Raw genomic sequence first — 49,881 nt, forward strand, 5'->3', positions numbered from 1 at the left:
GCGAGGCCGCGAGGCCGCGAGGCCGCGAGGCCGCGAGGCCGCGAGGCCGCGAGGCCGCGAGGCCGCGAGGCCGCGAGGCCGCGAGGCCGCGAGGCCGCGAGGCGAGGGTATGCCCGGGAGAGCCCGGGGAGCCGGGGCGCCGGACGGCCCGGAAGGCTCCGGGGGGCCAGGGGGCCTGGGAGACGTGGGAAGCCCGGAGCCCGGAAGGCGTGGCGAGCCCAAAGGGCAGTACGTCCGGGAGGGGCGGGGCCTTCGAGGTGCCGGGGGGCCGCGAAGCAGGCGGTGGTGCCGGCCGTGCGGCGGCGGTCGGCGGCGCGCCCGCGCCCCGAGCCCCGTACAGCCCGCGCCCCCGCACCGCGGGCGACCCGCACCCCCGCACGACCGCGCACCCCGCGCCTCCACACAGCACGCGCCCCCGGAGCAGGCGCCCCCGCCCAACAAGCCCCCGGCACAACACGCCCACCCCACACCCCCGCAAGGCCCCACAGGGCACCGTGGCGCACCGCGTGCCCCCGTGCTGACGCCCCGCTGACGGTGAGTTTTCGCCGTTGTCGGGTGGGGCGTCATCAGCCGTGTCTGCCGCGGGGCCGCCCCGCGCGTAACGCCGCCGCGGCCGGGGCAAGAAACGGCACAACCGTCGCCCCGTCGACCTGGCCGGAAACGGCCACGTCATCCCGGTGTCACGGCGGCCGCCGACCCGGTCCGCGGTGCTCCGACCGGCCGGACAAGGCCCGTCGGAGCCCGCTTCCGGCGCCGCCGCCGTCCTCGCGCGCAGTGGACCAGCGGGTGGCCGCGGCCCGGGAAAACTGGTGAACGGCCGGTTCTCGATGGGGTATTCAGAGAAGCAAGAATCACCGCCTGACCTCACATCACGACCCCGTCACGATCTTGGACTTGGGGCCGCTGACCGTCTTGCCGCTCGCGGCGGCCCGGCAGTAGACCAGAGCGGACACAGAACGCTCCCGCCCCGACACGGGGCGAGAGCGCGCGACACATGAAGAACGGGGCATCATGCGCAGTAGCCTGCGACACTCAAGCCGCGCCGGTCGGCGCGATCCCAGAGCCGTGAAGGCGGCGGCCGCGCTGATCGCGGGCGCGCTCGCCGTGAGCCTGAGCGCGTGCGGCGGGTCCGACGACGACAAGGGGGACACCGGCAAGGGCGGCGGCGCGAACAGCAGCGCGGACGCGGCCGTGCCGCAGACGGTGAAGCTGCCGAAGCTGGACGGGCAGAAGCTCCAGGTCTCGGCGGTCTGGTCCGGCGTCGAGGCGGACAACTTCAAGAAGGTCCTCGCGGAGTTCGAGAAGCGCACCGGCGCCGACGTCACGTACGTCCCCGGGCAGGACCCGATCATCAACTTCCTCGGCTCCAAGATCGCGGGCGGCGCCCCGCCGGACGTGGCGATGCTGCCGCAGGTCGGCGCCATCGAGCAGGCCGTCGACAAGAAGTGGGCGAAGCCGCTCGGCGCCGAGGCGACGGCCGAGCTGAAGAAGAACTACTCGCCCGGCTGGGCCGACCTCGGCAAGGTCGACGGCAAGCAGTACGGGGTCTACTTCAAGGCCGCCAACAAGTCCCTGGTCTGGTACAACACCAAGGTCTTCGAGAACGCGGGCGCCCAGGAGCCGAAGACCTGGAAGACGCTCATGGACGCCTCCCAGACCGTCTACGACTCCGGTGTCACCCCGATGTCCATCGGCGCGTCCGACGGCTGGGTGCTCACCGACTGGTTCGAGAACGTGTACCTGTCGCAGGCGGGCCCCGACAAGTACGACCAGCTCGCCGCGCACAAGATCAAGTGGACCGACCCGTCGGTGAAGGACGCGCTGAAGACCCTCGCCCAGATGTGGGGCAAGAAGGACTTCGTGGCGGGCGGCGCGGACGGCGCGCTCCAGACGGACTTCCCGACGTCCGTCACCCAGACGTTCACCGGCGGCGACCAGCCCAAGGCCGGCATGGTCTTCGAGGCGGACTTCGCCGGTGCCAACGTCCAGCAGGCCAAGGCGAAGATCGGCACCGACGCCAAGGTGTTCCCGTTCCCGGCCGTCGGCGACCAGCCGCCCGTGGTCAGCGGCGGCGACGCGGCGACCCTGCTGAAGGACTCCAAGGCGGGCCAGGCGCTGATGACGTTCCTCGCGTCGCCCGACGCCGCCACCATCTGGGCGAAGCAGGGCGGCTACCTGTCCCCCAACAAGGAGGTCAAGCAGGCCGCGTACCCGAACGACGTCCAGAGGTCGATGGCCAAGGCCCTCATCGACGCGGGTGACGACTTCCGCTACGACATGTCCGACCAGGCCCCGCAGGCGTTCGGCGGCACCCCCGGCAAGGGCGAGTGGAAGGTGCTCCAGGACTTCCTGAAGAACCCGAAGGACGTGGACGGCACCGCGACCCGGCTCGAAGCCGAGGCCGCCAAGGTCTACAAGGACTGACGGGCGATGGCGGTCACTGCCGTGGGGGACGTCCCAGGGGCGCCCCCCACCCCCCCAGGCAAACGCAAGAGCGTGACAGGTACCCGTAAATGGGTGGCGGTCGCCTTCCTGTTCCCGGCACTCGTCCTGCTGGGCGCGCTCGTGGTCTATCCGATCGTCTACTCGCTGGTGCGCAGCTTCGGCGCGAACAGCGGCGGCGGATTCGTCGGCTTCGACAACTACAAGGAACTCTTCACCGACCACACCATCCTCACCGCGATCAAGAACACCGCGATCTGGGTCGTCGTGGCGCCCGCGGTGGCGACGGTCCTCGGCCTGATCTTCGCGGTCCTCACCGAACGCGTCCGCTGGGGCACCGCGTTCAAGCTGATCGTGTTCATGCCGATGGCGATCTCGATGCTCGCCGCCGGGATCATCTTCCGGCTCGTGTACGAGGCCGAGCCCGACCGGGGCGTGGCGAACGCGGTGTGGGTGGGCATCCACGACACGTTCGCCGAGTCGTCCGCGTTCCCGAAGGCGCACCCGGGGGCCCAGTCCCCGCTGAAGCCCGCGGGCGGCGGCGCGTTCGTCACCAAGGACCCCGTGAAGGCGGGCACCCCGGTGGCGCTCGCGATGGTCGGTGTGGCGCCCGAGGATCTCCCGGACGGCGCGGGCGCGGCCAGGCAGGCGTCGGCCGACCCGGGCAAGGTCACCGGCACCGCCTGGCAGGACTTCACCCGCGGCAAGGGCGTCGGCACCCGGGGCGGCGTCGACGCGGGCGAGGTCGGCTACGCCGGGATGAAGATCGAGGCGGTCAAGGGCGGCAAGGTCGTCGAGACCGCCAAGGCGGGCGGCGACGGCACGTTCTCGTTCTCCGACAAGGCGGACGGGGCGCTGCTGCGGCTGCCCGCGGCCAACTTCAGGGAGCCGTACGCCGGTGTCGACTGGCTCGGCCCGACCCTCGTCACCCCGGCGATCATCGCGTCGTACGTGTGGATGTGGGCGGGCTTCGCGATGGTGCTGATCGCGGCCGGGCTCGCGGGCATGCCCCGCGAACTGCTTGAGGCGGCCCGCGTGGACGGCGCGAACGAGTGGCAGGTGTTCCGCAGGATCACCGTGCCGATGCTGGCGCCGGTGCTCGCGGTGGTGCTGGTCACGTTGATGATCAATGTGTTGAAGATCTTCGACCTGGTCTTCATCATCGCGCCCGGCTCCTCGCAGGACGACGCGAACGTGCTGGCGCTCCAGCTCTACCGCTCCGCGTTCGGCGAGGACAAACCCGGGGTGGCCAGCGCCATCTCGATCCTGCTGCTCCTGCTGGTCATCCCGGTGATGTGGTTCAACGTGCGGAGAATACGTCGGGAGGCGCGGCGATGACGGCGGACAGTAGTGCCGTGGCGGGTGAGGCCGCCGTGTCAGGCGCCGCGGTGAAGACGGCGCCGCGGCCCGCCCCCTCGGGCGGCGGCCGGTCCGTCGGCGGCCGGATCGCGGAACTGGCGAGCGGCGGACTGCTGCGGGTCTTCCTGATCGTGGTCGGCCTGTTCTGGCTGGTGCCGACCGTCGGTCTGCTGATCTCCTCGCTGCGGACCGCGGACGACCTCAACTCCAGCGGTTGGTGGAAGGTGTTCACCAGCCCCGCGAAGCTGACGTTCGACAACTACGACAACCTCCTGTCCAACTCGGACATGACCAACTCGCTGGTCAACTCCCTCCTGATCACCATCCCCGCCACCGTGCTCGTGGTGGTGGTCGGCGCGCTCGCGGGCTACGCGTTCGCGTGGATGGACTTCCCGGGACGCGACTGGTGGTTCGTCGGGGTGGTCGGGCTGCTGGTGGTGCCGGTGCAGGTGGCGCTGCTGCCGATCGCGAAGCTCTTCGGCGACATCGGCATCTTCGGCTCGATCTTCGGGGTGATCCTCTTCCACGCCGGGTTCGGGCTGCCGTTCGCGGTGTTCCTGCTGCGGAACTTCTTCGCGGAGATCCCCAAGGAGCTGCTGGAGGCGGCCCGGCTGGACGGCGCGGGCGAACTGCGGCTGTTCTTCCGGGTGGTCATGCCGCTCGGCGGGCCCGCGATCGCCTCGCTCGGCATCTTCCAGTTCCTGTGGGTGTGGAACGACATGCTGATCGCGCTGATCTTCGCCGACGCCGACAGCCAGCCGATCACCGTGGCGCTCCAGACCCAGGTGCGCCAGTTCGGCAGCAATGTCGACATCCTGGCGCCCGGCGCGTTCATCTCGATGGTGATCCCGCTGGCGGTGTTCTTCGCCTTCCAGCGGCAGTTCGTGTCGGGAGTCATGGCGGGGGCGGTCAAGTAGGCCGCCCCGCCTCCGGGTGGACGTACCCCTCCCCCGCCGCACCCCCCGGCCCCGGGCTCACCCGCCCGGGGCCGGGGCGCGTCCTGGCGGGGGCGGGGTGCGTCGGCCGTGCGGGGCGGGCGCGGGCGCGGCCCAGCCGGGTGTCCAGACACCGCCGTCGGGGCGGCCCGGGTAGGCGGCGGCGAGATGGGCGCGCAGCGCCGCGAGCCCGGGATGCGGGTTGTCGGCGCGCCAGATGAGCGAGTGCGGGTAGAGCGGCACCGGGTCGCGCAGCGGGATGCGCCGCAGGTCATGGCCCGCGGGCCACACCAGCGGGGTGCGCTCGCTGACGAACGTCGCCAGCGTCGAGGAGCCCGCGATGGTGTCGAGGAGCGGCTCGATGCCGAAGTCGGGGCCGACCGCGTCGATGGTCAGCCCGAACGCCGCGGCGAACTCGTCGTAGAACGCGGTCCACTCGGTGCCCGGCGCGTTGCCCGGCATCCAGATGCGGTGCCCGGCGAGCCGGGCCGGGGTGACCGACCGCGCGGCGGCGAACTCGTGGGCCGGGCCCGTGAACAGGTGCAGCGGCTCGTCGAAGACCGGGGTGTGGGCGACACCGTCGGGGAGCCGCCCGCCCGGCATCGTGACGGCGCGGAAGGTCGCGTCGATCGTCCCGGCACGCACGGCCGCGACCGCCGCCTGCGAGTCGAACAGCGTCACCACGTCGAGTTCCGTCCCCGGGTGCGCGCGGTGGAAGTCGCGCAGCAGGCCCGCGAGCGAGAGCCGCCGCCCGATCACGTCGACCCGCAGCGCCCGCCGCCCCGCCCGCACGGAGGCCGCCGCCCGCTCCTCGGCCCGCAGCAGCGCCCTGGCGTGCGGCAGGAACGCCTGCCCGTCGATCGTCAGCCCCGCACCGCGGACCGGACGGCCGAACAGCCGCACCCCGAGATCACGCTCCAGCGCGGCGACACGCTTGGAGACGGCCTGCTGGGTGATCCCCAGGACGGCGGCGGCCTCCTGGAACTGCCCCGCGTCCACGGCGGCGACAAAGGTGCGCACTGCGGTGAGATCCACACTGGTCAGCCTATGTGCACAACCAGCCGTTGACCGAAGGAGGCGACATGGTTGTTTGATTCCGCCTCTCCCCGGCCGTTTTGATGAGGGCGGTCAACGCCCGGTTGTACGAGCGGCGGCACGGCGCGCCGCGCACACGGCCGGACACCGACAGGCCACGCCCTCGCCCGCACGGCCGGGCCCGCGTCCCCGGAGGTGCCACCCCGTGCCCGACTCCTTCGTCCACCTGCACAACCACACCGAGTACTCGATGCTCGACGGCGCACAGCGACTCAGGCCGATGTTCGACGAGGTGGCGCGGCAGGGCATGCCCGCGATCGCCATGAGCGACCACGGCAACATGTTCGGCGCCCACGAGTTCGCCCAGGTCGCCAAGGACCACGACGGCATCAGACCGGTCATCGGCATCGAAGCCTATGTGGCGCCCTCGTCCCGTTTCGCCAGGAAGCGGGAGTTCTGGGGCGGCGGCGGGCGGCGCGCCCCCGCCGCCGACGGCGAGGGGACGAAGGACGTCTCGGGCGGCGGGCGCTTCACCCACATGACGATGTGGGCCCGCACCGCCCAGGGCCTGCGCAACCTCTTCTGGCTCAGCACCCGCGCCAGCTACGAGGGCCAGTTCCCCGCGGGCAAGCCGCGCATGGACCGCGAACTGATCGCCGAACGCCCCCAGGGCGTCATCGCCACCACCGGCTGCCCCTCGGGCGAGATCCAGACCCGGCTCCGGCTCGGCCAGTACGACGAGGCGAGGGCCGCGGCCGGCGCCTACCAGGAGATCTTCGGCCGCGACCACTACTACCTCGAACTCATGGACCACGGCCTCGACATCGAGCGCGCCGTCCGCGACGACCTGCTGCGGCTGGCCCGCGACCTGAACATCCCACCGCTGGCCACCAACGACGCCCACTACGTGACCGAGGACCAGGCCGACGCCCACGACAGCCTGCTGTGCATCGGCGTCGGCAAGAACAAGGACGACCCGGACCGCTTCCGCTTCAACGGCTCCGGCTACTACCTCAAGACGGCCGCAGAGATGCGCGCCCTGTTCTCCGGCCTCCCCGAAGCCTGCGACAACACCCTCCTCGTCGCCGACGGCATCGAGCCCTACGACGAGGTCTTCGACCACGTCGACGAGATGCCCCGCTTCCCCGACGTGCCCGACGGCGAGACCCAGGAGTCCTGGCTGCGCGCCGAGGTCATGAAGGGCCTCGCCACCCGCTACGGCACCCCGCTCCCCGGACACATCCTCGACCGCTTCGAGACCGAGATGTCGGTCATCGGCCCCATGGGCTTCAGCTCCTACTTCCTCGTGGTCGCCGACATCTGCCGGCACGCCCGCGAGAACCGCATCCCCCTCGGCCCCGGCCGCGGCTCCGCCACCGGCTCCCTCGTCGCCTACGCCATCCGCATCACCGAACTGTGCCCCCTGGAACACGGCCTCCTCTTCGAACGTTTCCTCAACCCCGAACGCATCAACCCGCCCGACGTCGACCTCGACTTCGACGACCGCCAGCGCGACCGCATGGTCCGCTACGTCACCGAGAAGTACGGCGAGGAGTTCACCGCCCTGGTGAACACGTTCGGCAGGATCAAGGCCAAGAACGCGATCAAGGACTCCTCACGCATCCTCGGCTACCCCTACTCCCACGGCGAACGCATCACCAAGGCCCTCCCCCCTGACCAGAACGGCAAGCCGGCGCCGCTCGCCGCCGTCTTCGACCCCGCCCACGAACGCCACGGCGAGACCGCCGAGATCCGGCAGATGTACGAGAGCGAACCCGACGTGCGGCGGGTCGTCGACGCCGCCCGCGGAGTCGAGGGCCTCACCCGCGGCACCGGCGTGCACGCCGCCGCCGTCATCCTCTCCAAGACCCGCCTCACCGACCGCATCCCGCTGCACATGCGCGCCTCGGACGGAGTGAAGATCACCGGCTTCGACTACCCGTCCTGCGAGGCCATGGGCCTGATCAAGATGGACTTCCTCGGACTGCGCAACCTCGGCGTCATCGACCAGGCCATCGACAACATCCGCGACAACCGCGGCGTCCGCCTCGCCACCGTCGACCCGATGGACGGCGACCCGTCCACCACCGTCATCCCCCTCGACGACCCGAAGACGTACCGGCTGCTGGCCGAGGGCAACACCTTCGGCGTCTTCCAGCTCGACGGCGGCGGCATGCGCGTCCTGCTGCGCCAGATGGAACCCACCCGCTTCGAGGACATCGCCGCCGTCAACGCCCTCTACCGGCCCGGCCCGATGGCCGCCAACGCACACACCAACTACGCCCACCGCAAGACCGGCCGCCAGCAGATCACCCCGATCCACCCCGAACTGCGCGAGGCCCTGGAACCCATCCTCGGCAACACCTTCCACCTCCTCGTCTACCAGGAACAGATCATGGCCATCGCCCGGGAACTCGCCGGGTACACCCTCGGCGGCGCCGACCTGCTGCGCCGCGCGATGGGCAAGAAGAAACCCGAGGTACTCGCCGCCGAATGGGACAAGTTCCACGACGGCATGCGCCGGAGCGGCTTCGGCGAGGAGGCCGTCAAGGCCTTGTGGGACGTGATGCTCCCGTTCTCCGGCTACGCCTTCAACAAGTCCCACACCGCCGGATACGGCCTGGTCTCGTACTGGACCGCCTACCTCAAGGCCAACTACCCCGCGGAGTACATGGCCGCCCTCCTCACCTCCGTCGGCGACGACAAGGACAAGGCCGCCGTCTACCTCGCCGACGCCCGCAAGAACGGCGTACGGGTCCTCCAGCCCGACGTGAACGAGTCGGTCGCCGAGTTCGCCGCCGTCGGCGACGACGTCCGCTTCGGACTGCGCTCCGTACGCAACGTCGGCGACCAGGTCATCGACGCCCTCGTCGACGCCCGCCGCGCCAAGGGCCGCTACACCTCCTTCGCCGACTTCCTCGACAAGGCCGAACTGCCCGCGCTGAACAAGCGGGCCGTGGACTCCCTCATCAAGGCAGGCACCTTCGACTCCCTCCAGCACACCCGCAGGGGCCTCGCCGCCGTCCACGAGGACGCCATCGACGCGATCACCCCCGTGAAGAAGGCCGCCGGCTTCGGACAGGACGACCTCTTCGGCCACCTCGCGGGCGAGGGGGGCGAGGGGGGCGCGGGGCCCGCACTCGGCCTCGACTTCCCCGTCGACCCACGCGAGTGGCCGCGCCGGCAACTCCTCGCCACCGAACGCGACATGCTCGGCCTGTACGTCTCCGCCCACCCGCTCGACGGCGCCGAACACGTCCTCGCCCGCGCCCGGGACTGCTCCATCGCCGAACTCCTCGCCTCAGGACGCACCACGGGGGACGTACGGCTGTCCGGTCTCGTCGCCGGTGTGCAGGCGAAGCTGACCAAACAGGGCAACCCCTGGGCCGTCGTCGACCTCGCCGACCGCGACGCGAGCATCGAGGTCCTCTTCTTCCCCGCCGCCTACCGGCTCGTACGCGACGCGCTCGCCGAGGACAACGTCGTCAGCGTCACCGGCAGGATCGAGGACCGGGACGGCACCGTGCACCTCTTCGGCAGGGAGCTTTCCGTACTCGACGTGTCCTCCGCGGAGCACGGCGGCGCACCCCCGGTGCGGCTGGCCCTGCCCGCCCACCGGATCACCGAACGCACCGTCCTGGAACTGAAACGCATCCTCACCGACCACCCGGGCGAAAGCCCCGTACACCTCACCGTCCACGGCCCCCACGACACGACGGTGTACGCACTCCACGCCAGAGTGAACCCCACGGCCGTCGCCTCGGAGATAAAGAGCGCTTTCGGGCCTGACTCGTGGTCGGGGGCCGGGTCATGGTCGGGGGCGGGGTCGGCGTGAGTCGGGGGTCTGGTGGAGGTGGCGGCTTCGGTCGGGGCGGCGAGAGTCGGGGCGGCGGGGGTCCGGCGGGCGGGGGTCCGGCGGGTGGGGGGTCCCGCTCCGGTGGGCGGTCCGGTAGGGGCCCGGCGGGCGACTCGTCCAGCGCCGTCGGCCGAGTCGGCACGGGCCCGGCGACCGGTGAGCACGGCGCCGTCGAACTGCGGGTCTGCGGGACGGTGCCGCCCTGCCCGCGCTGCGGGGCGCCGCTACTGCTCGTGGCCCGCTATCCGCACACCTGGCACAACCGGGCCGGGCGGCCCGTCCCCGGATTCCGGGAGGCTCCGCTGTGTCGCTCCTGCGACAACGACACGCCTGCGGGGGCGGACCTGCTTGCCCTGCTGGCGCTGATCGACGGGGGTGGTCGCGCGGCGGACGCCGGGGCTGGCGTGGCCGCCGAGAGGGAACGGTTCGGCTCGCTTGTGCATGCCTGGCTGGACACCGTGCGGGAACGGACACCGGAGACGGGGGATCTTGCGGGGGAGGAGTCGCGGTGGTGGGCGGGGGATCTGTAGGGAGGGGGCCCCTCCCCCCTCCCCCCTCCCCTCTCCCTCCCTCCCCTCTCCCCCTCGCCCCTGCCCCCTCTCGCCCGTCCTCCCCGGCCCCCTCCCGTCCGGTCGCCTCTCCCCTCTCGTCCGGCTGCGCACAGGTCGCCTACCGGCGTTTAATCGGGCAATATGTACAAGTATGCCCGTACTACCGCGTAAAGATCCTTCGGCGGCTCCCCGGTTCAGTGTCGTCGTGCCAGGCCATGGTGTCCTCGGGCGGTATGCGGATGCGCTGGCGTCCGTGCTCGCGCAGTCGGACGGTTTCGGGGGTGTCGAGGTGGTGCCCGTGTCCGGGGGGCCCGAGGCGCCGGAGACCGCGGTGGCGCTGCGGGCGGCGGCGCGGGACGGGCGGGTGCGTCCGCCGGTGTTCTCGCCGGTGTCCGAGGGGCTCGGCGGGGCCCGTAACACCGGGGCCGCGGCTGCTGTCGGTGACTATCTCCTCTTTCTCGACGGTGATGACACATTGGCGCCGGGTGCGCTCGCGGCCGTGGGTGCCAGGCTCGATGCCGTCGGCGATGTCGACGTGCTGTTCACCGGGCACCAGCGGGTGCACTGGTGGCGGGGGCCCGTGATCGGAGAACCGGTGGCGGAGGCGCTGGCGGGGGTGCTGGACACGTCCCCGGGCGGGCCGCACTCCGGGGCGTTCCCGCCCGCGGCCGCACCGCGGTTGACGGGGGCCGAACTGCCCGCCTGGAGCGCCGTCCACCGCAGGCGGTTCCTCTTCGACCGGGGGCTGTTCTTCCCTCCGGGGCTCTATACGGATCTGCCCTGGGGTGTCCTTGAGCTGCTGGCGGCCGAGCGGATCGCGGTGCTTCACGCGGTCTGTGTACGGCATCTGCTGCGGCGGCAGGGCTCCCGGCTGCGGGAGCCGGGTCCGGGGCACTTCGACCTCCTCGACCAGGTGGACCTGGCGCTCGGCAGGGCCAGGCGGGCGGGTGTGCCGGTGGAGCGGTCCGAGGCGCTCTTCGGGCGGTTGACGGGGCATCTGCTGCGGGTGGCGAGCGCCCCCGGGCTGCTTCCCGAGGGGAGCGGCGCCGAGTTCTTCGAGCGGGCGCAGGAGCTGTACCGGTGTCACCGTCCCGCCGGGTACACGCCGCCCCCGGGCGCTCTCGGGGTGCAGCACCGGCTGCTGGCGGCGGGCGCCTATTCCGCGTTCCGTGCGCTGCGGGACACGCATCGGGGCGCCGTGCGGGCCGCGGGGCGTGTGCTGGGGCGGGCGCGGCGGGTGAAGCGGGCGGTGCGGCGGCGCTACCCGGCGGGCTACGCGGCGGCGCTGCGGCTGCCGGTGGACGAGAACCTGGCCGTGTACTGCGCGTACTGGGGCCGTGGCTACGCCTGCAATCCGGCGGCGATCCATGCGGCCGCCGCCAGGCTCGCCCCGCATATCCGCTCGGTGTTCCTGGTCACGGAGGAGGCGGCGGAGCGGATGCCGGAGGGTGTCGACCACGCCGTCCTCGGCAGTCCGGAGGCGTGGCGGGTGCTGGCGAGGGCGAAGTACCTGGTCAACAACGCGAACTTTCCGGATGCCGTGGTGAAGCGGCCGGGTACCGTGCACCTCCAGACCCAGCACGGCACGCCATTGAAGACGATGGGGGTCGAGCAGGCGGCGTACCCGGTGGTGGCGGCGCACAGCGGGGGCTTCGGCAGACTGCTGGCGCGGGTCGACCGCTGGGACTACAACCTGTCCTCGAACCGGCACTCGACGCGGGTCTGGGAGCGGGAGTTCCCGGCGTCGTACGAGATGCTGGAGTACGGCTACCCGCGCAACGACGTGTACACGACGGCCGGTGCGGCGGAGGTGGCGCGTGCCCGTCGTGCCCTGGGTGTGCCCGAGGGCCGTACGGCGCTGTTGTACGCGCCGACGCACCGGGACTACCGGACCGGTTTCGACGCCCAGTTGGATCTGGAGGCGTTCTGTGAGGCGGCGGGCGAGGAGTTCGTCGTGCTGCTGCGGGCGCACTACTTCTACGCGGAGAACGACAGCGGGGCGCGGGCGGGTGCCGTGCCGCGCGGGGCGCGGGCAGCGGGCGGGCCGCGGGTGATCGACGTGACCCGGCACGGCTGCGCCGAGGACGTGTGCCTCGCCGCGGACGGGCTGATCACGGACTACTCGTCGATCATGTTCGACTACGCCAACCTTGACCGGCCGATCGTCGTCTTCGCGGACGACTGGGACGTCTACCGGGAGACCAGGGGTGTCACCTTCGATCTGATGGAGTGTCCGCCCGGTCCCGTGGCGCGCACTCAGGAGGAGTTGGCCGCACTGTTCCGCGACGGGCGGTGGGCCGACGAGGGGGCGCGGCGGGCGCGGGCCGCGTTCCGTGAGCGCTTCTGCGGCTTCGACGACGGGCGTGCCGCGGAGCGGGTGGTGCGGCGGGTGCTGCTGGGTGAGCCGCCCGAGGCCCTGCCGCCCGTGGTGCCGCTCGGGGAGCGGGTGCCCGCGCCGGCCGCGCGCCCTGTCGGACATGGTCCGGGGGGCGCCGGGCCGGCGGCGTCCGTCCGGGAAGGGAGCTGATCCGTGCCCCGCTTCAGTGTGATCGTGCCGGTGTTCAGGGTGCGGGGTTTCCTCGGTGCCTGTCTCGACTCGGTGCTCGGGCAGTCCTTCGGGGACTTCGAGGTGATCGCCGTCGACGACCGCTGTCCCGACGGGTGCGGCGACATCATCGACGAGTACGCGGCCCGTGACCCGCGGGTGCGGGCGGTGCACCTGCCGGAGAACGTGGGTCTCGGGCGGGCCCGTAACGCGGGTGTGCGGCACGCCACGGGCGACTACCTGCTGTTCCTCGACAGCGACGACTCCTACACGCCGGGGCTGCTGTCCGCTCTCGCGGACCGGCTGGCGGTGACCGGGGACCCGGACATCGTCGCCTTCGACCATGTGCGCACCCACTGGTGGGGCTCCTCCGGGCCGAGCGCGTCGGCCGAGCTGCTGGCGCGGGCCGGTACGGACACGTTCAGCCTGCGGGAGCGTCCCGAGTACGTGCACCTGTTCCTGGTGGCGTGGAACAAGGCGTTCCGGCGGGACTTCTACCTGGCGCACGGCTTCAGCTACGAGCCGGGGCTCTACGAGGACGCTCCGGTGACCTACCGGGCGATGGTGACGGCCGAGCGGATCGGCTGTCTCGACCGGGTGGGGGTGGAGTACCGGCAGCGGCGGCAGGGTGCGATCACCCGTACTCCGGGGCGCCGGCACTTCGACATCTTCGCGCAGTACGAGGGGCTGTTCGCCGATCTCGACGGCCGGCCTGGGCTGGCCTGGGCGCGGCCGATGCTCTTCGAGCGGGCGTTGGACCACATGCTCTTCACGCTGGCCAGGCCGGAGCGGGTGCGGGCGGCGGACCGCGGTGCGTTCTACGACAGGGCCGCCGCTTTCTGCCGTCGGCATGTCCCGGAGGGTTTCGTGCCGCCCGCGACCGCGCGTGGCCGGGAGATGCGGCTGCTGGCCACGGCGCCGTACGGGGTGTGGGCGGGGCAGCGCTGGGCGCGGCGCGCGGGCCGGGTCTCCGCCAGGGGGGCGCGTCGGGCCGGGGAGCGGCTGCGGGAGCGGTCGGACCTGCGCTGGTACGAGGAGCGGCTGCGGGAGCCGCTCGATCCGCGGCTGGCCGTGTTCGCCTCCTGGCACCACCGTGCGGTGTCGGGTGATCCGGCGGCCCTGTACGAGCGTGCCGCCCGGCTGGCGCCGGGGCTGCGCGGGGTGTGGGTCGTGCTTCCCGAGGCGCTCGACCGGGTGCCGCCGGGGGTGGACCGGGTGGAGCTGGGTTCGCGGCGGTACTTCGACGTGATGGCGCGGGCGACGTACTGGTTCAACGACGTCAACTGGGCGGGGTCGCTGGTGAAGCGGCCGGGGTCGGTGCATGTGCAGACGCATCTGGGGACGCCGCTGAAGTTCATGGGGGCCGATCTGCTGCTGAGGCCGGGGGCGCGGTACGGGTGGGATGTGCGGGCGATGCTGCGGCGCGCCGATCGCTGGGACTACAGCCTGGCGGCGGGCCGGTACGCGCAGGGGGTGTGGGAGCGGGCGTACCCGTGTCACTTCACGTCGCTGTGTGTCGGGAGCCCCCGCAATGACGTGCTGGTGAACGGGGATGCGGTGCGGGCGGCGGTGGCGCGTGGGCGGCTGGGGATCGGTGCGGGCGACACGGTGGTGCTGTACGCGCCGACGCCGCGGGACTACCGGCGGGGCCGTTTCGCGCTGCGCGCCGATCTGGAGGGGCTGGCGGGGGCGCTCGGTGCGGGGGCGACGCTCGTCGTGCGGTTGCACCCGGGGCTTGCCGATCGTCCTGAGCGGGCGCTGCTGTTGCGGGATCTGCACCGGCGGGGTGTGGTCGTGGACGCGACGGACGAGCCGTCGGTGACGGATCTGATGCTGGCGTCGGACGCGCTGGTCACGGACTACTCGGCGTTGATGTTCGACTTCGTGCTGCTGGATCGGCCCGTGGTGCTGCTGGCGGACGATCTGGGGGCGTTCCGCGCGGCGCGGGGTGTGTACACGGATGTCACGGCGCGGCCGCCTGGTCATGTGGCCCGCTCGGCGCGTGAGCTGACGGGGCTCTTCGCGTCGGGGGCGTGGCGGGACGGGGAGTCGGCGCGGCTGCGTGCCGCGTTCCGCGAGGGTTTCTGTGAGGCGGAGGACGGGCGGGCGGCGGAGCGGGTGCTGCGTGCGGTGCTCGCGCCGGAGCTGCTGGGGGCGTCGCGTCTTTCCCGGCGGGACAGGCCACTGGGCGCGGTCGTGCCACCGCTTGAGGTGCGGGCGACGGAGGGGTGAGAGGCGGAGGGCCGAGGCGTGGGGGCGTAACGCGGTGGTGTGAGCGGGTGGGGTGTCGGGAGGGGGTGGCTCGGGCGGTGGGGCGTGGCGGGCGTGGGGCCTCCTGGGCGTGGCGGGCCGAGGGAGTCGGGCGAGCGGGGAGGTCAGCGTGGACGGGGGTGCGGTCGGAGCGGGCGGAGCGGGCGGATGGGGTGCGGGGTGTGGGGCGGTGGTGTTCACAGGTGCTAGTGGAGCATGGGGGGTCGGGCCTGCGGATCGGTCCACGGGTGGGGTTTTCGCCCGTTTGGTTCTCCACCCGCGCTCCACCCGAGGGCGGGTCGGGGCCCCCTCCCCGGCGGTGTCCGCCCCCACCCGGGGGTGGAGGCGGCAGGGCGGACGGTGGCCGTTACTCGACGACCAGCTCGACCGGGATGTTGCCGCGGGTCGCCTTGGAGTAGGGGCAGACGCCGTGGGCCTGCTCGACGAGCTTCCTGCCCTCTTCGCCGGAGAGGGACTCCGGCAGCTCCACGCGGAGCGTCACCGCGAGGCCGAAGCTCTCGCCGTCCTTGCCGATGCCGACCTCGGCCGTGACCGAGACCTCGCTGGTGTCGACCTTGGCGGTGCGTCCGACGAGGCCGAGGGCCGACGCGAAGCAGGCCGCGTAGCCGGCGGCGAACAACTGCTCGGGATTGGTGCCCTTGCCGCTGCCGCCGAGGGCCGGGGGCGTCGCCAGGGTCAGGTCGAGCTGGCCGTCGGAGCTGACGGCCCTCCCGTCACGGCCGTTGGCAGTGGCGGCGGCGGTGTACAGCGCGTCCATCGAAACCATCCCTCTCACTTCGGCGTAGCCACTGCTGCGGCCACTCACATGGACAGTAGAGCACACAATTAAGTTGTGCACAACTAAATGTGGCGCGAGGGGTACCCTGGGGGCATGACCACGACACCGCCGGCGCCCCCGACACCGCCAGGACCTCAGGGCGCCGGGTCCGACGACGACTTGCTGCGGCTGGATCTGATGGTCTGCTTCGCCACGCATGTCGCCTCGCGCGCCTTCAACGGCGCCTATCGGGTGCTGCTGAAGGACCTCGGCCTGACCTATCCGCAGTACCTGGTGATGCTCGCGCTGTGGGAGGAGGGCGAGCAGCCCGTGAAGCGGCTCGGGGAGCGGCTGCGGCTGGACTCGGGCACGCTGTCGCCGCTGCTGAAGCGCCTGGAGGCGGCGGGCCTCGTGGCGCGGGAGCGCAGCGCGAGCGACGAGCGGTCGGTGCGGATCAGGCCCACCGACAGGGGTGCAGCCCTCAGGGACCGTGCGGCCGAGGTGCCGCGGCGGCTCGGCGACGCGATGGGCTGCTCACTGGAGGAGGTCATGGAGCTGAAGGAGCGGCTCGACCGCCTGACGGCGGCCCTCGACGCGGCGGAACTCAAGCCCCGCTAGCCTCTCTCCGCCAGCCCCCGCCGCACGCGCCTCCCCCACGCAACGCCGCGCGCCCCCGCGCACCCGTACGCCGCCCCGCCGAGGCCCCCGCCGGGAACTCAGAGAGCCCGCAGTGCCGCCGCCGTGGCCTTGGCGAGGCGTTGGGTGTGGCCCTTCGGCTGCTTGGCGCGCATCACCACGGCACGCCAGTAGAGCGGGCCCGCGATCAGGTCGAGCGCCAGTTCCTCGTCGAGGTCCGCCGACACCTCGCCGCGCTCCACGGCAGAGCGCACGATGCCGATGGCCACCCCGTACTGGCCCTCCCTGAGGGCTTTCTGGACGGCCTGCGCCATGTCGGGGTTGCGGGCGGCCTCGGCCTGGAGGTCGGGGAGGATCTGGGAGGCCACCGGGTGCCGCAGCACCCGCGAGGTCAGCTCGTACAGCATCAGCAGGTCGTCCTCCAGGACCCCCGTGTCGGGTGTCGGCAGCCCCTGCACCGCGAGCGCCGACACCAGGTCGAGGACCACGTGCAGCTTGGAGCGCCAGCGCCGGTAGACGGCGGTCTTGCCGACGCCCGCGCGGCGCGCGATGCCCTCGATGGACATGCGCGCGTAGCCCACGGCCGCGAGTTCCGCGAAGACGGCCTCCCTGATGGCCTCGGTCTTCTCCGCCCGCAGCACGGCCGCCCCGGCCGGGGCGCGGCGCCGTGCGGACTCCGGCTCTGGGCCCTGCTCGTTCGCGGTCATCAGGACAGCATAGGGGCGTTACGACGATACGGTTGCGTTCCGTCCTCGCCCGCCTCTACTCTCGACGTTGCGACGATACGGAACCGTTCCGACGTAACGAGGTTGCGGGACCCGCGGCCCCGCCACCGCTCCCGGTCCCGGCCGGACGGGCGCCGTCGGCGTCCCCGTACCGTCACCGACCCGTCCCGACGTCCTGTCCCGAGCGGAAGCCGACGAATGTGACCCAGGTCCTCGACGCGCCGAGTCCGGCGCACGCTCCGACCCCCGCGGAGCTGGCCGCCCGCCACGGCCTCACCGTGAGCGGCGCCCGGCCGAACCTGCCCAGCTACGTGGGGCAGTTGTGGCGGCGACGCCACTTCATCACCGCCTTCGCCACCGCGAAACTCACCGCCCAGTACAGCCAGGCCAAGCTGGGCCAGGTCTGGCAGGTCGCGACGCCACTGCTGAACGCGGCCGTGTTCTATCTGATCTTCGGACTGCTGCTGAACACCAAGCGTGGCGTCCCCGACTTCGTGCCGTTCCTGGTCACCGGGGTCTTCGTCTTCACCTTCACCCAGCAGTCGGTGCTCACCGGCACCCGCGCCATCTCGGGCAGCCTCGGCCTGGTGCGGGCACTGCACTTCCCGCGCGCGGCGCTGCCGCTGTCGATCTGCCTCCAGCAGCTCCAGCAGATGCTGTTCTCGATGTGCGCGCTCGTGGTGATCCTGCTCGGGTTCGGGGTGCCGCCTGCGCTGTCGTGGCTGCTCGCGGTGCCCGCGCTGACGCTCCAGTCGACGTTCAACGCGGGCCTGGCGCTGATCATGGCGCGGCTCGGCAGCAGGACGCCGGACATGGCGCAGCTCATGCCGTTCCTCACCAGGACCTGGATGTACACATCAGGCGTGATGTGGAGCATCGACAAGGTGCTCAACGGCAGGCACGCGCCCGCGGTCGTAAAGCTGCTCCTGGAGATCAACCCGGCGGCGGTCTACATCGATCTCATGCGCTTCTCGCTGATCGACAGCTTCCACTCCGGCCAGCTCCCGCCGCATGTGTGGCCGGTGGCGCTGGGCTGGGCGGTCGTCGCGGGGGTCGGCGGTTTCATCTTCTTCTGGCAGGCCGAGGAGACGTACGGACGTGGCTGAGATGGCGAACGCGACACCCATGGCGCCCGCGGACGCGCCCCCCGCCGTGGCCGGGGAGCGGGTGCCCACGGTGATCGTCGACGGCGTGGACATCATCTACCGCGTGAACGGCGCGAAGACGGGGCGCGGGAGCGCCACCGCGGCGCTCAGCAGGATGCTGCGCCCCGGCAGGACGGCACGCGCGGCGGGTACCCGTACCGTGCACGCCGTACGGAACGTGTCCTTCAACGCCTACCGCGGTGAGGCGATCGGGTTGATCGGAACCAACGGCTCCGGGAAGTCGACGCTGCTGAAGGCGGTCGCGGGCCTGCTGCCCGTGGAGAACGGCCATATCTACACCGGCGGCCAGCCGTCCCTGCTCGGGGTGAACGCGGCCCTGATGAACGACCTCACGGGCGAGCGCAACGTCCACCTCGGCGGCCTGGCGATGGGCATGTCACGCCAGCAGATCAGGGAGCGCTACCAGGGCATCGTCGACTTCTCCGGCATCAACGAGAAGGGCGACTTCATCACCCTGCCGATGCGCACCTACTCCTCCGGCATGGCCGCGCGGCTGCGGTTCTCCATCGCCGCCGCCAAGGACCACGACGTCCTGCTCATCGACGAGGCGCTGGCCACCGGCGACCGCTCCTTCCAGAAGCGCTCGGAGGCCCGGATCAGGGAGCTGCGCCGCGAGGCGGGCACCGTGTTCCTCGTCAGCCACAGCAACAAGTCGATCCGCGACACCTGCGAGCGGGTGCTGTGGCTGGAGCGCGGCGAACTGCGGATGGACGGGCCGACGGACGACGTCCTGAAGGAGTACGAGAAGTTCACCAACGCCCCGGACAAGAAAACGCCGGCTCCCCGGAAGGGGTGAGGGGCGCGCCGGACGGCGCGGGGTGCGCCCGGGGCGGCGCGGGCGGTGCGGGGTGCGCCCCGGGCGGTGCCAGCGAGTCGTCGCCACTGGGGGCGAGCGTAACCAGGCCCGCGCCCCACAAGCCCCAGCACCCCCGCCCACACCCGGGGCCCGGCATTCCCCCGGCGTCAGGCGGCCCCGGGCGCCGACCGGCGGCCCCGCACGGGGCTCGTAGAAGCGCGCAGGGGGCGCCCACGAAAGCATCGTGGGCGCCCCTACGTGGTGGCCGGGAGCCGTGGGCTCCCGGCGGTGGCTAGCTGTGGGTGCGCAGCAGCGTGCGCATGGTGCGCATCGCGACCGACAGGTTGGCCAGGTCGAACGCGTCCGAGCCCTGGATCTCCTCCAGGGTGGCCCTGGCCCGCCCGAGGATGGCCGCGTTCTTCTGCTCCCACGCCTTGAACCGCTCCTCGGGCGTGGAGGTGCCGTTGCCCGCCGCGAGGACGTCGGCGGTGAGCGCCGCGTGGGCCGCGTACAGGTCCTCGCGGATGGAGGCGCGTGCCATGCTCTGCCACCTGTCGTTGCGCGGCAGCTCCACCACCCGGTCCCTGAGCTGGGCGATGCTCAGCCGGTCCGACAGGTCGTAGTAGACCTCGGCGACGTCGAGGGGTGTCTTGGCCATGCGGTCGGCGATGGCCACGATGTCCAGGATCGGGAAGACCGCGGAGAAACCGGCCACGTGCCGCGCGAGTTCGTCGGGGACGTCGGCGCCGGTCAGCTCGTCCCGCAGCGACTGGTACCACTCGGCGTCCCGGCCGCACAGCAGCTTCGGCAGGTCGGCCCAGACCCCGGCGACCCCGTCGCGGAAGAAGTCGATGGTCGTGGCGAGTTCCAGCGGCTGCGGCCTGTTGTTGAGCAGCCAGCGGGTGCCGCGCTCCACGAGCCGCCGCGAGTGCAGCCTGATCCTGGTCTGCACGTCGGCGGCGACGACGTTGTCGAGGTCCTCGACGGCGTCCCACACCCCGGCGAGCCCGAAGATCTCCCGCGCGGCGAGCTGCGCCCTCACGATCTCTTCGAGCGAGGCCCCGGTCTCCTCCCGCAGCCGGTGCAGGAAGGTGGAACCGCCGGTGTTGACGGTGTCGTTGACGAGGACGGTGGTGACGATCTCGCGGTGCAGCGCGTGCGCCTCGACCTGCTCGGGGAACCGCTCGCGCACCTGCTTCGGGAAGTAGGCGTGCAGCAGCCTGAGCAGGTACGGGTCGTCGGGCAGCGTGGTGCCGATCAGCTCGTCGGCCGCCGTGATCTTGGTGTAGGCGAGGAGGACCGCCAGCTCGGGCTGGGTGAGTCCGCGCCCGTTGTTCAGGCGCTCCTTGATCTGCCGGTCGTTCGGCAGGAACTCCAGCCCCCGGTCGAGGTGGCCGTCGTTCCCGAGCCGGCGCATGAACCGCTGATGGGCGTTGAGCAGCGACGGCGCCTGGGCGGCCGAGTTGGCGAGCGCGGTGTTCTGGGCGTAGTTGTTGCGCAGCACGAGGCGGCCGACCTCGTCGGTCATCTCCGCGAGCAGGCTGTTGCGCTGCTTCACGGTGAGGTCGCCCGCGGCGACGACCGCGTTCAGCAGGATCTTGATGTTGACCTCGTGGTCGGAGGTGTCGACGCCCGCGCTGTTGTCGATCGCGTCGGTGTTGACCCTGCCGCCCGCCTGGGCGAACTCGATGCGGCCGAGCTGGGTGAGGCCGAGGTTGCCGCCCTCGCCGACGACGCGGACGCGCAGTTCGCCGCCGTCCACCCGGATCGCGTCGTTCGCCTTGTCGCCGACGTCGGCCTGCGACTCGGACGCCGCCTTCACGTACGTGCCGATGCCGCCGTTCCACAGCAGGTCGACCGGGGCCTTCAGGATGGCCCGCATCAGGTCGGCCGGGGTCATCTTGGCGACCTTGCCCTCGATGCCGAGGGCCTCCCTGATGTGCCCGTTCAGCGGGATCGACTTGGCGGAGCGGGGGAAGACGCCGCCGCCCGCGGACAGCAGGCCCTTGTCGTAGTCGGCCCAGGAGCTGCGCGGCAGGTCGAAGACGCGGCGCCGCTCCGCGTACGAAGCGGCCGCGTCGGGGGTGGGGTCGATGAAGATGTGCCGGTGGTCGAAGGCGGCCACGAGCCTGATGTGCTCGCTCAGCAGCATCCCGTTGCCGAACACGTCGCCGGACATGTCGCCGACGCCGACGACCGTGAAGTCCTCGGTCTGGGTGTCGTGGCCCAGCTCCCTGAAGTGCCGTTTCACAGACTCCCAGGCGCCGCGGGCGGTGATGCCCATGCCCTTGTGGTCGTAGCCCGCGGAGCCGCCGGACGCGAACGCGTCGCCGAGCCAGAAGTCGTACGAGACGGCGACGTCGTTGGCGATGTCGGAGAAGGTGGCCGTGCCCTTGTCGGCGGCGACGACGAGATAGGTGTCGTCCTCGTCGTGCCGCACCACGTCGGCGGGCGGCACGACCTCGCCCGACACGAGGTTGTCGGTGATGTCGAGCAGCGCCGAGATGAACGTCTTGTAGCAGGCGACGCCCTCCTTCAGCCAGGCGTCCCGGTCGACCGAAGGGTCGGGGAGCTGCTTGGCGACGAAGCCGCCCTTGGCGCCGACCGGCACGATCACGGTGTTCTTCACCATCTGCGCCTTGACCAGGCCCAGGATCTCGGTGCGGAAGTCCTCACGCCGGTCGGACCAGCGCAGGCCGCCGCGCGCGACCTTGCCGAACCGCAGGTGCACGCCCTCGACGCGCGGCGAGTACACCCAGATCTCGTACGCGGGCCGCGGCGCGGGCAGTTCGGGGACGGCCTGCGGGTCGAACTTCATCGACACGTACGCGTGCGGTTCGCCGCCGTCTGCCTCCTGGAAGAAGTTGGTCCGCAGGGTCGCCTTGATGACGGTGAGGAAAGAGCGCAGGATGCGGTCCTCGTCGAGGCTCGCGACCTGGTCGAGGGCGCCGTAGACCTCTTCGAGGAGGCCCTCGGTCAGCTCCGTCCCCGCGCGCTGCCGCTCGGGCGCCATCCTGGCCTCGAACAGCGACACCAGCAGCCGGGTGGTGTGGACGTTGTTGCGGAGGGTGTCCTCCATATAGTCCTGGCTGAAGGTGAACGCCGCCTGCCGCAGGTACTTGGCGTACGCGCGCAGCACCATGGCCTGCCGCCAGGTCAGCCCGGCGCTCAGCACGAGCGCGTTGAAGCCGTCGTTCTCCGCGCGCCCCGTCCACACCGCGGCGAACGCGTCCTGGAAGCGCTCGCGGCCGTCGTCGCCGAGGAAGTCGCCGCCCTTGACGGGGGGCATCCGCAGGCCGAAGTCGTACACCCACGCGTGGGTGCGGTCCGCGCAGCGCAGCTCGTACGGGCGCTCGTCCGTGACCTCGCAGCCGAGGCGGCTGAGGACGGGCAGCACCGAGGAGAGGGAGACCTGCCCGCCGGTGCGGTAGATCTTCAGCCGGCGCTCGTCGGGGGCCGCGCCGACCGGCTCGTACAGCGAGAGCGAGAAGTCCTCGCTCTCCTTGTCGAGGCGCTCCAGGTGGACGAGGTCGGCGACGGCGGCGCGCGGGGAGTGGTCGGCCTTGTAGCCCTCGGGGAAGGCGTTGCCGTAGCGGCGCAGCAGCTCCGCGGCGCGCTCCTCGCCGCACTCCGCGTTCAGCGCCTCGGCGAATCCGTCGGCCCACGACCTGGCGGCCTCCACCAGGCGGGACTCGATACGGTCCTTGTCGGCGTCGCTGAGGCGCGGCAGCTCGGTGCCGGGCGCGACGCGGACCACGAAGTGCAGCCGGGAGAGGATGGACTCGGTGTTCCAGGCGGTGAAGTCGACGCTGGCGCCGCTGAGCTCCTCCTTCAGGATGTCGATGATCCGCAGCCGGACGCCGGTGGTGTAGCGGTCGCGCGGCAGGTAGACGAGCGCCGAGTAGTAGCGGCCGTACTCGTCCTTGCGCAGGTAGAGGCGGAGCCTGCGGCGCTCCTGGAGGTAGAGGACGCTGGTGACGATGGACCGCAGTTCGTCGGGGGGCGTCTGGAACAGCTCGTCGCGGGGGTACGTCTCCAGGATCTGGAGCAGGTCGCGGCCGTCGTGGCTGTTGGGCGAGAAGCCGGCGCCGCGCAGCACCTCCTGCACCTTGCGCCGCACGACGGGCACGCGGCGCACCGACTCGGTGTAGGCGGCGGACGAGAACAGGCCGAGGAAGCGGCGCTCCCCGATGACGTTGCCCTCGCCGTCGAACTTCTTGACGCCCACGTAGTCCAGGTAGGACGGGCGGTGCACGGTGGCGCGGCTGTTGGCCTTGGTGAGGATCAGCAGGCGGTGCTCGCGGGCCTTGGCGCGGGCGTCGGCGGGGAGGGTGCTGAAGGCGGGTCCCGCGGGGTGCTCATGGTGGCCGCCGTTGTCGCCGTTGTCGTCCTGGTGGGGGTCGGAGCGCAGGATGCCGAGTCCGGTGCCGGGGACCGCGGCGAGCACGTCGGTGCCGCGCAGCTCGTACTCGCGGTAGCCGAGGAAGGTGAAGTGGTCGGCGGCGAGCCAGCGCAGCAGCTCCCTGGCCTCCTCGACCTCCTCGCCCGGGACGTCCGCGGTGGGCTCCGTGGGCAGTCCATCGGCGATGCGGAGGGCGGCCTCCCGCATCTTCTCCCAGTCCTCCACGGCCTCCCTGGCGTCACCGAGGACCCGCAGCAGATCGGATGTGATCTGCTTCAGATCGCCGCGGTCCGTCTCGCGGTCGATCTCGACGTGAATCCAGCTCTCCGTGATCGCGTCGTGTGGCAGGTCGTCGCCCGCGCCGGAGGCCCGGTCGGGCAGCACGGCCAGGAGCTTGCCCGTGACGTCGCGGCGGACCACGATCTGGGGGTGGATCAGCACATGGATGCCGCGCCCCTGGCGGGACAGCTCATTGGTGACGGAATCCACCAAGAAGGGCATGTCATCCGTTACCGCCTCGACCACCGTATGGGTGCAGGTCCACCCGTTCTCCTCGACGGTGGGGGTGTGGACACGGACGTTGGCGGTGCCCTGGGGGCGGTTCTCCGCGAGACGGAAGTGGGAGTGGGCGGCACCGAAGACGTCGACCGGGTCGCTGCCGGCGAGGTCCTCGGGCGCGGTGTGCAGATAGTAGCGCTGGAGGAACGCGAGGGTGGCGTCCCCGTCGTCGGGGCCCGGGATGCCCCCCACGGCCCCGCCGCCCGCCTGGTCGGCGGGGCGGCCGCCCGCCGAACCGTTCTCAGCGACCTGCGCCGCCCGTGCGAGCAGTTCGGCCTTGGCTTCGTCCAGCTTTGTCTGCATTGTCTGGCTCCTGTCGCGCGCCGTTGCGTGACGTAGAAGAGGGTGACGCGGCGCACCGCACCGACGCGAGGTGTTGTGTCAGAGACGAATTATTGCCGCAAAGATCGAAACGGCCGGCGAAACGGTGAACCTCCGCGAACTCGCCTCGTCCGATGAGATGAGCGCGAGCCCGGCCACGGACGCCGTCCGTGCGCTCCGGGCGCGGGGCTGGGGTGAGGGCGCCCCCACGTGATATCGCGCTGACCACGGGGACAGGTTACGCCTCCCCACCAGAGCCCCCGCACCGGAGGTATCAGCGCAAAACCAAGAAAATGCCCAGAGATGAAGTTGTTTTGGGGGCCCCTGGGAGGGGTGGGGCCCGAGGGCCCCGGGCCCGTCGGGGTACCGGCCCGGCAGTGCGTGGCAAGGGGGCGCTGGGCGGAGGCGCGCGCGGCGCCCGGGGGCGCGCATCGCCCCGACGCACGCGTGGTGCGCGCGGTGCGGGCGCCCCTCTGCCGGATGGCTACGCCGGGGGTCGGATGGACGGTGGTCGGTCGGGAGAGTCGGGGAGGTTCCGGTGTCCCGGCCGGGGGTCCACGCGGGGCGGTGGCGCCGTCGGACCGCGCGGCTCGTTACGCCGTCGGGGGGCCGGTGGGGTGGGTCATCGTCGGCGTGCCGACGAGGCGGGTGGCCTCCGCGACGGCGTCCGTGAGGGTGTCGACCACCGCGTCGCCCGCGCCGAGCAGGCTCTCGCGGCGGTGTGAGCCGCCGGTGTAGAGGACCGCGTGCGCGCCGACGTGGCGGGCGGCTACCGCGTCGTCGGCGGCGTCGCCTATGACCACCGTGCGCCCCGGGTCGACGCCCGCCTCGGCCAGGGCGGCGAGGTGCGCGACCATCTGCTCCGCCTTGCTGCCGCCCGAGGGGCCCCGCCGCCCCTCGACCCGTATGAAGTGCGGCTCTATGCCGAAGCCGCGCACCAGGGCGACCACCTCCGCGTGGCCCGCGAGGCTGAGGATGGACTGGCTGCGGCCCGGGGCCCGCCAGCCCGCGAGCAGCGCCGCCGCGCCCTCGGCGAGGCCGCAGGCCAGATGGGCCCTCGTGTAGTGCTGGTGGAACGCGGCGTCCATCGCGCTCCACTCCTCGGCCGTCGGCGCCCGCCCCATCAGCCGCTCGTAGAAGAGGGGCACCGGCACGCAGTAGTTCTCCCGGTAGGTCTCCAGGGTGATCGCCGGCATGCCGACCTCACCGAAGGCGGCGTTGGTGGCGGTGATGACCGCGTCCATGTCCTGGAAAAGGGTGCCGTTCCAGTCCCAGACGATGTGCGCTGCGCTCTCTGCCATGCCCACGAACGTACCGCCCCGCACTGACAACGCCCCGGGCGGCCGGGCGTTGGCGGGTGACCGTACGGGTCAGCGGCCGTCCTCGCTGTCAGGGGCCATGAGGGCGATCAGGTTCGGCACCTCCTGCGTGGCGAACCAGAGCAGCTCGTGGTCCTCGGCGCCGTCGACGGTGAACTGGGCGTCGTCGTCGCCCTGGTCGGCGGCGCCGAGGGCGGCGGCGGCCGCGGCGACGTCCTGCCGGGCGTCGTCCGCGTCCACATGGACGGCGGCGGCCTTCGGCAGCGGCACCGCCGCCGCGATCCGCACCTCGCCGAGCGCGCCCGGGTCGAGGCCGCGGTCGGGGTCCACGGAGGTGTCGCCGTCGGGGACGTCCACGGCCACCACCACGCGGCGCGGCGGCGAGCCGGGGCGGGTGGCCAGCAGCCGCAGGGAGGCGAGCGCGGCCCTGTTGAGCGCCGCGTACTCCAGCTCCTCGATGTCGTCGGAGAGGTACCACTCGCGCAGCGCGGGGGTGACCGCGTAGGCCGTGAACGGGGCGGGGCCGAGTGCTCCTGTGCGGTGCGCCTCGGCGAGGCCGGGGAGGGTCAGGGGAACGTAGACGCGCATGCCTCGCCGCTTTCCTCGTCGCTACCGCTCGGGCCCGGCCGGGCGCGGGTCCCGGCCGCCGCCGGGGGCTGTCCTCCCCCGGGAGATCACTCAGGATACGTGCGGCGCGGCGGGCCCCGCGCCGGGCCTGCGCGGCGTGCACGCCAGAGGTCACCCAGAGAGACCGGGGGGTCACCCACAGGGACGGATTCCATACGGCCCCGCGGGCGCACCGCGGGGGTTTGCGGGCCTCGCCCCGGGGCCCGTACAAGATCCCCAACGGAAAGCTACCGCTCAGTAGATGAGTGGTACGGCACGGGGGCCGATGCCATATGCGCAAGGTGATGACGACGACCGGGGCCTCGCGGAAGCGGGCGGAACCGGACCGGCGACAGCCGGGGGCGGACGGGGGACACGGCACACAGGGGAACGGGACACGGGGTGAGGGAGCGCGGGGGAACGGCACGGAGAGGAGCACCGGGGCGAGGGGCGCGCAGGGCGGACGCGGCGCGGAGCGCGGCCCGGCGCGGCGCCCGGGCGGGACGGGGCCGCAGGGCAGGACCGACGCGCGCCGCCCCGCCACGCGGCCGAGGCATCCGCAGCCGACGGACGTGTTCGCGGAGCGGCTGCTCGCGGTCCTCAGCGGGCGCCGCCCGGCGCACTGGATGCTGCGGCACACCGCGGGGCGCGCGTACGACGATCTGGCGTGGCTCGCGGAGCGCTCACCGCTGCGGACGCGGGGGCCGCTGCCGGTGATCCACGACGTGGGCTACTACGTGTCGGCGTCGGGCGCCCTTGAGGTGTTCGCGCGGGTCGCGGCGGGCGGACGGATGCGGGCGATGGCGTTCCGCCTCGAACGCGGCGCGGACGGCCGCTGGCGCTGCACCGCGATCGACCTCGGGCTGCGGCCGGGCCCCAGGTGAGCGGCGGCGCGTCAACCAGGGCGCCCCCTTCCGGTCCCCCGATCGGGCCCGTGCCTTTCCCGGCCAAAACGGGACATGGCGCCGCCAGGACCGCCGCCCGCCGAGTTGACGAAAACTTGCCACGCCCGTGGCCCGTCGGGTAGGGCGGGCGGCGCCTCGTCCGGCACGGCACGGGGAGTGTCGGGGCGGGTGGTGCCCAACGCCAGGGGCCCCGTGCCCGCCGGCTGTGCGCGGCGGGCACGGGGCCCCTGGGTGCCTCGCGTCACTTCTTGCGGCGGCGGCCCTTCTGCTGCTTGCGGCGCTCCGCGCGGGTCAGGCCGTCCGCCTCGGAGCGGACCGGCGCGGCCGGTTCGGCGCTCTCGAAGTCGCCCTCCACGACGCCGCCCTCGCCGTCGACCGACGGGGCGGAGAAGTGCAGCCGGTCGGGCCGCTGGGGCGCGTCGAGGCCCTTCGCGCGGATCTCCGGCCGCCCGGCGCCCGCGGGCACGGCGTCCTGGACGTCCTCCTTGTCCATGGAGACCGGCGCCTCGTCCTCGACGGGGACCTCCTCGACCTGCTGCTCGACCTGGACCTCCAGGTTGAACAGATAGCCGACGGACTCCTCCTTGATGCCCTCCATCATGGCGTTGAACATGTCGAAGCCCTCGCGCTGGTACTCGACCAGCGGGTCCTTCTGCGCCATGGCGCGCAGGCCGATGCCCTCCTGGAGGTAGTCCATCTCGTAGAGGTGCTCGCGCCACTTGCGGTCGAGGACGGACAGCACCACGCGGCGCTCAAGCTCCCGCATGATCTCGGAGCCGAGCTGCTCCTCGCGGGCCTCGTACTGCTCGTGGATGTCGTCCTTGATGGCCTCGGAGATGAACTCCGCGGTGAGCCCGGCGCGGTCGCCCGCCTCGTCCTCCAGCTCCTCCACGGTCACCTTCACCGGGTAGAGCTGCTTGAACGCGCCCCACAGCCGGTCGAGGTCCCACTCCTCCGCGAAGCCCTCCGCGGTCTCGGCGCCGATATAGGCGTCGATGGTGTCGTTCATGAAGTGCTGGATCTGCTCCTGGAGGTCCTCGCCCTCAAGGACGCGGCGGCGCTCGCCGTAGATGACCTCGCGCTGGCGGTTGAGCACCTCGTCGTACTTCAGGACGTTCTTACGCGTCTCGAAGTTCTGCTGCTCGACCTGGGACTGGGCCGACGCGATCGCGCGGGTGACCATCTTGTTCTCGATGGGCACCTCGTCGGGCACGTTCGCCATCGACATCACGCGCTCGACCATCTGCGCCTTGAACAGCCGCATCAGGTCGTCGCCGAGTGACAGGTAGAAGCGGGACTCGCCCGGGTCGCCCTGGCGTCCGGAACGGCCGCGGAGCTGGTTGTCGATACGGCGCGACTCGTGCCGCTCCGTGCCCAGCACATAAAGCCCGCCCAGGTCGGTGACCTCGTCGAACTCGGCCTTCACGGCCTTCTCGGCCTTCTCCAGCGCGGCCGGGAGGGCCGCGGCCCACTCCTCGACGTGCTCCACAGGGTCGAGGCCGCGCTGGCGCAGCTCCGCCTCCGCGAGATCGTCGGGATTGCCGCCGAGCTTGATGTCCGTACCACGTCCCGCCATGTTCGTCGCCACGGTCACGGCGCCCTTGCGGCCCGCCTGGGCGACGATCGACGCCTCACGCTCGTGCTGTTTCGCGTTCAGCACCTCGTGCTGGACGCCGCGCTTCGACAACTGCTGCGACAGGTACTCGGACTTCTCCACCGAGGTCGTGCCGACCAGGATCGGCTGGCCCTTCTCGTGCTTCTCCGCGATGTCGTCGACCACCGCGGCGAACTTGGCGACCTCCGTGCGGTAGATCAGGTCCGAACGGTCGTCGCGGACCATCGGCCGGTTGGTGGGGATGGGCACCACGCCGAGCTTGTAGATCTGGTGGAACTCGGCGGCCTCGGTCATCGCCGTACCGGTCATGCCGGACAGGCCGGGCTGTTCCTTGTCGTTGTGGTCGCGGCGCTTGTAGAGACGGAAGAAGTTCTGGAGGGTGATCGTGGCGAGAGTCTGGTTCTCGTCCTTGATGTCCACCCCCTCCTTCGCCTCGATCGCCTGGTGCATGCCCTCGTTGTAGCGGCGGCCCGCGAGGATACGGCCCGTGTGCTCGTCCACGATCATGACTTCGCCGTCGATGATGACGTAGTCCTTGTCGCGCTTGAACAGCTCCTTGGCCTTGATCGCGTTGTTGAGATAGCCGACCAGCGGCGTGTTCACCGACTCGTAGAGATTGTCGATGCCCAGCCAGTCCTCGACCTTGGTGACGCCGGGCTCGTGGATGGCGACGGTGCGCTTCTTCTCGTCGACCTCGTAGTCCCCGGTCTCCTCCACGCCCTTCAGCTGATTGCCCGCCTCACCGCGCTTCAGCCTGACCACCAGCTTCGCGAAATCGCTGTACCACTTCGTCGCCTGGTCGGCGGGGCCCGAAATGATCAACGGCGTACGGGCCTCGTCGACGAGGATCGAGTCGACCTCGTCGACGATCGCGTAATTGTGGCCGCGCTGGACCAGCTCCTCCTTCGACCAGGCCATGTTGTCGCGGAGGTAGTCGAAGCCGAACTCGTTGTTCGTGCCGTAGGTGATGTCGCACGCGTACTGCTCACGGCGCTGCGCCGGTGTCATATTCGCGAGGATGCAGCCCACGGAGAGACCCAGGAACTTGTGGACCCGGCCCATCATCTCGGAGTCGCGGTCCGCCAGATAGTCGTTGACCGTGATCAGGTGCACGCCCTTGCCCGTGAGCGCGTTCAGATACGCCGGCATCGTGCTGACCAGGGTCTTGCCCTCACCGGTCTTCATCTCGGCGACGTAACCCCAGTGCAGCGCGGCACCGCCCATGACCTGCACGTCGTAGTGCCGCTGGCCCAGGACGCGCTTGGCGGCCTCGCGGACCGTGGCGAACGCCTCCGGCATCAGGTCGTCAAGGCTCTCCCCGTCGTCGAGGCGCTTCTTGAAGTCGTCGGTCTGGGCCCTCAGCTCGGCGTCGGAGAGGTCGACGAAGTCCTCTTCGATGGAGTTGACCTGGTCCGCGATGCGGTGCAGCCTGCGCAGGATTTTGCCTTCCCCTGCACGCATGATCTTCTGGAGGACGGACACGGGGGTGGGTCTCCTTGCCGGTCGGGCTTGGCGGTCGCCGATGGTCTGTTCCGTTGAGCAACGGCCATCGTATGCGAGGACCCCGGCTCGCCGGGAGGTGTGCAGTGACGTCAGCCACAACGACAACGTGTGAAGCAATCGGAAAGTGCCGGACCCGTCGCCGAAAGTGCCCCGCGCCACCCGGAAATCTCATGGCACTCTCATATGGCGGACGAGGACAATCAGGCGATGGAACCCGTGACCCTCACCACCGGGCGGCTCCTGCTGCGCACCGTGGCCCCGTTCGACGCTCCCGCCCTGTACGACGCCTGCCAGGACCCCGGCATCCAGCGCTGGACCCAGGTCCCCTCGCCCTACCTCCCCGAGCACGCCGAGTCCTTCGCCGCCCACCAGGTCCCCGACGGCTGGCGCGACGACACCGCCTACAACTTCGGCGCCTTCCTGCGCACCGACAGCCCCGACGGCACACCCGCGCGTGACGACGACAGCGCCCACGCACGCGAAGGCGCCGCCGGGGCGCCGCACCCGCGCGAGGGCGCCCTCGTCGGCATGATCGGCGTCATACGGCGCCTCCAGCGCACCGGCGAGATCGGCTTCTGGGTCGCCCCGCAACACCGCGGCAGGGGCTACGTCACCGAGGGCGCGCTCGCCGTCACCCGCTGGGCGTTCACCGGCGCCGGGATCGACCGCATGGAGTGGCGCGCGGAGGTCGGCAACGCCCCCTCGCGCACCGCCGCCCTCAAGATCGGCTTCACTCTGGAGGGCACCTTGCGCTCCGGCCTCAGCAACAAGGGCGTACGCCGGGACTGCTGGATCGGCTCCCTGCTCCCCCACGAACTCGGCCTCGACGGCACGGAGCCGTATCTGCCGACGCCCGCCTGAGAGCGCTCCGTACCAGGTCAGAGCCCGATGTCAGTGCCGCCGCATACAGTGCGGGCATGACCGGAACTCCGCCGCCCGCCGCCGAACTGTCCGCCGACGAGGCCCGCCGCATCGCCCTGCGCGCCCAGGGCCTCCTCGGCGCCCCCGACCGCAGGGCGGGCGTCCGCGGAGTCCTGCGCCACCTGGGCGCGGTCCAGCTCGACACGATCTCCGTCCTCGCCCGCTCCCACGAACTGGTGCCGTACGCCCGCCTCGGCCCGGTCGGCCGCCGCACCGTCGAGGACGCCTACTGGAGCCCGCAGCCCGACGGCACCCCGAGGGCGTTCGAGTACTGGTCGCACGCCGCCTGTGTGCTGCCCGTCGAGGAGTGGCCGCACTTCGCGTTCCGCCGCCGCGCCTACCGCGACCGCCCGCACTGGGGCCACGCCCTGCCCAGCGGCGCCTACGAGCAGGTCATCAAGCAGCTCACCACCGAAGGCCCCCTCACGGCCACCGAGTTGGGCGGCGCCAAGAACGGCGGCCCGTGGTGGGACTGGTCGGCCGCCAAGGTCGCCGTCGAGCGCGCGCTGATGTTCGGCGAGGTCGTCTGCACCAGCCGCCGCGGCTGGAAGCGCGTGTACGACCTCGCCGAGCGCGCCGTGCCCGCCCCGCTGCTGCACGACACGCACGACGACACCACCTGCCTCACCCGCCTCGTCCGCCTCGCCGGGCAGTCCCTCGGCATCGGCACCCGCTCCGACATCGCCGACTACCACCGCCTGAAGACCGAGCAGTTCGAGGCCGTGGCCGCCGACTCCGGCCTCGTACCGGTACGGGTCGAGGGCTGGGGCGGGCCCGCCGGCCGGGCCAACGCCTGGGCGGACCCGGCCGCCCTCGCGTCCGAGCCCCGCGGCCGGCACCGCACCACGCTGCTCTCCCCGTTCGACTCCCTCGTGTGGGAACGCGCCCGTACCGAGCGGGTCTTCGGTTTCTCACACCGCCTTGAGGCGTATGTGCCGCGCCCCAAGCGCGTGCACGGCTACTACGCCATGCCGATCCTCACCGGCGGCCGCCTCGTGGGCCGCGTGGACCCCGCGCGGGACGGCGCCACCCTCGTCGCCCGGCAGTTGTCCCTGTCCACGGTGTCCGCCAAGGCGGTCCACGGGGCGGCGCAGGCCCTGGTGGAGGCCGCCGCGTGGGTGGGCTGCACCGACGTACGCGTCGAGCGCCTGGAGCCCGAGGAGCAGCGGGCCGCGCTCACCGCGGAACTGGGGCGGCTGCTGGCCTGAGACCTGGGAGGAGAAGCCGGGGCAGCGGAAGCACAGGGGCGCGACGGGGGCCAGGGGCGCACGCTCCGGCGCGCACGGGACCCGCGAACAGCGCGCACCGGGCGCGCGGCGCTCACCTGATCTCCAGGATCTTCTCCCGCATCGCGTACACCACGGCCTCCATCCGGGAGTGGAGCTGCAACTTCTCCAGGATGTTGCGCACATGGTTCTTCACGGTGTTCTCGCTGATGAACAGCTCTTTCGCGATATCGCGGTTGTTCATGCCCGTGGCCACCAGCTTCAGCACCTCAAGCTCACGGTCGGTGAGCCGGGGAGCTGGCACGAGCCGCCGCTCGTCGGTGCGCTGGATCATCGACTTAAACTCGGTGAGCAGCTTCGACGCCATCGAGGGGCTGATCTGCGACTGCCCGTCGGCGACCGCCCTGATCGCCGTCGCCACCTCGTCCGTGGAGATCTCCTTGAGGAGGTAGCCGGTCGCCCCCGCCTTGATCGCGTCGTAGAGGTCGGCCTCCTCGTCGCTGATCGTCAGCATGATGATCTTCGCGCTCGGCGCCACCTCCTTGATCGCCGTGCACGCCTCGATGCCGCCGCGCTTGGGCATGCGCACGTCCATCAGCACGATGTCGGGGAGCAGGTCGGCGGCCTTGTCGACGGCCTCCGCACCGTCCCCGGCCTCGCCGACCACCTGGATGTCCTCCTCGGCGGCGAGCACGATCTCCAGGCCACGGCGGAACAGCGCATGATCGTCCACGACGAGGACACGGATCGGCTCCTTCTCGGGAAGGTCCGCGTCCCGGCCGGGGCCGCCGGACTCCTCACCGGCGCCGGCGCCCGCGGCGTACTCGCCGAACGCCCCGCTCCGCATGGGTCCGAAGCTGTCCGCCATCGTTCCTCCCCCTGAAGGCCGTGGCCCGTCTCTGCGCGCTGCCGGGCGGTCCGGGAGCCAACCGGCGTCGGCAGCACCGTGGTTGGCAGATCACCATGATTTCATGCCGCGCCCGCTGCGCCTCCCCGGCAAGGGGGCCGCACACGGTCGCACAGGTGTCCCCGGGGGGCGCGTACCCCTCGGGGACACCAGGGAGTCCGGACCTCCGGCGCTACGGGTCAGCCGCCGAGGGTGTCCCCCGCGTCGGGAGACGCGGCGCGCGCGACCATCGGCTCGGTGTTGAGGTGGATAACACCGTAGTCATACGCATGACGCCGGTAGACGACGCTCGGTTCCTTCGTCTCGGCGTCCACGAAGAGATAGAAGTCGTGCCCGACCAACTCCATCTCGTACAGCGCCTGGTCGAGGCTCATCGGGGAGGCGACGTGCGTCTTCTCGCGGACCACGAGGGGGCCCTCGCCCGTGACCTCAAGCGGTCCGATCCGGTGCGTCGGCACCGCGTCGTCCTCCACGGGGCGCGACGGGGCGCCCACGCCGTCGAGGTGGGCGGCGTCCGGGACGTGCTCGGCCACCTCGGCCGCCGAGATGCGGCCGGCGCCGCGGCGCGTACGCCGCTTGTCGTGCTGCTTGCGCAGCCGCGCCTCCAGCTTGTCCGTCGCCAGGTCAAGCGCCGCGTACGGGTCGCTCGCCGCGGCCTCGGCCCTGATCACCGGCCCCCGCGACCGCAGGGTGATCTCCACCCGCTCACAGCGGTCGGCCTGCCGGGGATTGGGCTCCTTGGACACCTCCACGTCGAGGCTGATCACCTTGCCATCGAGCTTCTGGATCTTCTCCAGCTTCAGCTTCTCGGCCACGTGCTTGCGGAACCGCTCAGGCACCTCGGTCTTGCGGCCCTTGACGACGATGTCCACGCAGAACTCCGTTCCCGGATAGCTCCGCAGCGGCGGCGGAGCTTCCTGTGCACTTGGCCCCGATCGGTACCCGGGGCCGCGAACTGGGCGACGACCCACCTCCTCGCTCCGCACGGGCGCGCACCTGCCCCCGACGGCCCGGGCGATTACAGAAACCCGAACCAAGGCATTCCGATATACGAGGACCGGCGTCCGCCTTTCCTCTCAATCGAACATATCTCGCTCGTGCGGATGCCGTCACCCTCTCCTGTGAACTACCTCCTTCCCGCCGAATTAACCCTCGTTTTCACCTGCGGCGATCCCGCTTCCCGGAGGGTTCCTCCGTAATTCGAAAGAATCAACGGCGGCGGCAACGACGGCAGCGCTGATCCGGTTTTCTACCCCGGCCGCCCGCAATGCACGCGTCGCTTCCGCCAACGACGCACCGGTCGTCATCAGATCGTCCACGAGCACCACCCCGGCCCCCGCGAGCAGCGCCCCCGCGCCACGGCGCACCCCGAGCGCCCCCGCAAGATTCGCCTCCCGCTCCCGCGCCGAGAGCCCCGCCTGATCCGCCACCGCCCGCCGCTGCCGCAACACCGCGACCACCCGCGCCGGCAACCCGGCCCGCCGCAACTCCCGCGCCGCGGCCAGCGCGAGACGCCGGGCGTGGTCATGGCCCCGGGACCGGATCGCGGCACGGGTGGAGGGGAGGGGGATCAGGTGGAGGGGGGTGGGGGGTGTTGGTTGTGGGGTGGGGTCGGGGTGGGGGTGGGCCCCCTCCCCTCCCCCCACCCCCTCCCACACCGCCCCCGCCAGTGCCTTTCCCAGTGGTGCCGCCAGGCCCAGCGCGCCGCGTTCCTTGTGCGCGAGCAGGGTCGCGCGGACCGCGTCGCGGTAGGGGGCCGCGGCGTGCACCACCGGTAGTCCCCGTGGCGTCGGGGACGGGCGTGCCGGTCTGGCGCGGGGGCCGAGGAGTTCGGCACGGCACCGGCCGCACAGTGCCGTACGCGGCGTCCCACAGCCCGCGCACGTCGCGGGCAGCACCAGGCCCGTCAGCTCCCCCCACCAGCGGGTGAGGGGGGTGCCGGGGTCGTTCATGGGTCCATGGTGGGGGTGGGGGGTGTGGGTGTGCCACCCCTGTGGATAAGTGGGGGCGGAGGGGTGGGATGGGCTGTGGATAACTGGGGTTGGGGGCGGCGGCGCCCGGGGTTTGCGGCAGGATTCGGGGCGGTACTGGCGAGATCGAGGGCGGTGCTCGCGATGCTGGGGCTGGTGCTCCTGAGAGCCGGGCCGGTACTGGCGGGACAAGAGCCGGGCCGGAGCCGACGCTCCCGGAACCGGGGCCGGTGTGCTCCCGGGCCGGAGCCGACGCTCCCGAGACCGGCGCCGGTGCTCACGGCGTGGGGCCGCTGTTCGCGAGATGGCGTGGTGTCGGGTCGGCACCCGGAGGAGAGGGAGGCCGGAGATGGCTGGGCGTCGTACACCGTTGGACGAGGCTGCGATCGGTGAGGAGCTGCGGAAGCTGCCTGGATGGAAGCGGTCAGGGGGCGTGATCGAGCGGTCGTTCTCGATCGAGTACCAGGCGGCGGTGGCCATGATCGTGCATGTGGCGGAGGTCGAGCGGCGCGTCGATCACCATGCGGACATCGATCTCCGGTGGGGCAGGGTGCGGTTCGCCGTCACCACGCACTCCGCCGGAGGCAGTCTCACCGCCGCCGACTTCGATCTCGCGCACCGTATCGACGCCGTCGCGCAGGCGCACGAGGCCGAGGCCGTCTGAGCCTCCCCCTGCCCGCCGCCCTACTCGTCTGCGGGAACCGCACAACCGGCCACCGCCCGGCCACCCCGCAGCCAGCCACCCAGCACCCCCGCGCGCCTCAGCAGCCGCAAGAGCGGCACCGGCACCGGCACCGGCGACAACGGGACCGCCACCGCCGCACCCGGCCCACCGCCGCCGCCCCCACACAGGTGAGCCGCCCCTCACCCCGGATAGACCGGTGCCGTCCCCGCCTCCTGCACCGTCTGCCAGGGCTCGCCGGGGGACATGCGGACGATGCCGTCGTCGGAGTGGGCGACCAGGGGGAGGCGGTCGTCGTCGGAGGCGGCGATCTCCTTGACGCCCGTCAGGCCGGGCAGGATGTTGCCCGCGGGGGCGGAGCCGTCGCACTGGACGTAGCGCATCTGCTGGACGCCGCCGTGTTCGCGGCCGACGACGACGAGGCGGCTGCCGCCCGCCCAGGACATCGCGGTGACCTCTTCGAGCTGGGGCGCCGCGGGCCGCAGCTCGGCGACGGTGACGGCGAGGTTGGCGCCGCCCGAGGTCTGGTCGACGCGGCCGATACGGAGTTCCTTCTTGCCGTCCCTGTCGATCAGCAGCGCGATCCTGGCGCCGTCGGCCGAGGCCCGTACGGCCTGGATGGTGCTCGGGTCGAGGCCGGGGGTGGCGACGGCGATCGGGGTCTGGCGGCCCTGGCCGAGGAGGAGCAGCCGGGGGTCCTCGGGGTCGCGGTCGGCGACCCACAGGCCGCCGCGGCCGTCCCAGCTCGGCGCGGTGAGGCGGTCGTCCTCCTTCTTGGCGTGGCTGGTGACGACCGCGGTGCCGAGGGAGGCCGACGAGGTGAGGTCGGTGACGAACAGGGAGCGCTTGTCGGGCGAGATCCCGGCGGCGCGGTTCTCGCCGTGTGAGACGGCCGCGGCGGCGAAGGTCTGGTCGCCGGTGCCCATGGGTCCTGGGACGGGCAACGGGTCGTGGTCGCTGCCGCTGCTCGGCATCCGTACGAGGCGCTTCTTGGCGTCGAGGAAGTACTGGTAGCCGGGGTGGCCCGCGGTGCGGTGCGGGGCGATGCTCTCGGCGTCGTCGGCGCTGAGGACGCACAGCGAGGAGCCGTCGGAGCGCTCCAGGTCGACCTCGGCGATGCCGGAGGAGCTGAGGTCCTGGAGGCTGTAGATGATCTGTGCGGCCATGATCTGGCACTCCGCTTGGCCGGTGTGGTCCGCGCGGCTGTTGAGGGGCACCTTCAGCCGGTTCTGCTCGTCGGTGGACAGGGCGCTGACGCCCTGCTTGAGCTGGGTGCCGGAGGGGAAGCCGGTGTGCACGACGGGTTCGAGCCAGCGGGTGGGCCCGGAGAGGAGCGCTCGTACGGTCTGGGTCACGGGGTCGACGCGCTGGCGGATGTAGACGGGGTCGGCGACCAGGGCGCCCTGGGAGCCGCGGCCGTCCGCGGGGATGTCGGAGTAGTAGTACTTGTCGATGGGGCGGTAGATGCGCTGGAAGTCGGCCGAGCCGAGGACGATGCCGCCGGGCGGCCGGTCGATGCGCCACTCCCTGTTGCCCGAGCTGCCGCTCGTCTTGGCCTGGGTGAGGTGGACGACCTCGTTGTAGTCGCCCTCGGCGACGTCGTAGGCGTGCTGCTCGTCGACGGTGGCGATCCTGGTGCCCTGGAGGGAGTACTGGGCGCCGTCGTCGCCGTTCTCGTAGGCGCCGTGGCCGACGTGGCGGGTGTTGGGGCCGTCGCGCAGGATCGTGGTGGACAGCTCGGGGTGCCACTCCTTGGAGGCGTCCGGGGTCAGATACTTGCGGGCCACCTCGAACTGGGGGTCGTCGCTGGTCAGCGCCTCAAGGAAGCCTTGCAGGATCTCGTCGGGGCCGGCGCCGGAGCGGGGTGGCAGGGGGAAGACGCGTACTTCGGAGTCGGGGCGCTGGGAGGGGTCGACGCCGCGTATGTCGCCGCTGTCGGGCATGGAGGCGCAGCCGGCGAGCAGGGCGCCTGCCAGTGCCGCGGCGGCCGTGGCGCGCCAGGCGCGGCGGCGCCCGCGTGCGGCGGTCGGCCGCGCCGCGCGCCCCCCGGCCGCCCTGGTGTCGTCGCTCACGCGGGTGGTTTCCCTCCTTCGGCTCCTCTGAGTACGTACCGACCGCTCCGGCCGTTCCGGCTCTTCCGTAAGTTCGGCCGGTCGAGGCGGTCGAGTCCGCCGGGGCCGGTCAGGCACGGGAGCCCTTCCCCTCCGCGGCGGTCGCGTCACGGCTGCCGGGGACACGGCCCGGCGGCGCCTCGGACGACGCGACACCCGCGCCACCCACACCGTGAGCACCATTCACACCACTCACACCGTGAGCACCACCCGCGCCACTCGCAGCGCGAGCACCATCCGCGTCACCAGCACCACGAGCCCCACCAGTACCGGGCACCTCGCTGCCCACGTCCGCACCACGAACCCCATCGGCACCGCCGTCACCACCGTCACCGCCCGCACCAAGCACAGCCCCGCCCCCTTCCGGAGCACGGTCACCGTTCATCCCTCCGCCCCGCGGCCGTGCGACGACGCGTGCGCCGCTGCCGGGGAGGGCGGTGGGGTCGGCGGTGGCGGGGGGGTGCCCGTCCGCGAGGCGGGGGGAGAGGGGGGCGCGCGGTGGGGGCGGGGGCGTGGTGTCGTGGGCAGCGGCGGTGGCCGCCTCGGCCTCCAGGCGGCGGCGGGAGTCCTCGGGTTCGAGGGGTATCGGGGAGCCGCGCAGGGTCTCGCCCGCGGTGCGGGGCAGGGTGAGGCGGAACTGCGAGCCGCCGCCGGGTTCGCCCCACGCCTGGAGCCAGCCGCCGTGCAGCCTGGCGTCCTCCAGGGCGATGGAGAGGCCGAGTCCCGTGCCGCCGGTGGTGCGGGCGCGTGCGGGGTCGGCGCGCCAGAAGCGGCTGAAGACGCGGGTGGCCTCGCCCGGCTTGAGGCCGACGCCGTAGTCGCGTACGGCGACGGCGACGGCGCCGCCCGCGGCCCCGAGCCGTACGACGACGTCGCGGCCCTCGCCGTGTTCGACGGCGTTGACGACGAGGTTGCGCAGCACCCTCTCGACGCGGCGGGTGTCGGCCTCGGCGACGACGGGCTGCTGGTCGCCGACGACGCGGACCCGGGTGCCCTTGCGGTCGGCGAGGGGCTGGGCGCCGCCGACGACGCGCCGTACGACCTCGCCGAGGTTGATGGGCTCGGCTTCGAGGGCGGCGGCGCCCGCGTCGAAGCGGCTGATCTCCAGGAGGTCGGCGAGGAGCGACTCGAAGCGGTCGAGCTGGTCGGCGAGGAGTTCGGCGGAGCGCGCGGTGGCCGGGTCGAAGTCCTCGCGGGCCTCGTGGATGACGTCGGCGGCCATCCGGACGGTGGTGAGGGGGGTGCGCAGCTCGTGGGAGACGTCGGAGACGAAGCGGCGCTGCATCCGGGAGAGGTCGACGAGCTGCTGGATCTTGAGCTGGAGGTTCTGCGCCATCTTGTTGAAGGCTTCGCCGAGGCGGGCGATGTCGTCCTCGCCTGTGACCTTCATACGTTCCTGGAGGCGGCCGGCGGAGAGCCGTTCCGCGATGCCCGCGGCCATCCGTACGGGGGTGACGACCTGCCGTACGACGAGCCAGGCGATGGCGCCGAGCAGGACGACCACGAACAGTCCGGCGGTGGCGAGGGTGCCCTTGACGAGGCTGAGGGACTTCTCCTCCTGGGCGAGGGAGAAGACGTAGTAGAGCTGGTACGAGTCGCCGTTGGGGCCGTTGAGCTGCTTGCCGATGACGAGGCCCGGCTGGGAGGGGTGGCCGTCGCTGTAGACGATGCGGGTGTAGCTCTGGGAGGCGCCGGTGGTGCCGGCGATCCTGCGGCGCAGCGCGGGGGGCACGGACTCGTTGGGGTCGACCTTGCCGGAGGCGCGGGGGGCGCGGACGCTGCTGGCCTCGCCGTCGCCACCGGGGTTGAGGGTGACGACGTCGAAGGCGCTCTGGCCGCCGCTGGAGAGCTGCCAGACGAGGCCGTTCATCCAGGCGGCGGCGTTCTGCTCGGGGACGGTGTCGGAGTTCGGGGTGGCCTGGGCGCTGCCGCCGTCGGTGCCCGCGGCGTCGTCGGCGCGTTCCTTCGCGGCGCGGAAGCCGCCGTCGGCCTGGCTCTGGGACGCCTTCACCTTGGCGTCGAGGAGGCCGTTGCGTACCTGTCCGATGACGACGAAGCCGAGGAGGAGTACGACGCCGAGGGACATGACGAGGGTGGTGGCGACGACTCTGAGCTGGATGTTGCGGCGCCAGAGCCGGGCGGCGGGCAGCAGGGGCCTGCGCACCCAGCGGATGAAGAGCCGCAGGACGGGGCTGCCCTGGACGCCGCCCTGGAGCATGAGGCCGCCCTCGATGAGGCGGGCGAGGCGGCGGCCCGGCCTGCCGCGGGTGCGGGGGGCCTCGGGCAGCGGGGGCGGGCCCGCCGTCGGCCGCCCCTGGGGGGTGCCCGGTGCGGGTGCCCCGGGGGCGGCTTCCTGGCGGGGCATGTCAGCTCGGTCCGGCCTTGTAGCCGACGCCGCGGACCGTCACGACGATCTCGGGGCGCTCGGGGTCCTTCTCGACCTTGGAGCGCAGCCGCTGGACGTGCACGTTGACGAGGCGGGTGTCGGCGGCGTGGCGGTAGCCCCAGACCTGTTCGAGGAGGACCTCGCGGGTGAAGACCTGCCACGGCTTGCGGGCGAGCGCGACGAGCAGGTCGAATTCGAGCGGGGTCAGGGCGATGGCCTGGCCCTCCCGTTTCACGGAGTGGCCCGCGACGTCGATGACGAGGTCGCCGATGGCGAGCTGCTCGGGCGCGGGCTCCTCGGAGCGGCGCAGCCTGGCCCTGATGCGGGCGACCAGCTCCTTGGGCTTGAACGGCTTGACGATGTAGTCGTCGGCGCCCGACTCCAGGCCGACGACGACGTCGACGGTGTCGCTCTTGGCCGTGAGCATGACGATGGGGACGCCGGACTCCGCCCTGATCAGGCGGCAGACCTCTATGCCGTCGCGGCCCGGCAGCATCAGGTCGAGGAGCACCAGGTCGGGCTTGGTCTCCCGGAACGCCGCGAGCGCCTTGTCGCCGTCCGCCACGAACGACGGCTCGAACCCCTCACCACGCAGCACGATGCCGAGCATCTCGGCCAGTGCGGTGTCGTCGTCGACGACAAGGACTCGTCCTTTCATAAAGGCCATCATCCCATTTTCGTTTTCGAAGCGTAGACGTGCGTGATCCAGCTCACTGACCTGCGGCGACTTGGTATACGAGGGGGAAGTGACCGTCGCTGTCCGCTGTCGCCGGGGTCGCTGCCGGTGTCGGGCCCGCCCGTGGACACGAGGCTCGACGGGCGCCTCGGCCTTCCGCTGCCGCCGCCCACCCCTTCCTCGTCCCCACACGGTAGTTGAGCCCGCCGCGCACGGCAGGCCCCTTGGGGCGAAGCCACCGGTACCGGGGGCCGGGTGCGCGGGGTCGGGCGGGGGTCAGGCGGGTGCGGGGTCCTGGGCGTCGGGTGCGGAGCGTTCGCACAGCTCGCGCAGCGCGGAGGCGGTGACGGGGGACACGGCGCCCGCCTCCGTGACGATGGCGGTGACGAGTTCGGGCGGGGTCACGTCGAACGCCGGGTTGAACGCGGTGGTGCCGGGCGGCGCGAGCGGGACGGTCTCCGGTACGTCGGTGGCGGTGGCGCCGGCCCTGGGTGCGGTGATCTCGGTCACCTCCTGTCCGGCGCGCTGCTCGACCTCGATCGCGTCGCCGTCCGGGGTGGCCAGGTCGACGGTGCTGGTCGGGGCCACCACCACGAACGGCACGTGGTGGTAGCGGGCGAGGACGGCGAGCGGGTAGCTGCCGACCTTGTTGGCCACGGAGCCGTCGGCGGCGATCCGGTCGGCGCCGATCAGTACCGCGTCGACCTCTCCGGCGGCGAACAGGGAGCCGGCGGCGTTGTCCGTCAGCAGCGTGTACGCCATGCCGTGCCGTGCCGCCTCGTAGGCGGTGAGCCTGGCGCCCTGGAGCAGGGGCCTGGTCTCGTCCACCCACAGCCTGCGCAACTGCCCGGCGCGGTGGGCGGCGAGCGCCACCGCGAACGCGGTGCCCTCGCCGCCGGAGACGAGGGCCCCCGTGTTGCAGTGGGTGAGAACACGGTGGCCGCCGCCCGGCAGCAGTTCCTCCAGGAGCGCGAGGCCGTGCGCGGCCATCCTCGCGCTGCCCTCGGCGTCGCGGCGGTGCAGGTCGCGGGCGGCTGCGAGGGCAGCGGCCGCGGCCTGCTCAGGGCCCTCGGCGGTGAGGGCGGTCCGGTAGGCGGCGTGGGCGTGGCGCACGCCGCGCGCCAGGTTGACCGCGGTGGGGCGGGCCGAGGCGAGTGCGTGGGCGGCCTCGTCGACGTCGAAGCCGCGCGCGGCGGCGAGGGCGACCCCGTAGGCGCCCGCGATGCCGAGCAGGGGCGCGCCGCGGACCGCGAGGGCGCGGATCGCCTCCACGAGCGCGGGCGCGTCGGTGCAGACGAGTTCGACCTCCTCCGCGGGCAGCCGTGTCTGGTCGAGGAGGACCACCACGGGTCCCTCGGGAGGGTCGTCCCAGCGGATCGACGGAATGCCGGGCTCGGTGCCCTGGGAGGATCGCGCGTGCTCATCGGCCATTCGTCCAGTCTGCCCCGTACGGGACGCGGCAGACCAGCCAATGCCGCGGGCCCGGTACCGGCCGCCCCCGCGGGGCCGCTGCGGCCGGTCGGCCGCGGCCTTGGGCCGGGCGCACCGCCGCCCCGGCATGTCACGGGCGCACCGTGACACGATGGGCCCAAGCCGCCGCCGCGACCGCGGGCGCGCACCGTGAAGGAGCGACGATGAACGACACTCCGGGCCGGGCCCCGGGCACCCCCTCGGAGGACGGGACCGTACCCGGCGCGGAATCCGCCCCGGGTGCCGGTGCAGGACCCGCCCCGGGCGGCCCCGGCGGCACGCCCGGCCCCGGTACCGGCGGCGACACAGGCCGAAGCGGCGAACCACGGGACGCGGAACCCGCCACGCCCCGGGCCGATACGACGCCCCCCGCAGGTGAGACGCGCCGTACCCACACAACGCCCGCCCCCGGTGAGACGCCTCGTACCGACGCGACGCCCCCCGCCGGTGAAGCGCCCCGTACCGGCGGGGCGCCCGCGTCCGGCGAGGGCGGGTCCGGCGCCGCCCCCGGGCTGTCCGGCATGCCGGGACCCGCGGGCGCCCCGCCCGAGGACGCCGCGCCCGCGGACGGGTCGGGCCCGCCCGCCTCCGGCTGGTCGGCGCGGCAGCCGCCGCCGGGGCGCTGGGCCGCCCCGGGCGGCGGCTCCGGCACTCCGCCGCGGGCCCGCGCGAACTCCGGCCGCGGCGCCCCGCCGCCCGCGGGCCCCGGGCAGGGCGGCTGGGGCAACCCGGGCGGCCAGGGCCCCGGGGGCCAAGGCCCCGCGGGCCAGGGCCAGGGCCCCGGGCAGGGCTGGGGCGGCGGGCCAGGCTGGGGTCCCGGCGGACCCGGGCAGGGCGGCTGGGGCGGCGGCTGGGGCAGGCCCCCGGCGGCCAAGCCCGGTGTCATCCCGCTGCGGCCGCTCGGCGTCGGGGAGATCCTCGACGGCGCCGTGTCCACGATGCGCACCTACTGGCGCACCGTCCTCGGCATCACCCTCAGCGTCGCCGTGGTGACCGAGGTGGTGCTGACCGTCGTGCAGAAGCTGCTGCTCGACGACGTCGGCGACACCGGCGCGCTCGGCGACCCCAACGCCACCCTGGACGAGCTGAACGACGCACTCGGCGACGCCGCCCTGAGTCTCGGCGTGAACCTGGTGATCACCTTGCTCGGCACCATCGCGGCGACGGCGCTGCTGACGACGGTGACCAGCCGGGCCGTGCTCGGCAGGCCCGTCACGCTCGCGGCGGCCTGGCGGGACGCCCGCCCGCAGTTCGGCAGGCTCGTCGTGCTGACGGTGCTGCTGCCGCTGATCGTCGTCGCCGTCGTCACCGTGGGCATGCTGCCGGGGATCGCGGTGGCCGCCGCGGGGAGCAGCGGCGGCGGCGCCTCGCTGATGGTGCTGCTCGGGCTCGCCGCCGGTGTCCTCGCGCTGTGGCTCGCGATCCGCTTCTCGCTGTCGTCGCCCGCGCTGATGCTGGAGCGCGGCAGCGTCCTCCAGGCACTCACCCGCTCCGCGAAGCTCGTCAAGGGCTCCTGGTGGCGGGTGCTCGGCGTGCAGCTCCTCGCCTTCGTGATCTCCTTCATCGTGTCGTCGATCATCCTGGTGCCGTTCACCGTGATCGCGTCCGCCGTGGGCGACAGCAACTCCGCGGGCGGCCTCTTCGACACCGGCACGGGCGACTGGACCTACCTGATCATCCTGGGCGTCGGCTCGGTCATCGGCTCCATGCTGACCTTCCCCATCACCGCGGGCGTCGGCGTCCTCCTCTACATCGACCAGCGCATCCGCCGCGAGGCCCTCGACCTGGAGCTGGGCCGCGCCGCCGGGCTCGGCGGCACGGCGCCCGGCACCACCCCCGGGGGCTGACCCCATGCGCATCACCGGGGCGCTGCTGACCGCGGCGCGCGCCACGGGCGACGACGGGCCGCCGCTGACCGTGCTGCGCCGCGAGGGCCGCGACGCCGCGCGGCACGAACTGTCCAAGGGCATGTACCACAAGAACGACCCGGGGCTGATCCAGCGCGCCCTGAACCGCCTGTGGGACTGGCTCGGCGACCTCCTCGGCAGCGCCGCGGGCGCCACCCCAGGCGGCGGCGTCGGCCTCACCGTCATCGTGCTCGCGCTGCTCGCGCTGGCCGCCGCCCTCTGGTGGCGCCTCGGCACCCCGCGCCGCACCCCCCAGGCCCCGCCCGCCCTCTTCGACGACAGCCCACGCACCGCCGCGCAGCACCGCGCGAGCGCCGAGGCGCACGCCGCCCAGGGCCACTGGAACCAGGCCGTGCAGGAGCGCATGCGCGCCCTCGTACGCGCCCTGGAGGAACGCGCGCTGCTCGACCCGCGCCCCGGCCGCACCGCCGACGAGGCCGCCGCCGAGGCGGCACGCCCGATGCCGGGGCACGCCCCGCGGCTGACCGCGGCCGCACGCGACTTCGACGACGTCACCTACGGCGGCCGACAGGCCGGCCGCGCCGCGTACGAGCGTCTCGCCGCCCTCGACGCCGACCTCGAACAGACCCGCCCCGACCTCGCCGCCGCCTCCGCGCCCGCCTGGGAGCGGCCCGTATGACCACCCCCACCGCCACGGGCACCACCCCCGCGAACCCACCGGAACCCCCGCGGCAGCCGCCCGCCGGGGACGGCACCTCCGCCTCGCCCGACGCCCGCCGTGTGTGGCGGCGCTCCCGGGGGCTGCTGCTCGCGGCCGTCGTCGTCATCGCCGCGGCCGTCGCGCTGGCCGCGGTGCGCTCCGACGGCAACCGGGGGCGCCTCGACCCGCGCTCCGCCGACCGCACCGGCTCCCGCGCCGTCGCCGAACTCCTCTCCGACCGTGACGTGGACACGCGCGTCGTCACCACCCTCGCCGCCGCCAGGGCCGCCGCGGGCCCCGACACCACCCTCCTCGTCGCCGCGCCCGACCTGCTGACGCACCGCCAGCGCACCCTGCTGCACTCCGCCGCGGGGGACGCGGGCGGGCGCACCGTCCTCCTCGCCCCCGGGCCCGCCGCCACCGGCGACCTCGCGCCCGAGGCCGACGTCGACCCCTTCCCGAGCGCCCACGGCACCCTCGCCCCGGGCTGCGACCTGCCCGCCGCCCGCCGCGCAGGCAGCGCCGACACCGGGGGCGTCCGCTACAGCACCATCGCCGCGGGCGCCGACGCCTGCTACCCCGCCGAAGGGGTGCCCACGCTCGTCCGCATCCCCGTGGCGGGCACCCCGGGCGACACCGTGCTCGTCGGCTCCCCCGACTTCCTTGTCAACGACCGCCTCGACCGGCACGGCAACGCCTCCCTTGCCCTGCAACTCCTCGGCTCCCGGCCGCATCTCGTCTGGTACCTCCCCTCGCTGTCCGACACGTCGGGCTCCGCCCGCGAGCGCGGCTTCCTCGACCTCGTCCCCGACGGCTGGATCTGGGGCACGCTGCAACTCGGCATCGCGGCCCTGCTCACCGCGCTGTGGCGGGCCCGCCGCCTCGGCCCGCTCGTCCCCGAACGCCTCCCCGTCGTCATCCGCGCCTCCGAGACCGCCGAGGGCCGCGCCCACCTCTACCGCAGGGCCGCCGCACGCGACCGCGCCGCCCTCGCGCTGCGCTCGGCCGCCCGCAGCCGCCTCGCCCCCCTCGTCGGCACCCCCTCGTCCCAGGCCCACTCCCCCGAGGCCCTGCTGCCCGCCCTGCGCACCAGGCTGGGCCCCGGCGCCCATACCCCGGCACCCGACCCGTACCCCCTGCTCTTCGGGCCGCCGCCGAGCGACGACGCGGCACTCGTCGCCCTCGCCGACCAACTCGACGCCCTGGAACGAGAGGTACGCCAGACATGATGGACCCGACCACTGACAACGCCCCCGACGCCGCGGACCCGGCCGCCGCGCTCGCCTCCCTTGAGGCGCTGCGCGCCGAGATCGCGAAGGCCGTGGTCGGCCAGGACGCCGCCGTCACCGGGCTTGTCGTCGCCCTGCTGTGCCGCGGCCACGTCCTCCTCGAAGGCGTACCCGGCGTCGCCAAGACCCTCCTCGTACGGGCCCTCGCGGCGGGGCTCGACCTGGGCACCAAACGCGTCCAGTTCACCCCGGACCTGATGCCCAGCGACGTCACCGGATCGCTCGTCTACGACGCTCGCACCGCCGAGTTCTCCTTCCAGCCGGGCCCCGTCTTCACCCATCTGCTGCTCGCCGACGAGATCAACCGCACCCCGCCGAAGACGCAGTCCTCGCTGCTGGAGGCCATGGAGGAGCGCCAGGTCACCGTGGACGGCACCGGCCGCCCGCTGCCCGACCCGTTCCTCGTCATCGCCACCCAGAACCCCGTCGAGTACGAGGGCACCTATCCGCTGCCCGAGGCCCAACTCGACCGCTTCCTGCTGAAGCTGACGGTCCCGCTGCCGACCCGCGACGAGGAGATCGCCGTGGTGTCACGCCATGCCGGCGGCTTCGACCCGCGCGACCTGCGCGCCGCCGGGGTACGCCCCGTCACCGGCCCTGAACAGCTCAGGGCGGCCCGTCACGCGGTCGCACGCACCACCGTGTCCCCCGAGGTCGCCGCCTACGTCGTCGACCTGTGCCGGGCCACCCGCGAGTCCCCGTCGCTCTCCCTCGGCGTGTCCCCGCGCGGCGCCACCGCGCTGCTGTCGACGGCACGCGCCTGGGCCTGGCTCACCGGACGCGACTACGTCATCCCCGACGACGTGAAGGCGCTCGCGCTGCCCACTCTGCGCCACCGGGTGCAACTGCGCCCCGAGGCCGAGATGGAGGGCGTCACCGCCGACTCCGTCGTCAACTCCGTCCTCACCCACGTCCCCGTCCCCCGCTGACCCGCCGCACGCGCACCGCGCGGCACCCCGACCAGGAAGGCCCATGGCACTCACCGGACGCACCGCGCTGCTCGCGGCCCTGGGCGCACTCGTCGTCGGCCTCCTCGCACCCGGCTGGGCGGGCGTCCTCGCGGTCGCCGCGGTCCTCGCCGCCGCCTGCGCCGTCGACCTCGTGCTCGCCGCCCCGGTACGCCGCCTCGGCCTGACCCGCTCGGGAGACACCACCGCACGCCTCGGCAGCCCCGCCGAAATCGTTCTCCAGATCGCCAACACCTCCGGCAGGCCGCTGCGCGCCGACGTCAGGGACGCCTGGCCGCCCAGCAGTTGGGAACCGGGCACGGAACTGTCGGCGTCCCGGCACCGGCTCACCGTCCCCGCGGGCGAGCGCCACCGCGCCGTCACCCGCCTCGCCCCCACCCGCCGCGGGGACCACCACGCCGCCCGGGTCACGGTCCGCTCGTACGGGCCGCTGCGGCTGCTGGCCCGCCAGGGCAACCACCGGGTGCCGTGGACGCTGCGGGTGGTGCCGCCGTTCACCAGCCGCAAGCACCTGCCGTCGAAGCTGGCGCGGCTGCGCGAACTCGACGGCCGCACCAGCGTCCTCATCCGCGGCGAGGGCACCGAGTTCGACAGCCTCCGCGACTACGTCCCCGGCGACGACACCCGCTCCATCGACTGGCGCGCCACCGCACGACAGGGCTCCGTGGCGGTACGCACCTGGCGCCCCGAGCGCGACCGGCACATCCTGCTCGTCCTCGACACCGGACGCACCTCGGCCGCCCGCGTGGGCGACGTGCCGCGCCTTGACGCCTCCATGGACGCCGCCCTCCTGCTGGGCGCGCTCGCCTCACGGGCCGGGGACCGAGTCGACCTGCTGGCGTACGACCGCCGGGTCCGCGCCCTGGTACGGAGCCGTGCCGCGGGCGACACACTGCCCGCGCTGGTGGAGGCGATGGCCGACCTGGAGCCCGAGTTGGTCGAGACCGACGCGCAGGGCCTGGCGACGACCGCGGGCCGCACCGCGCCGCGCCGCTCCCTGATCGTGCTGCTGACCAGTCTGGACACCGCGGCCATGGAGGAGGGCCTGCTGCCGGTGCTGCCCGGGCTCACCGCCCGGCACACGGTCGTGGTGGCCTCGGTCGCCGACCCCGAGATCGACCGCATGGCCAGATCACGCGGCTCCGTCGAGGCGGTCTACGAGGCCGCTTCCGCCGCCCACGCCCAGGAGGAACGCAGAAGCGTCGCGGAACGCCTGTCGAGACACGGCGCCACGGTGGTCGACGCCCTCCCCGACGCCCTGGCCCCCGCCCTCGCGGACACATATCTGTCCCTGAAGGCATCGGGCCGCCTCTGACGACGAGCCCGCGCCGCGCGGCACACGGTCCTGCTCAGCCGCGGTCGTGCAGGGTCACCTGGTAGCCGTCGGGGTCCGCGAACGTGAAGGTGCGGCCGAACGGCCCGTCGACGGGCGCCGAGACGATCGTCGTGCCGGCGGCGGCGAGGGCGTCGTGGATGTCCTGGGCGTCGGGGGCGTGCAGCCACAGCGCCATCCCCTGGCCCGGCTGCGCGAGCGCGTCCAGGTCGACGCCCTCGACGATGTCGCGGACCGCGAACGCGATCGGCTTGGTGTCGAACACGACAGCGTGCGGCGGCCCCGCCTCGGAGCGCTTCAGCCCCAGGTACTGCTCGTAGAAGATGGCGGAGCGCTCCAGGTCGCGCACCTGTAGCGAAACGAAATCCGGTCCGGTAGCAGCCATGATTCTCACCTCTCAGCTTATGTCAGCCTCCTGACATACAAGACCGTATGTCAGACTGCTGACATGAGTCAAGGTGAGCCGGGAATCGAGCTGAACACGTCGCTGGGGTACATGCTGAAGGCGGCCGCGAGCGCGCTGCACTCCGCCATGGAGGCCGTGCTGAGCCCGCTCGGCATGACGATCACCCACTACTCCTGCCTGGAGCTGCTCTCCCAGCGACCGGGGCTGTCGAACTCCGATCTTGCCCGCGGCGCCTTCGTCACCCGGCAGTCGATGAACGTGCTCCTCCAGGCGCTGGAACGCCAGGGCCTCGTTGTCCGCGCGGCTCGGGCACCCGTGGGCAGGGCGCTGCCCACCGAGCTGACCGCCCGCGGACGGCGCCAACTGGAGACGGCCAGCGCCGCGGTCCGCCGCGTCGAGCAGGGCATGCTGGCCGATCTGGACGCCAACGAACAGGATCAGATGCGGCGCCTGCTCACCACATGCATCGCCTCCCTGAGCGAACCGCCCGCGTCGGAGAGGTAGCAGCTCCGGGGGTGTCCGGAAACGCAAAAGTGCCCCGCACAGTGCCCCCAATCAGGGGCCCGTGCAGGGCACTTCTTCACAAAGAGTTCGGCGGTGTCCTACTCTCCCACGAGGTCCCCCTCGCAGTACCATCGGCGCAGAAGGGCTTAGCTTCCGGGTTC

The 49,881-nt window shown here is 72.7% G+C and carries 35 protein-coding genes and 1 rRNA gene; 20 read left to right on the forward strand and 16 right to left on the reverse strand.

Going from position 1 to position 49,881, the window contains the following annotated elements; translation table 11 throughout:
- The first annotated feature begins 1,011 nt into the window (after positions 1 to 1,011).
- From ACIBIW_RS29185 to ACIBIW_RS29195, 3 genes are all read left to right on the forward strand, one after another.
- Entirely contained in the window at positions 1,012 to 2,424 is a 1,413-nt protein-coding gene (locus ACIBIW_RS29185) for an ABC transporter substrate-binding protein (RefSeq protein ID WP_399340213.1), read from the forward strand.
- A gap of 72 nt (positions 2,425 to 2,496) precedes the next feature.
- Entirely contained in the window at positions 2,497 to 3,780 is a 1,284-nt protein-coding gene (locus tag ACIBIW_RS29190) for a carbohydrate ABC transporter permease (protein WP_399340216.1), read from the forward strand.
- Entirely contained in the window at positions 3,777 to 4,718 is a 942-nt protein-coding gene (locus tag ACIBIW_RS29195; protein ID WP_399340218.1) for a carbohydrate ABC transporter permease, read from the forward strand. Before ACIBIW_RS29190 ends, ACIBIW_RS29195 begins: the two co-directional genes overlap by 4 nt.
- A 57-nt stretch (positions 4,719 to 4,775) precedes the next feature.
- Here ACIBIW_RS29195 and ACIBIW_RS29200 read toward each other — a convergent pair whose 3' ends face one another.
- Positions 4,776 to 5,771, reverse strand: a complete 996-nt coding sequence (locus ACIBIW_RS29200) for a LysR family transcriptional regulator (RefSeq protein WP_399340220.1) — start codon at positions 5,769 to 5,771, stop codon at positions 4,776 to 4,778.
- A 205-nt stretch (positions 5,772 to 5,976) separates the two neighbouring features.
- Between ACIBIW_RS29200 and dnaE the strand changes: the two genes are divergently transcribed.
- The 4 genes from dnaE (at position 5,977) to ACIBIW_RS29220 (ending at position 14,955) form a co-directional block, all read left to right on the forward strand.
- A complete protein-coding gene (dnaE, locus tag ACIBIW_RS29205) occupies positions 5,977 to 9,606 on the forward strand; it encodes a DNA polymerase III subunit alpha (RefSeq protein WP_399340223.1) in 3,630 nt (1,209 codons plus the stop codon).
- Positions 9,582 to 10,157: a DUF6300 family protein gene (locus ACIBIW_RS29210; protein ID WP_399340225.1), complete on the forward strand. Its 576-nt coding sequence runs from the start codon at positions 9,582 to 9,584 to the stop codon at positions 10,155 to 10,157. Before dnaE ends, ACIBIW_RS29210 begins: the two co-directional genes overlap by 25 nt.
- Before the next feature lie 172 nt (positions 10,158 to 10,329).
- On the forward strand, positions 10,330 to 12,705 hold the full coding sequence (locus ACIBIW_RS29215; RefSeq protein WP_399340227.1) for a bifunctional glycosyltransferase family 2 protein/CDP-glycerol:glycerophosphate glycerophosphotransferase: 2,376 nt from the start codon (positions 10,330 to 10,332) through the stop codon (positions 12,703 to 12,705).
- 3 nt (positions 12,706 to 12,708) lie between these two features.
- On the forward strand, positions 12,709 to 14,955 hold the full coding sequence (locus ACIBIW_RS29220; RefSeq protein ID WP_399340230.1) for a CDP-glycerol glycerophosphotransferase family protein: 2,247 nt from the start codon (positions 12,709 to 12,711) through the stop codon (positions 14,953 to 14,955).
- 385 nt (positions 14,956 to 15,340) lie between these two features.
- Here ACIBIW_RS29220 and ACIBIW_RS29225 read toward each other — a convergent pair whose 3' ends face one another.
- Positions 15,341 to 15,751: an organic hydroperoxide resistance protein gene (locus tag ACIBIW_RS29225; RefSeq protein ID WP_399340231.1), complete on the reverse strand. Its 411-nt coding sequence runs from the start codon at positions 15,749 to 15,751 to the stop codon at positions 15,341 to 15,343.
- Positions 15,752 to 15,865: 114 nt separating this feature from the next.
- Here ACIBIW_RS29225 and ACIBIW_RS29230 point away from each other — a divergent pair, with 114 nt between their 5' ends.
- The gene (locus ACIBIW_RS29230) at positions 15,866 to 16,369 is read left to right on the forward strand and encodes a MarR family winged helix-turn-helix transcriptional regulator (protein ID WP_399340233.1); all 504 of its coding nucleotides are present in this window, start codon (positions 15,866 to 15,868) and stop codon (positions 16,367 to 16,369) included.
- Between the two features lie 98 nt (positions 16,370 to 16,467).
- Here ACIBIW_RS29230 and ACIBIW_RS29235 read toward each other — a convergent pair whose 3' ends face one another.
- Positions 16,468 to 17,094, reverse strand: a complete 627-nt coding sequence (locus ACIBIW_RS29235) for a TetR/AcrR family transcriptional regulator (RefSeq protein WP_399340235.1) — start codon at positions 17,092 to 17,094, stop codon at positions 16,468 to 16,470.
- Between the two features lie 218 nt (positions 17,095 to 17,312).
- Here ACIBIW_RS29235 and ACIBIW_RS29240 point away from each other — a divergent pair, with 218 nt between their 5' ends.
- Both ACIBIW_RS29240 and ACIBIW_RS29245 read left to right on the forward strand, forming a co-directional pair.
- The gene (locus ACIBIW_RS29240; RefSeq protein ID WP_399340237.1) at positions 17,313 to 18,218 is read left to right on the forward strand and encodes an ABC transporter permease; all 906 of its coding nucleotides are present in this window, start codon (positions 17,313 to 17,315) and stop codon (positions 18,216 to 18,218) included.
- A 1-nt stretch (position 18,219) separates the two neighbouring features.
- Positions 18,220 to 19,074: an ABC transporter ATP-binding protein gene (locus ACIBIW_RS29245; protein ID WP_399340286.1), complete on the forward strand. Its 855-nt coding sequence runs from the start codon at positions 18,220 to 18,222 to the stop codon at positions 19,072 to 19,074.
- Between the two features lie 292 nt (positions 19,075 to 19,366).
- On the opposite strand, the gene ACIBIW_RS29250 is transcribed toward ACIBIW_RS29245, so the two are convergent.
- The 3 genes from ACIBIW_RS29250 to ACIBIW_RS29260 all read right to left on the reverse strand — a co-directional run bounded on the left by ACIBIW_RS29250 (position 19,367) and on the right by ACIBIW_RS29260 (position 26,262).
- The gene (locus ACIBIW_RS29250; RefSeq protein ID WP_399340238.1) at positions 19,367 to 24,337 is read right to left on the reverse strand and encodes an NAD-glutamate dehydrogenase; all 4,971 of its coding nucleotides are present in this window, start codon (positions 24,335 to 24,337) and stop codon (positions 19,367 to 19,369) included.
- A gap of 611 nt (positions 24,338 to 24,948) precedes the next feature.
- Positions 24,949 to 25,656 carry an HAD family hydrolase gene (locus tag ACIBIW_RS29255; protein ID WP_399340239.1) on the reverse strand — a complete coding sequence of 236 codons (708 nt, stop codon included), beginning with the start codon at positions 25,654 to 25,656 and terminating at the stop codon, positions 24,949 to 24,951.
- A gap of 69 nt (positions 25,657 to 25,725) precedes the next feature.
- The gene (locus ACIBIW_RS29260) at positions 25,726 to 26,262 is read right to left on the reverse strand and encodes a DUF6912 family protein (RefSeq protein WP_399340242.1); all 537 of its coding nucleotides are present in this window, start codon (positions 26,260 to 26,262) and stop codon (positions 25,726 to 25,728) included.
- A gap of 590 nt (positions 26,263 to 26,852) precedes the next feature.
- Between ACIBIW_RS29260 and ACIBIW_RS29265 the strand changes: the two genes are divergently transcribed.
- Positions 26,853 to 27,164: an Rv3235 family protein gene (locus ACIBIW_RS29265; protein WP_399340244.1), complete on the forward strand. Its 312-nt coding sequence runs from the start codon at positions 26,853 to 26,855 to the stop codon at positions 27,162 to 27,164.
- Positions 27,165 to 27,426: 262 nt separating this feature from the next.
- Here the strand turns inward: ACIBIW_RS29265 and secA are convergent, their stop codons facing one another.
- Positions 27,427 to 30,282, reverse strand: coding sequence for a preprotein translocase subunit SecA (gene secA, locus ACIBIW_RS29270; protein ID WP_399340246.1), 2,856 nt, complete (start codon positions 30,280 to 30,282; stop codon positions 27,427 to 27,429).
- A gap of 228 nt (positions 30,283 to 30,510) precedes the next feature.
- Between secA and ACIBIW_RS29275 the strand changes: the two genes are divergently transcribed.
- Both ACIBIW_RS29275 and ACIBIW_RS29280 read left to right on the forward strand, forming a co-directional pair.
- Positions 30,511 to 31,164, forward strand: a complete 654-nt coding sequence (locus ACIBIW_RS29275; RefSeq protein WP_399340248.1) for a GNAT family N-acetyltransferase — start codon at positions 30,511 to 30,513, stop codon at positions 31,162 to 31,164.
- Between the two features lie 56 nt (positions 31,165 to 31,220).
- Positions 31,221 to 32,432: a winged helix-turn-helix domain-containing protein gene (locus ACIBIW_RS29280; RefSeq protein ID WP_399340250.1), complete on the forward strand. Its 1,212-nt coding sequence runs from the start codon at positions 31,221 to 31,223 to the stop codon at positions 32,430 to 32,432.
- Positions 32,433 to 32,544: 112 nt separating this feature from the next.
- On the opposite strand, the gene ACIBIW_RS29285 is transcribed toward ACIBIW_RS29280, so the two are convergent.
- The 3 genes from ACIBIW_RS29285 to ACIBIW_RS29295 form a co-directional block, all read right to left on the reverse strand.
- A complete protein-coding gene (locus ACIBIW_RS29285; RefSeq protein ID WP_399340252.1) occupies positions 32,545 to 33,318 on the reverse strand; it encodes a response regulator in 774 nt (257 codons plus the stop codon).
- 218 nt (positions 33,319 to 33,536) lie between these two features.
- Positions 33,537 to 34,229, reverse strand: a complete 693-nt coding sequence (gene hpf, locus ACIBIW_RS29290) for a ribosome hibernation-promoting factor, HPF/YfiA family (RefSeq protein ID WP_399340254.1) — start codon at positions 34,227 to 34,229, stop codon at positions 33,537 to 33,539.
- Between the two features lie 273 nt (positions 34,230 to 34,502).
- Positions 34,503 to 35,309 carry a ComF family protein gene (locus ACIBIW_RS29295; protein WP_399340256.1) on the reverse strand — a complete coding sequence of 269 codons (807 nt, stop codon included), beginning with the start codon at positions 35,307 to 35,309 and terminating at the stop codon, positions 34,503 to 34,505.
- A gap of 367 nt (positions 35,310 to 35,676) precedes the next feature.
- On the opposite strand from ACIBIW_RS29295, the gene ACIBIW_RS29300 reads away from it, so the two are divergent.
- Positions 35,677 to 35,991: a 4a-hydroxytetrahydrobiopterin dehydratase gene (locus ACIBIW_RS29300; protein ID WP_399340259.1), complete on the forward strand. Its 315-nt coding sequence runs from the start codon at positions 35,677 to 35,679 to the stop codon at positions 35,989 to 35,991.
- Positions 35,992 to 36,191: 200 nt separating this feature from the next.
- Here ACIBIW_RS29300 and ACIBIW_RS29305 read toward each other — a convergent pair whose 3' ends face one another.
- The 4 genes from ACIBIW_RS29305 to mtnA form a co-directional block, all read right to left on the reverse strand.
- Positions 36,192 to 37,952: an LpqB family beta-propeller domain-containing protein gene (locus ACIBIW_RS29305; RefSeq protein WP_399340288.1), complete on the reverse strand. Its 1,761-nt coding sequence runs from the start codon at positions 37,950 to 37,952 to the stop codon at positions 36,192 to 36,194.
- A 238-nt stretch (positions 37,953 to 38,190) separates the two neighbouring features.
- Positions 38,191 to 40,485, reverse strand: a complete 2,295-nt coding sequence (mtrB, locus tag ACIBIW_RS29310; protein ID WP_399340260.1) for an MtrAB system histidine kinase MtrB — start codon at positions 40,483 to 40,485, stop codon at positions 38,191 to 38,193.
- A 1-nt stretch (position 40,486) separates the two neighbouring features.
- On the reverse strand, positions 40,487 to 41,176 hold the full coding sequence (gene mtrA / locus ACIBIW_RS29315) for a two-component system response regulator MtrA (RefSeq protein ID WP_399340262.1): 690 nt from the start codon (positions 41,174 to 41,176) through the stop codon (positions 40,487 to 40,489).
- Positions 41,177 to 41,458: 282 nt separating this feature from the next.
- Entirely contained in the window at positions 41,459 to 42,613 is a 1,155-nt protein-coding gene (gene mtnA, locus ACIBIW_RS29320) for an S-methyl-5-thioribose-1-phosphate isomerase (protein ID WP_399340264.1), read from the reverse strand.
- A 560-nt stretch (positions 42,614 to 43,173) separates the two neighbouring features.
- Between mtnA and ACIBIW_RS29325 the strand changes: the two genes are divergently transcribed.
- Genes ACIBIW_RS29325 through ACIBIW_RS29345 form a run of 5 tightly spaced genes read left to right on the forward strand, consistent with a single transcriptional unit; the run spans position 43,174 to position 48,792 of the window.
- Positions 43,174 to 44,499 (forward strand): glycerophosphoryl diester phosphodiesterase membrane domain-containing protein, encoded by a 1,326-nt coding sequence (locus ACIBIW_RS29325; protein ID WP_399340266.1) that lies wholly within the window; start codon positions 43,174 to 43,176, stop codon positions 44,497 to 44,499.
- 4 nt (positions 44,500 to 44,503) lie between these two features.
- Positions 44,504 to 45,199 (forward strand): DUF4129 domain-containing protein, encoded by a 696-nt coding sequence (locus tag ACIBIW_RS29330; protein ID WP_399340267.1) that lies wholly within the window; start codon positions 44,504 to 44,506, stop codon positions 45,197 to 45,199.
- Complete coding sequence (locus tag ACIBIW_RS29335) at positions 45,196 to 46,449, forward strand: DUF4350 domain-containing protein (RefSeq protein ID WP_399340269.1); 1,254 nt, start codon at positions 45,196 to 45,198, stop codon at positions 46,447 to 46,449. The genes ACIBIW_RS29330 and ACIBIW_RS29335 overlap by 4 nt, the downstream gene beginning before the upstream one ends.
- Positions 46,449 to 47,438 carry an AAA family ATPase gene (locus ACIBIW_RS29340; RefSeq protein WP_399340270.1) on the forward strand — a complete coding sequence of 330 codons (990 nt, stop codon included), beginning with the start codon at positions 46,449 to 46,451 and terminating at the stop codon, positions 47,436 to 47,438. The genes ACIBIW_RS29335 and ACIBIW_RS29340 overlap by 1 nt, the downstream gene beginning before the upstream one ends.
- Positions 47,439 to 47,481: 43 nt before the next feature.
- A complete protein-coding gene (locus ACIBIW_RS29345; protein WP_399340271.1) occupies positions 47,482 to 48,792 on the forward strand; it encodes a DUF58 domain-containing protein in 1,311 nt (436 codons plus the stop codon).
- 34 nt (positions 48,793 to 48,826) lie between these two features.
- On the opposite strand, the gene ACIBIW_RS29350 is transcribed toward ACIBIW_RS29345, so the two are convergent.
- Positions 48,827 to 49,195: a VOC family protein gene (locus tag ACIBIW_RS29350; RefSeq protein ID WP_399340273.1), complete on the reverse strand. Its 369-nt coding sequence runs from the start codon at positions 49,193 to 49,195 to the stop codon at positions 48,827 to 48,829.
- Positions 49,196 to 49,258: 63 nt separating this feature from the next.
- On the opposite strand from ACIBIW_RS29350, the gene ACIBIW_RS29355 reads away from it, so the two are divergent.
- The gene (locus tag ACIBIW_RS29355; protein ID WP_399340275.1) at positions 49,259 to 49,720 is read left to right on the forward strand and encodes a MarR family winged helix-turn-helix transcriptional regulator; all 462 of its coding nucleotides are present in this window, start codon (positions 49,259 to 49,261) and stop codon (positions 49,718 to 49,720) included.
- A gap of 85 nt (positions 49,721 to 49,805) precedes the next feature.
- On the opposite strand, the gene rrf is transcribed toward ACIBIW_RS29355, so the two are convergent.
- A 5S ribosomal RNA gene (gene rrf / locus ACIBIW_RS29360) occupies positions 49,806 to 49,881 on the reverse strand; the annotation flags it as partial.

Origin of the sequence: Streptomyces sp. NPDC050560 (assembly GCF_044457285.1) — a bacterium.
Taxonomy (GTDB): domain Bacteria; phylum Actinomycetota; class Actinomycetes; order Streptomycetales; family Streptomycetaceae; genus Streptomyces.

Bases quoted from the DNA above. Each gene is read 5' to 3' on its own strand.
- ACIBIW_RS29185 (WP_399340213.1), top strand. From the start codon at position 1,012: ATGCGCAGTAGCCTGCGACACTCAAGCCGCGCCGGTCGGCGCGATCCC.
- ACIBIW_RS29195 (WP_399340218.1), top strand. From the start codon at position 3,777: ATGACGGCGGACAGTAGTGCCGTGGCGGGTGAGGCCGCCGTGTCAGGC.
- ACIBIW_RS29210 (WP_399340225.1), top strand. From the start codon at position 9,582: ATGGTCGGGGGCGGGGTCGGCGTGAGTCGGGGGTCTGGTGGAGGTGGC.
- ACIBIW_RS29215 (WP_399340227.1), top strand. From the start codon at position 10,330: ATGCCCGTACTACCGCGTAAAGATCCTTCGGCGGCTCCCCGGTTCAGT.
- ACIBIW_RS29225 (WP_399340231.1), bottom strand. From the start codon at position 15,751: ATGGACGCGCTGTACACCGCCGCCGCCACTGCCAACGGCCGTGACGGG.
- ACIBIW_RS29230 (WP_399340233.1), top strand. From the start codon at position 15,866: ATGACCACGACACCGCCGGCGCCCCCGACACCGCCAGGACCTCAGGGC.
- ACIBIW_RS29235 (WP_399340235.1), bottom strand. From the start codon at position 17,094: ATGACCGCGAACGAGCAGGGCCCAGAGCCGGAGTCCGCACGGCGCCGC.
- ACIBIW_RS29245 (WP_399340286.1), top strand. From the start codon at position 18,220: ATGGCGAACGCGACACCCATGGCGCCCGCGGACGCGCCCCCCGCCGTG.
- ACIBIW_RS29250 (WP_399340238.1), bottom strand. From the start codon at position 24,337: ATGCAGACAAAGCTGGACGAAGCCAAGGCCGAACTGCTCGCACGGGCG.
- ACIBIW_RS29255 (WP_399340239.1), bottom strand. From the start codon at position 25,656: ATGGCAGAGAGCGCAGCGCACATCGTCTGGGACTGGAACGGCACCCTT.
- ACIBIW_RS29260 (WP_399340242.1), bottom strand. From the start codon at position 26,262: ATGCGCGTCTACGTTCCCCTGACCCTCCCCGGCCTCGCCGAGGCGCAC.
- ACIBIW_RS29275 (WP_399340248.1), top strand. From the start codon at position 30,511: ATGGAACCCGTGACCCTCACCACCGGGCGGCTCCTGCTGCGCACCGTG.
- ACIBIW_RS29280 (WP_399340250.1), top strand. From the start codon at position 31,221: ATGACCGGAACTCCGCCGCCCGCCGCCGAACTGTCCGCCGACGAGGCC.
- ACIBIW_RS29285 (WP_399340252.1), bottom strand. From the start codon at position 33,318: ATGGCGGACAGCTTCGGACCCATGCGGAGCGGGGCGTTCGGCGAGTAC.
- ACIBIW_RS29295 (WP_399340256.1), bottom strand. From the start codon at position 35,309: ATGAACGACCCCGGCACCCCCCTCACCCGCTGGTGGGGGGAGCTGACG.
- ACIBIW_RS29300 (WP_399340259.1), top strand. From the start codon at position 35,677: ATGGCTGGGCGTCGTACACCGTTGGACGAGGCTGCGATCGGTGAGGAG.
- ACIBIW_RS29305 (WP_399340288.1), bottom strand. From the start codon at position 37,952: ATGCCCGACAGCGGCGACATACGCGGCGTCGACCCCTCCCAGCGCCCC.
- mtrB (WP_399340260.1), bottom strand. From the start codon at position 40,485: ATGCCCCGCCAGGAAGCCGCCCCCGGGGCACCCGCACCGGGCACCCCC.
- mtrA (WP_399340262.1), bottom strand. From the start codon at position 41,176: ATGATGGCCTTTATGAAAGGACGAGTCCTTGTCGTCGACGACGACACC.
- mtnA (WP_399340264.1), bottom strand. From the start codon at position 42,613: ATGGCCGATGAGCACGCGCGATCCTCCCAGGGCACCGAGCCCGGCATT.
- ACIBIW_RS29325 (WP_399340266.1), top strand. From the start codon at position 43,174: ATGCCGGGACCCGCGGGCGCCCCGCCCGAGGACGCCGCGCCCGCGGAC.
- ACIBIW_RS29330 (WP_399340267.1), top strand. From the start codon at position 44,504: ATGCGCATCACCGGGGCGCTGCTGACCGCGGCGCGCGCCACGGGCGAC.
- ACIBIW_RS29335 (WP_399340269.1), top strand. From the start codon at position 45,196: ATGACCACCCCCACCGCCACGGGCACCACCCCCGCGAACCCACCGGAA.
- ACIBIW_RS29340 (WP_399340270.1), top strand. From the start codon at position 46,449: ATGGACCCGACCACTGACAACGCCCCCGACGCCGCGGACCCGGCCGCC.
- ACIBIW_RS29345 (WP_399340271.1), top strand. From the start codon at position 47,482: ATGGCACTCACCGGACGCACCGCGCTGCTCGCGGCCCTGGGCGCACTC.
- ACIBIW_RS29350 (WP_399340273.1), bottom strand. From the start codon at position 49,195: ATGGCTGCTACCGGACCGGATTTCGTTTCGCTACAGGTGCGCGACCTG.
- ACIBIW_RS29355 (WP_399340275.1), top strand. From the start codon at position 49,259: ATGAGTCAAGGTGAGCCGGGAATCGAGCTGAACACGTCGCTGGGGTAC.